Annotated in this window: 49 protein-coding genes and 1 riboswitch (1 of these 50 running past the window's edge); of the genes, 20 read left to right on the top strand and 29 right to left on the bottom strand. The window is 56.1% G+C overall.

Translation table 11 applies throughout. The annotated features are described in order from the left end of the window. The first annotated feature begins 296 nt into the window (after positions 1-296). Positions 297-1,667, top strand: coding sequence for an MFS transporter (locus tag NNN71_RS04235; protein WP_271457936.1), 1,371 nt, complete (start codon positions 297-299; stop codon positions 1,665-1,667). Between the two features lie 13 nt (positions 1,668-1,680). After that, a complete protein-coding gene (locus NNN71_RS04240) occupies positions 1,681-2,943 on the top strand; it encodes a gallate dioxygenase (RefSeq protein ID WP_163446357.1) in 1,263 nt (420 codons plus the stop codon). Here the strand turns inward: NNN71_RS04240 and NNN71_RS04245 are convergent. Next, a complete protein-coding gene (locus tag NNN71_RS04245; RefSeq protein WP_271457972.1) occupies positions 2,940-4,166 on the bottom strand; it encodes a LysR substrate-binding domain-containing protein in 1,227 nt (408 codons plus the stop codon). The two genes, NNN71_RS04240 and NNN71_RS04245, sit on opposite strands and share 4 nt — an antisense overlap. 128 nt (positions 4,167-4,294) lie before the next feature. Here NNN71_RS04245 and galB point away from each other — a divergent pair, with 128 nt between their 5' ends. From galB to NNN71_RS04265, 4 genes are read left to right on the top strand one after another with little or no spacing between them, the layout of a single operon-like run. Further along, positions 4,295-5,035 (top strand): 4-oxalmesaconate hydratase, encoded by a 741-nt coding sequence (gene galB / locus NNN71_RS04250; protein ID WP_223802625.1) that lies wholly within the window; start codon positions 4,295-4,297, stop codon positions 5,033-5,035. Further along, complete coding sequence (locus NNN71_RS04255; protein WP_271457937.1) at positions 5,032-5,745, top strand: 4-carboxy-4-hydroxy-2-oxoadipate aldolase/oxaloacetate decarboxylase; 714 nt, start codon at positions 5,032-5,034, stop codon at positions 5,743-5,745. Before galB ends, NNN71_RS04255 begins: the two co-directional genes overlap by 4 nt. A 2-nt stretch (positions 5,746-5,747) precedes the next feature. Continuing rightward, entirely contained in the window at positions 5,748-6,830 is a 1,083-nt protein-coding gene (locus NNN71_RS04260) for a 4-oxalomesaconate tautomerase (protein WP_167575828.1), read from the top strand. Further along, positions 6,830-7,705: an NAD(P)-dependent oxidoreductase gene (locus NNN71_RS04265; RefSeq protein ID WP_271457938.1), complete on the top strand. Its 876-nt coding sequence runs from the start codon at positions 6,830-6,832 to the stop codon at positions 7,703-7,705. Before NNN71_RS04260 ends, NNN71_RS04265 begins: the two co-directional genes overlap by 1 nt. A gap of 97 nt (positions 7,706-7,802) precedes the next feature. Here NNN71_RS04265 and uca read toward each other — a convergent pair whose 3' ends face one another. The 9 genes from uca to NNN71_RS04310 form a co-directional block, all read right to left on the bottom strand. Next, positions 7,803-11,405 carry an urea carboxylase gene (gene uca / locus NNN71_RS04270; protein ID WP_271457939.1) on the bottom strand — a complete coding sequence of 1,201 codons (3,603 nt, stop codon included), beginning with the start codon at positions 11,403-11,405 and terminating at the stop codon, positions 7,803-7,805. Positions 11,406-11,556: 151 nt separating this feature from the next. Next, positions 11,557-12,189, bottom strand: coding sequence for an urea amidolyase associated protein UAAP2 (locus NNN71_RS04275; RefSeq protein ID WP_163446363.1), 633 nt, complete (start codon positions 12,187-12,189; stop codon positions 11,557-11,559). Between the two features lie 11 nt (positions 12,190-12,200). Next, positions 12,201-12,917 (bottom strand): urea amidolyase associated protein UAAP1, encoded by a 717-nt coding sequence (locus NNN71_RS04280; protein ID WP_163446364.1) that lies wholly within the window; start codon positions 12,915-12,917, stop codon positions 12,201-12,203. Positions 12,918-12,921: 4 nt separating this feature from the next. Then, a complete protein-coding gene (locus NNN71_RS04285) occupies positions 12,922-13,698 on the bottom strand; it encodes an ABC transporter ATP-binding protein (RefSeq protein ID WP_163446365.1) in 777 nt (258 codons plus the stop codon). Further along, positions 13,695-14,510: an ABC transporter permease gene (locus NNN71_RS04290; RefSeq protein ID WP_223802631.1), complete on the bottom strand. Its 816-nt coding sequence runs from the start codon at positions 14,508-14,510 to the stop codon at positions 13,695-13,697. The genes NNN71_RS04285 and NNN71_RS04290 overlap by 4 nt, the downstream gene beginning before the upstream one ends. A 17-nt stretch (positions 14,511-14,527) precedes the next feature. Further along, positions 14,528-15,586 (bottom strand): putative urea ABC transporter substrate-binding protein, encoded by a 1,059-nt coding sequence (locus NNN71_RS04295; protein WP_223802632.1) that lies wholly within the window; start codon positions 15,584-15,586, stop codon positions 14,528-14,530. A 57-nt stretch (positions 15,587-15,643) separates the two neighbouring features. Continuing rightward, positions 15,644-15,741: riboswitch (guanidine-I (ykkC/yxkD leader) on the bottom strand. 240 nt (positions 15,742-15,981) lie between these two features. Continuing rightward, the gene (locus tag NNN71_RS04300; RefSeq protein WP_271457940.1) at positions 15,982-16,374 is read right to left on the bottom strand and encodes a C-glycoside deglycosidase beta subunit domain-containing protein; all 393 of its coding nucleotides are present in this window, start codon (positions 16,372-16,374) and stop codon (positions 15,982-15,984) included. Positions 16,375-16,387: 13 nt separating this feature from the next. Beyond that, on the bottom strand, positions 16,388-17,401 hold the full coding sequence (locus NNN71_RS04305; RefSeq protein WP_271457941.1) for a sugar phosphate isomerase/epimerase family protein: 1,014 nt from the start codon (positions 17,399-17,401) through the stop codon (positions 16,388-16,390). Next, positions 17,398-18,192: a TIM barrel protein gene (locus NNN71_RS04310; protein WP_271457942.1), complete on the bottom strand. Its 795-nt coding sequence runs from the start codon at positions 18,190-18,192 to the stop codon at positions 17,398-17,400. Before NNN71_RS04310 ends, NNN71_RS04305 begins: the two co-directional genes overlap by 4 nt. 217 nt (positions 18,193-18,409) lie before the next feature. On the opposite strand from NNN71_RS04310, the gene NNN71_RS04315 reads away from it, so the two are divergent. From NNN71_RS04315 to NNN71_RS04325, 3 genes are all read left to right on the top strand, one after another. After that, a complete protein-coding gene (locus tag NNN71_RS04315) occupies positions 18,410-19,870 on the top strand; it encodes an MFS transporter (RefSeq protein WP_271457943.1) in 1,461 nt (486 codons plus the stop codon). A 45-nt stretch (positions 19,871-19,915) separates the two neighbouring features. Continuing rightward, positions 19,916-21,430, top strand: coding sequence for a GMC oxidoreductase (locus NNN71_RS04320; protein WP_271457944.1), 1,515 nt, complete (start codon positions 19,916-19,918; stop codon positions 21,428-21,430). A 226-nt stretch (positions 21,431-21,656) separates the two neighbouring features. After that, positions 21,657-22,901, top strand: a complete 1,245-nt coding sequence (locus NNN71_RS04325) for an MFS transporter (protein ID WP_271457945.1) — start codon at positions 21,657-21,659, stop codon at positions 22,899-22,901. Positions 22,902-22,926: 25 nt separating this feature from the next. On the opposite strand, the gene NNN71_RS04330 is transcribed toward NNN71_RS04325, so the two are convergent. After that, the gene (locus NNN71_RS04330) at positions 22,927-23,577 is read right to left on the bottom strand and encodes a TetR/AcrR family transcriptional regulator (RefSeq protein ID WP_271457946.1); all 651 of its coding nucleotides are present in this window, start codon (positions 23,575-23,577) and stop codon (positions 22,927-22,929) included. A 200-nt stretch (positions 23,578-23,777) separates the two neighbouring features. On the opposite strand from NNN71_RS04330, the gene NNN71_RS04335 reads away from it, so the two are divergent. From NNN71_RS04335 to NNN71_RS04345, 3 genes are read left to right on the top strand one after another with little or no spacing between them, the layout of a single operon-like run. Beyond that, the gene (locus tag NNN71_RS04335) at positions 23,778-24,872 is read left to right on the top strand and encodes an LLM class flavin-dependent oxidoreductase (RefSeq protein ID WP_271457947.1); all 1,095 of its coding nucleotides are present in this window, start codon (positions 23,778-23,780) and stop codon (positions 24,870-24,872) included. A gap of 10 nt (positions 24,873-24,882) precedes the next feature. Beyond that, complete coding sequence (locus NNN71_RS04340; protein WP_271457948.1) at positions 24,883-25,506, top strand: NADPH-dependent FMN reductase; 624 nt, start codon at positions 24,883-24,885, stop codon at positions 25,504-25,506. After that, positions 25,481-27,910, top strand: a complete 2,430-nt coding sequence (locus NNN71_RS04345; protein ID WP_271457949.1) for a beta-glucosidase — start codon at positions 25,481-25,483, stop codon at positions 27,908-27,910. Before NNN71_RS04340 ends, NNN71_RS04345 begins: the two co-directional genes overlap by 26 nt. Before the next feature lie 62 nt (positions 27,911-27,972). On the opposite strand, the gene NNN71_RS04350 is transcribed toward NNN71_RS04345, so the two are convergent. Both NNN71_RS04350 and NNN71_RS04355 read right to left on the bottom strand, forming a co-directional pair. Further along, positions 27,973-29,283 carry a carbohydrate porin gene (locus NNN71_RS04350; RefSeq protein WP_271457950.1) on the bottom strand — a complete coding sequence of 437 codons (1,311 nt, stop codon included), beginning with the start codon at positions 29,281-29,283 and terminating at the stop codon, positions 27,973-27,975. Positions 29,284-29,484: 201 nt separating this feature from the next. Further along, positions 29,485-30,684 (bottom strand): MFS transporter, encoded by a 1,200-nt coding sequence (locus NNN71_RS04355; RefSeq protein ID WP_271457951.1) that lies wholly within the window; start codon positions 30,682-30,684, stop codon positions 29,485-29,487. Between the two features lie 540 nt (positions 30,685-31,224). On the opposite strand from NNN71_RS04355, the gene NNN71_RS04360 reads away from it, so the two are divergent. Then, positions 31,225-32,115: a SphA family protein gene (locus tag NNN71_RS04360; RefSeq protein ID WP_271457952.1), complete on the top strand. Its 891-nt coding sequence runs from the start codon at positions 31,225-31,227 to the stop codon at positions 32,113-32,115. A 22-nt stretch (positions 32,116-32,137) separates the two neighbouring features. Here NNN71_RS04360 and NNN71_RS04365 read toward each other — a convergent pair whose 3' ends face one another. From NNN71_RS04365 to NNN71_RS04405, 9 genes are all read right to left on the bottom strand, one after another. Continuing rightward, positions 32,138-33,328 (bottom strand): acetyl-CoA C-acetyltransferase, encoded by a 1,191-nt coding sequence (locus NNN71_RS04365; protein ID WP_271457953.1) that lies wholly within the window; start codon positions 33,326-33,328, stop codon positions 32,138-32,140. 6 nt (positions 33,329-33,334) lie between these two features. After that, positions 33,335-33,988 carry a CoA transferase subunit B gene (locus NNN71_RS04370; protein WP_271457954.1) on the bottom strand — a complete coding sequence of 218 codons (654 nt, stop codon included), beginning with the start codon at positions 33,986-33,988 and terminating at the stop codon, positions 33,335-33,337. Further along, positions 33,975-34,694: a CoA transferase subunit A gene (locus tag NNN71_RS04375; protein WP_271457955.1), complete on the bottom strand. Its 720-nt coding sequence runs from the start codon at positions 34,692-34,694 to the stop codon at positions 33,975-33,977. The genes NNN71_RS04370 and NNN71_RS04375 overlap by 14 nt, the downstream gene beginning before the upstream one ends. Positions 34,695-34,696: 2 nt before the next feature. Next, the gene (locus tag NNN71_RS04380) at positions 34,697-35,485 is read right to left on the bottom strand and encodes a cyclase family protein (protein WP_271457956.1); all 789 of its coding nucleotides are present in this window, start codon (positions 35,483-35,485) and stop codon (positions 34,697-34,699) included. A gap of 20 nt (positions 35,486-35,505) precedes the next feature. Continuing rightward, entirely contained in the window at positions 35,506-36,489 is a 984-nt protein-coding gene (locus tag NNN71_RS04385) for a fumarylacetoacetate hydrolase family protein (RefSeq protein ID WP_271457957.1), read from the bottom strand. After that, positions 36,464-36,829, bottom strand: a complete 366-nt coding sequence (locus tag NNN71_RS04390) for a Rieske (2Fe-2S) protein (protein ID WP_271457958.1) — start codon at positions 36,827-36,829, stop codon at positions 36,464-36,466. The genes NNN71_RS04385 and NNN71_RS04390 overlap by 26 nt, the downstream gene beginning before the upstream one ends. A 2-nt stretch (positions 36,830-36,831) precedes the next feature. After that, the gene (locus tag NNN71_RS04395) at positions 36,832-37,752 is read right to left on the bottom strand and encodes a VOC family protein (RefSeq protein ID WP_271457959.1); all 921 of its coding nucleotides are present in this window, start codon (positions 37,750-37,752) and stop codon (positions 36,832-36,834) included. Positions 37,753-37,776: 24 nt separating this feature from the next. After that, positions 37,777-38,934 (bottom strand): alpha/beta hydrolase family protein, encoded by a 1,158-nt coding sequence (locus NNN71_RS04400; RefSeq protein ID WP_271457960.1) that lies wholly within the window; start codon positions 38,932-38,934, stop codon positions 37,777-37,779. Positions 38,935-39,068: 134 nt separating this feature from the next. Then, a complete protein-coding gene (locus tag NNN71_RS04405; RefSeq protein ID WP_271457961.1) occupies positions 39,069-39,968 on the bottom strand; it encodes a LysR family transcriptional regulator in 900 nt (299 codons plus the stop codon). Positions 39,969-40,155: 187 nt separating this feature from the next. Between NNN71_RS04405 and NNN71_RS04410 the strand changes: the two genes are divergently transcribed. After that, on the top strand, positions 40,156-41,277 hold the full coding sequence (locus tag NNN71_RS04410) for an FAD-dependent oxidoreductase (RefSeq protein ID WP_271457962.1): 1,122 nt from the start codon (positions 40,156-40,158) through the stop codon (positions 41,275-41,277). Positions 41,278-41,312: 35 nt separating this feature from the next. Here NNN71_RS04410 and NNN71_RS04415 read toward each other — a convergent pair whose 3' ends face one another. After that, the gene (locus NNN71_RS04415) at positions 41,313-42,590 is read right to left on the bottom strand and encodes an McrC family protein (protein ID WP_271457963.1); all 1,278 of its coding nucleotides are present in this window, start codon (positions 42,588-42,590) and stop codon (positions 41,313-41,315) included. Then, on the bottom strand, positions 42,591-44,702 hold the full coding sequence (locus tag NNN71_RS04420) for an AAA family ATPase (RefSeq protein ID WP_271457964.1): 2,112 nt from the start codon (positions 44,700-44,702) through the stop codon (positions 42,591-42,593). Between the two features lie 410 nt (positions 44,703-45,112). Between NNN71_RS04420 and NNN71_RS04425 the strand changes: the two genes are divergently transcribed. Further along, entirely contained in the window at positions 45,113-45,397 is a 285-nt protein-coding gene (locus NNN71_RS04425) for a VF530 family DNA-binding protein (protein ID WP_163446368.1), read from the top strand. Between the two features lie 77 nt (positions 45,398-45,474). On the opposite strand, the gene NNN71_RS04430 is transcribed toward NNN71_RS04425, so the two are convergent. The 3 genes from NNN71_RS04430 to NNN71_RS04440 all read right to left on the bottom strand — a co-directional run bounded on the left by NNN71_RS04430 (position 45,475) and on the right by NNN71_RS04440 (position 49,601). Beyond that, positions 45,475-47,124 (bottom strand): OFA family MFS transporter, encoded by a 1,650-nt coding sequence (locus NNN71_RS04430; RefSeq protein WP_271457965.1) that lies wholly within the window; start codon positions 47,122-47,124, stop codon positions 45,475-45,477. 259 nt (positions 47,125-47,383) lie between these two features. Next, a complete protein-coding gene (locus NNN71_RS04435) occupies positions 47,384-49,165 on the bottom strand; it encodes a sigma-54 interaction domain-containing protein (protein ID WP_167575821.1) in 1,782 nt (593 codons plus the stop codon). Between the two features lie 142 nt (positions 49,166-49,307). Next, positions 49,308-49,601 carry a hypothetical protein gene (locus NNN71_RS04440; protein ID WP_271457966.1) on the bottom strand — a complete coding sequence of 98 codons (294 nt, stop codon included), beginning with the start codon at positions 49,599-49,601 and terminating at the stop codon, positions 49,308-49,310. A gap of 19 nt (positions 49,602-49,620) precedes the next feature. Between NNN71_RS04440 and ygeW the strand changes: the two genes are divergently transcribed. From ygeW to arcC, 5 genes are read left to right on the top strand one after another with little or no spacing between them, the layout of a single operon-like run. Then, positions 49,621-50,808: a knotted carbamoyltransferase YgeW gene (gene ygeW, locus NNN71_RS04445; protein WP_163446371.1), complete on the top strand. Its 1,188-nt coding sequence runs from the start codon at positions 49,621-49,623 to the stop codon at positions 50,806-50,808. 60 nt (positions 50,809-50,868) lie between these two features. After that, positions 50,869-52,068 carry a diaminopropionate ammonia-lyase gene (gene dpaL / locus NNN71_RS04450; protein WP_271457967.1) on the top strand — a complete coding sequence of 400 codons (1,200 nt, stop codon included), beginning with the start codon at positions 50,869-50,871 and terminating at the stop codon, positions 52,066-52,068. 32 nt (positions 52,069-52,100) lie between these two features. Continuing rightward, positions 52,101-53,318, top strand: coding sequence for a YgeY family selenium metabolism-linked hydrolase (locus NNN71_RS04455; protein ID WP_064545433.1), 1,218 nt, complete (start codon positions 52,101-52,103; stop codon positions 53,316-53,318). 44 nt (positions 53,319-53,362) lie between these two features. Next, a complete protein-coding gene (gene hydA / locus NNN71_RS04460; protein ID WP_163446373.1) occupies positions 53,363-54,769 on the top strand; it encodes a dihydropyrimidinase in 1,407 nt (468 codons plus the stop codon). 12 nt (positions 54,770-54,781) lie between these two features. Continuing rightward, positions 54,782-55,714 carry a carbamate kinase gene (gene arcC, locus NNN71_RS04465; protein ID WP_223802638.1) on the top strand — a complete coding sequence of 311 codons (933 nt, stop codon included), beginning with the start codon at positions 54,782-54,784 and terminating at the stop codon, positions 55,712-55,714. A 49-nt stretch (positions 55,715-55,763) separates the two neighbouring features. On the opposite strand, the gene yqeB is transcribed toward arcC, so the two are convergent. Together yqeB and yqeC are read right to left on the bottom strand one after the other, a co-directional pair. Continuing rightward, entirely contained in the window at positions 55,764-57,389 is a 1,626-nt protein-coding gene (gene yqeB, locus NNN71_RS04470; protein WP_223802639.1) for a selenium-dependent molybdenum cofactor biosynthesis protein YqeB, read from the bottom strand. Between the two features lie 42 nt (positions 57,390-57,431). Next, positions 57,432-57,671, bottom strand: partial view of a selenium cofactor biosynthesis protein YqeC gene (gene yqeC / locus NNN71_RS04475; protein ID WP_271457968.1) — the final stretch only. The gene runs 519 nt beyond the window's last position; the window shows 240 of its 759 coding nt (coding positions 520-759); the start codon falls outside the window, past its right edge; the stop codon is at positions 57,432-57,434.

The raw sequence follows: 57,671 nt of genomic DNA on the forward strand, positions 1-57,671 counted from the left end.
GTTAATCATTAATCCATCAATGAAGCCCCCATGTGCTCAACATAAGTTAAATCAAAGGTAATCTACAGCCAGTCGTTCTTCATCACTATAGCCAACCACCTGTCCCCGCATTCTGTTCTGCTTGTCCTTACAACCCCCCTGGTTTTCGCCAGATCCATCACATTATAAATAGAACTCATACCTGTGCCTGGTTTTTCGAACCAGACACAATTCGTCGCCTGCCTTAAGTTGTATGCGAACGTTCATCACATAACACAAACAGAACATTCATACCGCCTGCTTAAGGAAGTCACTCTATGAATCAAACAAACATCGTTGATGTAAAGGCGTGGATCGATGCCCGGCCAATATCACGTTTTCAATGGCATGTCCTGCTCCTTTGCTTTCTTATCATTATGCTTGATGGTTATGACGCCGCAGTTATGGGCTTTATTGCTCCTGCGTTAATTGAAGACTGGGGCATCAGTCGCGCTCAGCTAGGCCCGATACTTGGCGCTGCCATGTTCGGCGTCGCTATCGGTGCTTTGGTCGCTGGGCCGTTGTCGGATCGTTATGGCCGCAAGCGGATCCTGCTCTGGTCAGTTGCTTTGTTCGCCCTTTTCAGCCTGGCTGCTGCAGCCGCGCAGAGTCCGCTACAAATGGCGCTGATGCGCTTTCTCACCGGGTTAGGTTTAGGGGCTGTCATGCCAAACTGCGTCACGCTAGTTGCGGAATACATGCCTGAACGCCGTAAAGGCTTAATGATTACCCTGATGTACAGTGGATTTAATGTCGGCTCCGGACTGGGTGGATTTATTGCCGCGGCTCTGCTTTCACACTACAGCTGGCACTCGGCCCTGATTTTCGGAGGCGTGCTACCGCTGGTTCTGCTGCCCATTATGATCGCCCTGCTGCCAGAGTCGGCTATGAGCATGGTTGCCCGCCGAGTGCCAACAGAAAAAATTGCTAACGTGCTGAATCGTCTGGGTGGAAACTTCAATAAAAATAATATCTTCACATTGAATACCCCGCAGATATCGCGCAGCAGTAAGGTGATTCAACTGTTTCGTCACGGATACGCCAGAGGGACAGTGGCATTATGGCTGACCTATTTTATGGGACTGTTTGTCATTTACCTGCTTAATGGCTGGCTACCTACTATTCTGCGTTCCGGCGGGCTCTCACTGCAGCAGGCTGCAATCATCACCGGCTTGTTCCAGCTTGGTGGTCCACTCGGCGGCATTATCGTTGGCTATATGATGGACCGCACCGCCGCCAAAAAAGTCATTGCCCTTACCTATTTCCTTGGTTGCCTGTGTCTGTTAGCGCAAGGACTGATGGATTTCGGTTCAGTGGCGCTGGCGGTGCTGATTTTCATCAGCGGGATGTGCATTAATGGGGCGCAAAATGGTCTTCAGGCTTATTCCCCCGCCTATTACCAAACGGAAATTCGCGCCACAGGCGTAAGCTGGATGCACGGCATCGGCCGCACGGGGGCGATTCTGAGCTCTACGCTCGGCGGCGTCATCATGCTGGCTGTTCCGGGGCACTCATCCATTTTCCTGGTGCTCGCTTTGCCAGCATGTCTGGCGGGCATCGCTATTTTGTTGCACCGTATGAACCGAAAAGAGCCTCGAGCAACAGAGGCAGAAATGAGCGCCCTGGCGCAAACCCTGCGTAACCGATAACTGGAGTTTCATTATGGCCCGAATACTTGGCGGTATTGCCGTCTCACACACGCCGACGATTGGTTTCGCGGTTGATCACCACAAACAGCAGGATCCGGCGTGGTCCCCTATTTTCCAAAGTTTCGAGCCCCTCCAGCGCTGGCTTGATGAGAAAAAGCCCGATGCGCTGGTCTATATCTTTAACGATCATGTGACCGCATTTTTCTTTGACCACTATTCCACGTTTACCCTCGGAATTGACAAAGAGTATGGCGTAGCGGACGAAGGCGGCGGCCCGCGCAATCTGCCGCCGGTAAAAGGCGATGCGGCACTCTCGCGGCATATTGGTGCAAGCTTGATGGCCGACGAGTTTGATATGTCGTTCTTTATGAACAAAAAACTGGACCACGGATTGTTTTCCCCCCTGTCGGCGCTTCTGCCCTGGCAGCAAGAAGAGGGATGGCCAACCCGCGTGATCCCGCTGCAAATCGGCGTACTGCAATTCCCTGTACCGAGCGCAAAACGTTGCTATAAGCTGGGCCAGGCATTACGTCGTGCCATCGAAAGCTATCCGGAGGATATTGACGTGGCGATTGTCGCCACCGGCGGGCTGTCGCACCAGGTTCACGGGGAACGCTGCGGATTCAACAATACCGACTGGGACGCGCAGTTCGTCGACATGCTCGTTAACGACCCGGAAAAACTCACTGAAATGACCATCAGTGAATATGCGACGCTGGGCGGTATGGAAGGCTCAGAGGTTATTATGTGGCTGGTGATGCGTGGCGCCCTTTCGGCCAATGTCACTGAGACCTGGCGTGATTACTACCTGCCCTCAATGACCGGCATTGCCACGCTGATTCTGGAAAATAACGCCCGCACGCCGCCGGTGGACACCCTGGCCCGCCACCGCCAGCATATGGCGCTGCAACTGGCTGGTGTTGATAACCTGCCGGGAACGTATCCTTTTACGCATGAGCGCAGTCTGAACGGCCTGCGGCTGAACAACTTCCTGCATAAGCTGACGCAGCCCACCTGGCGCCAGCGTTTCCTGAGTGCGCCGCAGGCACTGTATGAGGAGGCCGGGCTGAGCGAGGAGGAACAACGTCTGCTGACCGAACGCGACTGGCGTGGTTTGATCCAGTACGGCGCGAGTTTTTTCCTGCTGGAGAAAATGGGCGCAGTAGTCGGCGTATCGAATCTGCATATTTACGCCGCCATGCGCGGTCAAACGCTGGAGGAATTTCAGAAGACGCGAAACCAGCAGGTCACCTATTCTGTCGCTGGCAGCCGTTAACCTTTCGCCACGTGGTTATGAATAAAAGTGAGCAAGGCTTGTGTAGCGGGTGACGGTAGGCTCCCTTCCCGGAAGGTCAGCCCGATACGGCGTGTAGTATCGGGCAGGCGGACAGGCAAAACGGTGAGCAGCCCGTTGTCAATTTCATAGCGCATTTGGCTTGTAGAGACCGCAGCCAACATATCGGAGTGAAGCAGCAGGCCACGCACCATTGCAGCATCACCGGTTTCAACACAGGGCTGTGGTAGAGGCAGCCCTGAGATGAGAAACGCATTGTCCAGCAGATGCCGCGCCGGAGCGTTTGAGCGAGGCAGCACCCACTGCGCCTGCCCCAGCTTGCTCCGGGGATCAGGATCGTGCAGCAATGGATGGTCATTGCGCGCCAGGATCAGCATATCTTCTTCAAAGAGCGCCTCGCTTGCCAGGTCGGGGAGATCCTCATCCTGGCGCAGGGCGCCAATAATAAAATCAATATTGCCCGCGCGCATGTCCGACACCAGAGACTCATACGGGCTCTCGTTGGTCATTATTGTGATGTTGGGATGGCACGCCAGGAAACTGGCGATCGCGCCGGGTAGCAGTTGTGTCCGGCTAAGTGGCAGCGCACCGATACGCACGCTTCCCTGCAGCACGCCACGCCGGGCGGCGAGATCGCTCCAGATATTATCCAGTTCATTCAGCGACCGACTGATGTGAGGATAAAGTACGTCTGCCGCCGCTGTCGGACGAACCCCTTCCGGAGTACGGCGAAACAGCGGCGCATCGGCCCCTTTCTCCAGAATTTTAAGCGCTGCGCTGATGGCCGGCTGCGTCACCCCGAGCTGCGTCGCGACGGTCTGGGTATGATTGACATGATACAGTTGAATAAAAATTTCCAGTCGACGAGTATGAAAGAGCCAGCCTGCATCCGGCAGCACGGTAGACGCGCTGGTGCGCACCCTCAATTTTTGCATCAGGGCCGGAACTGCCTGCAAATCCTCTACCGCCCGCCTGGCGCGCGGTAATATGCATTTCCCGTACTCCGTAAGCACCATACCGCTGTAGTGACGCTCGAAAAGAATGACGTTCAGTGAGGCTTCCAGGTCGCGTATTGCACGTGTAATGGCAGACTGTGTACGAAATAAATCATCGGCGGCACGGGAAACACTGCCCCTTAACGCTACCTGGCAAAAAAAGCGTAGCTGCATAATATTTATCGATTTACTTCGTATTTTTCTCTGCATGATCGGCCCGGCGCCACTCAATGAACTTAATAACAACATAAATAAAAATCATAGCGTTCACAAGTTAACGAATTACCTTCCTGCGACGGAGCATGACAAGCTGACAAAAAACAACAGAGGAAGTCATCATGTCCCAACCGATTCGTGAAAAAAGTGCCCTTGTCGTTAGCGCCCACTCCGCTGATTTCGTCTGGCGTGCAGGCGGCGCGATAGCCCTGCACGTCGAGCAGGGCTATCAGGTGCATATCGTCTGCCTGTCGTTCGGTGAGCGCGGGGAGTCCGCTAAACTGTGGCGCAAAGGCAATATGACTGAAGAAACGGTAAAACATCATCGTCGGGAAGAAGCGCAGGCTGCTGCTAACATTCTCGGGGCCAGCGTGGAGTTTTTTGATATTGGTGACTATCCGCTGCGTGCCGACAAAGAGACACTGTTCCGCCTGGCGGATGTTTATCGTCGGGTGCAGCCACACTTTGTTCTGACCCACTCCATGCAGGATCCTTATAACTACGATCATCCGATGGCGTCAAACCTGGCGCAGGAAGCCCGCATTATCGCCCAGGCCGAAGGATACCGTCCTGGTGAACCTGTCGTGCAGGCGCCGCCAGTCTATTGCTTTGAGCCGCATCAGCCTGAGCAGTGCAGTTGGAAGCCGGACGTTCTGCTGGATATCACCCGCGTTTGGGACAAAAAGTATCAGGCAATCCAGTGCATGCAGGGCCAGGAGCACCTGTGGGAATACTATACTCGCGTGGCGCTCCAGCGGGGCGTGCAGGCTAAACGTAATATCGGCATCACCGCCGCACGTGACATCGTGCATGCCGAAGCTTTCCAGAGCATCTTCCCTCGTGTGACGGAGAACCTTGCATGAACCTGCTTAACCGTAAAGGCATTGTCATCCGCTCCCTTCCCCGCCACGACAACACCGCCCTGCGTCAGTTCAGCGCGACGGGGGTAGCTACGCTTCACGAAGCTTATGACCGACAGGGGCTTATGGCCCCGTACATCAGGCCAATACAACAGGGCATATGCCGTGCCGGAAATGCGGTCACCGTGCTGGTCACGCCCGGCGACAACTGGATGTTCCACGTTGCCGTCGAGCAGTGCCGTCCGGGCGATATCCTCGTGGTAGCCCCTACTTCACCCTGCGGGGATGGTTTTTTTGGCGACCTGCTGGCCACGTCGTTACAGTCGCGCGGCGTCGTGGGCCTGGTGGGTGATATCGGCATCCGTGATTCGCATACCCTCCGCGAGATGGGCTTTGCCGTCTGGTCCCGGCAGGTTTACGCCCAGGGTACGGTGAAAGAGACGCTGGGCTCGGTTAACGTCCCGATTATCTGTGCAGGCCAGCTGGTGACGCCGGGGGATGTGATTGTCGCCGACGACGACGGCGTGGTGGTCATTCCGCACGGGCTTGCCCGCGAGGTGCTGGTAAAAGCCGAAACCCGAATAGCAAACGAAGAAGCGAAACGAGAGCGGATGGGGAGCGGCGAACTGGGGCTGGATATCTACGCAATGCGCCCGCGCCTCGCCGAGAAAGGGCTGCGTTATTACGATAGCGCCGAAGACGTGGAGAGTTAAACATGGCACAACGCAGAATTCCCTGCCTACTGATGCGCGGAGGCACCTCGAAGGCGGCCTGCTTTCTCGCGGACGATTTACCGGTAGAACCCGCCATTCGCGACGCGGTGCTGCTAGCGGCGATGGGCTCGCCCGATACACGTCAAATCGACGGTATTGGCGGCGCCGACCCGTTGACCAGTAAGGTGGCGATTATTCGCCGCTCGGCGCGGCCAGATGCCGATGTCGATTATCTTTTTGCCCAGGTCAACGTCGATCGTGCCGTGGTCGATTACGGTCAAAACTGCGGCAACATTCTTGCTGCGGTTGGACCTTTTGCCATTGAACGCGGCCTGGTGGACTGCGTCGCCCCCCTGACCCGGGTGCGCATCTATATGGAGAACACCGGCCAGCTTGCGGTTGCAGAAGTGCCCTGTGACAACGAAGGCGTGGAGTATGCGGGCGACACCCGCATTGATGGCGTACCCGGTACGGCCAGTAAAATTGTGCTCAATTTTCTCGACGTGGCGGGATCAAGCTGCGGCGCGCTGCTCCCGACCGGACGGGCTCGCGATCGCTTCGACGGCATCGATGTCACCTGTATCGATAATGGTATGCCGGTGATCCTTGTCCGTGCCAGCGACCTCGGGCGCACAGGTTATGAGACCCGTGAACAGCTCGACGCCGACGATGAGCTGAAGCAGCGGCTGGAGTCTATTCGCCTGCAGGCTGGACCGCGCATGAATCTGGGCGATGTGTCGCAACGCACGGTTCCTAAAATGACGCTCATTGCCAGGCCGCGCGCCGGCGGAGCCATCAGCAGTCGTACCTTTATTCCGCACCGCTGCCATACCTCGATTGGCGTTTTCGGCGCGGTGAGCGTCGCCAGCGCCTGTCTTATTGAAGGTTCAGTGGCGCAAGAGTTGGCGAGTCTTGAGCGTATCCCAGAACTGAGCGTCGAGCACCCAACCGGTGAATTCAGCGTGGCGCTCCAGCTCGCCGATAACAGCCAACTGACAGGCTGCGGCCTGCTGCGCACAGCGCGGCTGCTGTTCACCGGCGACGTTTGTATTCCGGCCAGTGTATGGCCGCGTGAGGAGCTGTGATGACGACAATAACATTTATTGGCTATGGTGAAGCAGGAGGCATTCTTGCGGATGCACTGGCAAAAGAGAACCCGGTCACCGTCTGGGATTGCAAGTTTAATGGTCCCGAACGCGATGCGATGATAATGAAGGCGCGCCAGGGAGGCGTGCGGGCAGCAATTTCCCTGGCCGACGCGTTGACAGGCGCCGAACTCATCTTTTCCACCGTCACCGCAGGATCCGCGCTGGATATCGCGTCACAAGCAGCCCTGCTGATGACGGATAAGCAGTATTTTCTTGACCTTAACTCCGTCGCCCCGCAGACCAAGCGGCAGGCTGCCGAATGCTTTAAGCCCGGCACTTACGTCGATGTCGCGGTGATGGCGCCAGTTCCACCCGGCGCACTCAGAACGCCTTTGCTGATCGGGGGCCCACAGGCGCAAGCCATCGCCGAATTACTGACCGCGCTCGGATGTCATGCGCGCTACGGCGGGAACGATATTGGCAGCGTGTCGGCAATCAAGATGTGCCGCAGCGTCATGATCAAAGGACTGGAAGCGCTTACCGCCGAATGCCTGTTCGCCGCCCACCAGTACGGCGTTGAGGAAGCGGTGCTGGCATCACTCCACGCCAGCTTCCCCTCATTGGGCTGGAATGATGCCTTCCCCGGCTACCTGATAAGCCGCGTTGCCGAGCATGGCATCCGACGCAGCGAAGAGATGGAAGAAGTGGTCAAAACCCTTCGCGATGCAGCGGGAGAGAGCGTGATGAGTCAGGCGACGGCGATAGCCCAACGCCACCTGCCAGAACGTATGGCCGCGCTAGGAATTACCTATGCGCAGCTTGAGCCGTTTAACTGGAAAGCGCTGACAGCGTTGCTTAAAGAACACATTTAACGCAGCGAACAACATGTCAGGAAAGTAGACAAAATACCGTGAAGACCTGACGACTGAACAGACTCTCTGCTCCTCAGCCGTCAGATCATGCAATACATCAGACCGCAGTTTCCAACACCACCACGCACTGACCCGCTCTCACCGATGAACCCGGTTGAACTCGCACCTGGCTGACCACACCATCCTGCGAGGCCACTAACGGAATTTCCATCTTCATCGACTCGAGGATCACCAGTACGTCGCCTTCGCGTACGGTGTTGCCGATTTCAACGTTCACCTGCCACAGGTTGCCAGATATCGGACTGTCGATGCTTGCCTGACCGGCCCTTAACGGTGCATCTTCGCCCTCTTCGACCAGCGTATCGCTACTATCAAAATGTGCCTGACCGTTGGCAATCCAGCGCTCGCGCTCTGCATCAAACGCCCCCTGCTGATGGGCACGGAAAGCCTCAATTTCCGTGGCTTCATCCGCCAGGAACTGCTGGTAGTCGGCCAGGTTCAGCGTGGTATGTTCAATACGCAGCGGATAACGCCCCAGCGGGAAATCACGGCGGATCGTCAATAACTCGTCGGCAGAAACCGGGTAGAAACGAATCTGGTCGAAGAAGCGCAGCAGCCACGGTTTACCGCCAAAATCGTCAACCGCGTGATAGCGATTCCACATTTGCAGCGTACGGCCAACGAACTGATACCCGCCCGGCCCCTCCATGCCATAAACGCAGAGATATGCCCCGCCAATGCCCACCGAATTTTCCGCCGTCCAGGTGCGCGCCGGATTGTACTTGGTGGTGACCAGTCGATGGCGCGGATCAAGCGGTGTCGCGACCGGCGCACCGAGATAGACATCTCCCAGCCCCATCACCAGATAGCTGGCGTCGAACACCGTTTTATACACTTCATCGACGTTCGCCAGATCGTTAATGCGGCGAATAAACTCCAGATTGCTTGGACACCATGGCGCATCGCGGCGCACGGTGGTCATGTATTTGTCGATAGCCTTCTGGCACGCCGGATCGTCCCAGGAGAGCGGCAGCCAGACGATGCGCGACGGCACTGCCAGCGAATCCTGCTCGCACACGCCATTCCATACTCCGGAGACTATCTCCAGAAGCGTTGCCAGACTTAGCGTTTCCGGCTGGTAGTGAATTTGCAACGAGCGGATCCCCGGCGTGAGGTCGATGATCCCACTCAGCGCTTTTTCCTCCAGCGCCTGCATCAACGCATGACCGCGAAAACGCAGCACCAGATCCAGCTCTGGTTCGCCAATCTCCAGCAACAGATGGGTATCGCCAGAGAGCCTTGCCACCAGTCGCTTATCGGCGGTACCAAGATTTAGCACCGCTGGCGAGGCCAAAGTCGCGGGTTGCCAGACAGGGTGCTGTGGCGTCAGGCTGGCAATCTCGCTTTCCTGAGCCTGTGCCAGACGGCGCGCAGTCGCGATATCGACAGGAACAAAGCGGATTTTATCACCGGCTTTCACCTGCCCGACCGCCGGTAAATCGGCCTCGATAATCGTGACAGGGCAAACAAATCCGCCCAGGCTCGGGCCATCCGGGCCGAGGATCACCGGCATGTCACCGGTAAAATCCACCGCGCCAATGGCGTACGGGTTATCGTGAATGTTCGACGGATGCAGGCCGGCTTCACCGCCGCTCTCACGTACCCACTCCGGTTTCGGCCCGATCAGGCGTACGCCCGTCCGGCTGGAGTTAAAATGGACTTCCCATTCGGTGGCAAAAAAAGTCTCTATATAATCAGGCGTGAAATACTCCGGCGCGCCGTGCGGGCCATAGACAACACGCAGCTCGCGCACCGTTCCCAGCGTGGTCCGCAGCGCTTGCGGCAGTTCGCTTTCCTGAACGCGCTCTGATAAAGGCGCCAGATGCAGCACGTCGCCGGTTCGCAGCGCCCGTCCGGCATGGCCGCCAAATTGCCCCAGCGTGAAGGTACTTTTACTGCCCAGATAATCCGGCACGTTGAAGCCGCCACGCAGGCACAGATAGCTGCGCACGCCCTGGTTGCGGATGTCGCCCATCCGTAGCGTCATGCCCGCCTGCACGGTGACAATACGATTATTCTCCAGCGGTTCGCCATCCAACGTGAGCGCAATCTCTGCCCCGGTGACCACCAGTTGCGCGTCACAGTTAAATTTGAGCGTCGGGCCACTGAGCGTAATTTCCAGCGCGGCGGCGTTGGCATCATTGCCCAACAGCCGGTTACCCAGACGCAGCGCCCGACTGTCCATTGGGCCGGATGGTGGAACGCCTACCGCCCAGTACCCGGTTCTTCCGGGGTAATCCTGCACCGTGGTTTGTGTTCCGGCGTTGAGAACTTCCAGCGTGAACGCCTCGTATTTCAGCCCTTCCAGGCAGCGAGTCCAGGGTTCACCGCTCGCAAACGGGGCAAAGGTTAAAATCTGCTGCAGATAGCTACGGTTGGTTTCTACGCCATAAAGGCGCGTTTCGCCGAGAGCTGTATGTAGTGTGCGAATCGCCTGTTCGCGCGTCGGCTGCCAGGCGATGATTTTCGCCAGCATCGGATCAAAAAACGGGGGCACCTCGCAGCCGGATTCCACCCAACTGTCGATACGTAGCGTCCGGCGGTCATTTCCCGGGAAGACGACTTCGGTGAGCAGCCCCGGAGACGGCTGGAACTGACGACCCGGATCTTCGGCATAAACGCGTGCCTGAATCGCATGGCCATCAGGCTTGAGGTTTTCTCGCAGCGCCGCCAGCGGCGGTAAGGTTCCTGCCGCCAGCTCAATCATCCAGCGCACCAGGTCCACGCCCCACACCTGCTCGGTCACGCCGTGCTCAACCTGCAGACGGGTATTCACCTCCAGAAAATAAAACCGTTCAGCGTGACTGTCGTAGACAAACTCGACGGTGCCCGCACTACGATAGTTGACCGCTTTACCCAGCCTGATTGCCGCCTCACACAAGGCATTTTCCATGCCTTCAGGCAGATTCGGCGCAGGGGTTTCTTCCAGCACTTTCTGATTACGGCGCTGTATTGAGCAGTCGCGCACGCCGAGGGAAATCACCTCGCCTCTGCCATCGCCAAATAGCTGTACTTCAAGATGCCGCGCCCGCTCGATGTATTTCTCAATAAATACCCCCGCATCGCTGAAGTTGTTTTTCCCCAGGCGTACCACGGCATCGAACGCGTCGTTGAGTTCTTCTGGGGTATAGCAGACGCGCATCCCGATACCGCCGCCGCCCGCGGTGCTTTTCAGCATTACCGGGTAACCAACGCGCTCAGCGGCGTGTAGCGCTTCAGTCACATCGGCCAGAAGTTCAGTGCCTTCCAGCATCGGTACGCCATGGGATTTAGCCAGCGCCCGGGCCGTATGTTTCAGGCCAAACAGGCGCAGCTGTTCCGGTGTCGGGCCAACAAAGGCAATACCTGCGGCTTCGCAGGCTTCCGCAAAAGCGGCGTTTTCAGACAGAAAACCATAACCTGGATGAATGGCTTGTGCGCCACTGGCTTGCGCGGCCGCAATGATTTTTTCCGTCACCAGATAGGTATTGGCCGCCGGGCCATCGCCCAGACTCAGGGCTTCATCGGCTTCGCGAATATGCAGGCTGCTGATGTCAGCCTCAGAATAGACCGCCACGCCGCGCAGGTTCATTGCGTGCAGGGTACGTAAAATGCGGCAGGCAATCGCCCCGCGGTTTGCAATCAGGAGTGTCGTCAGCATAGGTCAGACTCAATCATGGCGGGTCGTCCCGCCGAATATTGGCTCACCCATGGTCGTCCATGGGGAAAAAGCGTTTATGGCAGGAGGCGTCCGGCACGGACTTCAAACAGGCGATAAATCGCCCGACGCAGGCGTTGCCAGCGGTTTGGTGTTAGTTCCATATCAGCACCTCAGCAGGCGTTGGATTCCAGCCGTTGCAGGGATTATTCAACTGCGGACAGTTAGAAATGAGCACGATGACGTTACACTCGGCGCGTAGCTCAACATACTTACCCGGCGCAGAGATGCCGTCCTCAAAGGTCAGTCCGCCCTGCGGCGTCACAGGCACGTTCATGAAGAAGTTGATGTTCGCGCCGATGTCGCGCTTTTGCAGCCGGCCATCATGCAGGCAGGCGCAGAGAAAATTATCCCGACAGCTATGCATATGCCGTTTGTCGAGGGCATAACGAACGGTATTGCTCTCCTGTGCGCAGGCGCCGCCGAGGGTATCGTGGCGCCCACAGGTATCGGCGACAATGGTCAGCAGCGGGTTGCCGAGGTTCGAATACAGCACGCTGCCGCTGGTCAGATACGCGTTGTTCTGGCGACGCAGCGTGCGCTGGGCGTCGTAGCGTTCACGCGGTTTATCCGCGTTATAAAATAACGTGTCCACCGCTTGATTCCCTTCGAGATCGAGCAGGCGCAAAGTTTGCCCCTTCTTCACTTCAAACAGGTAGGGTTCACCTGCCGGGATTACGTGGCGAAAGCTGGCGTGCTGGGCTTGTTTCTCGCTGGCTACGGTCATCTTATGGCTCCTTACAGGGCAAAAAGTTGAGTGTTGATAAGGGCGCGTTCGTTTTCCGGCCGTGTCCGCAATGCGTTAATGGCGGCGTCTTCATCCTCAGCCCGTCTCCAGCTCAGCTGCACCGGGCGTGGCGCATACTCACGGGATGGGTCCATCGGATGCTGCAATGCGGTCATCACAACCAGCGTGTCCATGGGCGCGAACAGTTCGATGTAACTCCCCGGCTGCGAATGTCCGCTGTGGAAGCTGAACTGTCCGTTGTCATCCACCGTGACCTTGCTGAAGAAATTGACCACCATCAGCAGATCTTCAAGGTTGAGATCCCACTTGCCCATCTCGACCAGCAGGTTATCGGTACCGTTACGGTAGAAACCGTTCCGCCGTTCCTGATAGCGCCCCTGCCCGTATTTTTCCGCCACTTCCTGCGCGTTCAATACGCCGCCAAACGGATCGTGCCAGCCGCTGGTATCGGCAATAATGCCTGCCAGTACGCGGCCCATATCGGAGTAAAAACAGTGCCCGGCGGTGAGCCGCGCCGTATGCTGACCTTTCAGCGTATCGGGGAGGTTCAGACGCTCGCTTTTGTGGTGCGGGTTAAGCATCAGCAGGCTGACGTTTGCCCCGCCGTCGATATCCGTCATGCGCAGGATCTGCCCGCGTTTGAGGACAAACGAAAGGTGCCCGCCGCCCGGCAAGATCTCTTCACGCAGGAATGTTTCGGTCTTCATATGATTAACCCCTTAAGGCATAAACGTTGTCGGGAGCCGTACCGCTCAGCGCAGAGAGCCGCGTTTCGTTGAGCGGAATGTCATAGGTAATGCGCGCGCCAAAGGCATTGGGCGCCTGAGGGTCGATGCGCACTTTGTCGAACACCAGTAAACGGGTGCCGAGGTTGAAACCTTCGGATAGATCGTGGGTGACCATAAATACGGTCATGCGAGTTTCACCCCACAGCTGCAGCAGCAGCGCATGCATGTCTTTACGAATGCCTGGGTCGAGTGCGCCAAAAGGCTCATCGAGCAGAAGTACGCGCGGTTGCATAATAAACGCCTGCGCAATGGCTAAACGCTGCTGCATGCCGCCGGAAAGCTGCGCCGGATATTTGTCCAGCGCATGGCCAAGACCGACTTTTTCCAGCATCTCCGTCGCCCGCTCGCGTACCGCGCGTTTTTTGGCGCCGAACAGTCGCCCGAACAGTGGTGATTGCGGCAGTTCGAGACCAATAGCGACGTTATCCAGCACGTTCAGGTGTGGAAAAACTGAATAACGCTGGAACACCACGCCCCGGCTGCTATCCGGTTCGGCATGGAGCTGTTGACCATCCAGAGTGATAGAACCCCGGCTCGGCGTTTCCTGACCGAGCAGCAGGCGCAAAAACGTCGATTTTCCGCAGCCGGACGCGCCAACCATCGAGCAGAACTCGCCCTCTTTCACCTGCAGGTTAAGACGTTCCAGTACGACGTGGTCGCCGTATTCCTGCCAGATATTGTTGATAGTGATAAAGCTCATGCCTTCCCTCCTTCCGCCCAGGGAAAACAGGTTTGATGTAGTTTGCGCAGCGCCAGATCCATCAGCCAGGCCAGCAGCGTGATCCACAGGACGTAAGGGATAATCACGTCCATGGCCATATAGCGGCGCACGAGGAAAATGCGGTAGCCCAATCCGGCGGTGGATGAAATGGCTTCAGCCGAAATCAGGAACAGCCATGCCGAACCCAGCAGCAGACGCAGCGAAGTCAGCAGACGCGACAGCAGTTGCGGCAGCACCACGCGCAGCACCAGCGTCCAGCTATTCGCGCCCAGAGTCTGGGCTTTAATCAGGATCTCCGGCGGGATTTCACAGGCGCGATGCTCCAGATCGCGTGCCAGCATCGGCGTGATACCGATAACAATCAGCATCACTTTCGACAGTTCGTCGAGGCCAAAAACGATAAACAGCACCGGTAAAATCGCCAGCGGCGGGATCATCGACAACACAGTCATCAGCGGTGACAGCGACGCGCGCCACAGCGGGAACACGCCGGACGTCACGCCGATACACAGGCCCAGCAGTGAGGCAATGGTTAGCCCAACCAGTAGACGCGCCAGACTGACCAGGGTATCGACCCAGAACAGATATTCACCGCTGCGTTTATCAGGGGTAAACGCCATCCGTGATAGCGCATCCAGCATCTGCTGGAGACCCGGCAGCAGCTTGTCCTGCGGGTTAGCCTCCAGCCGTACCGCCGAGCCAAAGAAGTAGGCAGCCAGCAGCAGGAGGAAAGGCATCATGACCAGTATCAGCCGCATACCAGAAGTGGGATGACGATTAATTTGTCGCATGGGAACTCCGTCCGTTATCACAGCGTGCCGGCAGCGGCCATTTTCACGAAGCTATCGTCAAATCGCAGTTTGACGTTATGGGCATCACCCTGAGTCACGTTGCCAGGGAAGCGCATACCAATAAAATCGGCACTCTGCGCTCCATCGCCCAGTAGCCCTTTATCAAAGGAGAACGCGGCCACGCGCTGCATGGTTTTCGCCAGTTCCGGGGAGCTAATAAAGGCAATGTTGTCCTGTGGGGTGTAGAACAAATGGGTGGTCTTCAGCTGCGCCTGATATCCAGCCAAATCTGTGCCGGAGGCGGCCGCCATTGCATTCAGCGCGTTCGTATCCTGGGCTTTCATCATCCCCATCATTTCGTACCACGCGCCGGTTAAGGCTTTGCCGAGTGCAGGGTTATCTTTCAGGGTTTCGCTGTTGACGACCATCATGTCGATAAGCTCACCCGGTACCTGCGAGGAGCTGAACACTTCGGTGGTTTTCGGCGTGCCTTTGATAACAGAAAGCTGCGGGTTCCAGGCCACTGCCGCCTGTACGCCGGAGGTACCAAACGCCGAGACAATGTCCGCATCTGAGGTGTTCACGACGGTAACGTCTTTTTCCGCCAGTCCCGCTTTTTCCAGACCGCGAACTAGTAAATAGTGGGAAACGGACAATTCTGGCAGGTAGACCTTCATCCCTTTTAGATCGTTAAGGGTCTTGCCCTCGCCCTTCATCACCACGCCGTCATTGCCTTCCGAGTAGCTACCGAGGATCAGTGCGGTGCTGTCTACGCCACCTGCGGCCGGAATGGTCAGCGCATCCATATTGGTCATGGTGCAGCCATCGAACTGGCCCGCCGTGTACTGGTTGATGGATTCGATATAGTCGTTGAGCTGTACTACGTTGATTTTGATGCCGTACTTGTTGGCCCATTTATCGATAATTTTGCTGCTGCTAATGGTCCCCCAGGGCATCCACCCGGCATAGATGGTCCAGCAAACGTTGAATTCTTTTTTCACAGCAGCAAAAGTGGGGAGACTGACCAGCATTGCCAGCGACAGTACAACAGAGCGGAGTAATGGCGTTTTCTTCATGCTTGACCTCTGAGTGGCACAAAATTAGGGGGCAGCGCGACACCAATGGGTGCTGCTGTCTCCCGGGCTTTTGTCCCGCCGTGTAACCTCTCAGAGGTCGCCAGCTCTTGGACCAGTCATTCACTCAGTGAACCGGAACCCTAGCCAGCTATTGATTAGATTGTGTGTGCTGCCCTTTCCGGTTTATCTAAGCAAGGGATATGCCAGGATTTAATTTTCTTTATTATCAGTTGATTAGAGATTGTGTTATCCGAGGAATCACTATTTTGGGGAGGGTTTGTGGAGGTGCTGCACTGCGGTGGTGCCTGGGGAAATATATTAAAGTCCACCCTACGTCACGCTATGTTGAGTGGACTTGCATTAGTTCAGGCGATTAAAGACGTACCATGCGGTCTTCACGCACTTAGTTCCAGATCCGTCGCGTGCCGTGTTACCGGCACAAATGGCAGATAAGAAATCCGTAGCCGTTCCGCCAGTTCGAGACGGTGCTGGCCTTTTTCCAGACCACCAGGCATTAATACGGTGATGGTCGCCTTCTCGCCAAAGTTCCAGCGGTCGTCATACACCGTTTCCAGTTCATCCAGCGTCCACTGGCGGCCGCGCAGCGCAAGGCGTATATCCTCACGCGCAACTTTGCGGCCATCGATGACAACGGTCAGATCTTCAACCATCGACAGTCCCAACCCACGGTAATAAGGAAGACGAGCCAAAAAGCTGAAGCCGATGGTTTGCCCCTTATCGCTAACGTTACGCAGACCTTCGCGGCAAATAATATGGTGATCGAACATGCTAACGTGCTCCTTATTTAACCAGTAAAGCCGCAGGCGGCGTTTCATCTAATAAACGGCAGAACATCAATTGCTGACGACGAACCTGCTCGAGGCTATTCACTTCTTCAGCGTCTTCAACCCAGCGATTGCCTTCATATTCTGAGCAGAGATACCCCTCATAGCCTCCCAATTTGAGGACACGGATAACTTCATCATAGGGAATCGACCATTCGCGGATATCGTCGGTCATTTCATAGAATTTGGCGTGAATATTGTGGATTCTGTGCATAAAATCGAGCATGCGCTTCGGCTCAAATGCCGCGTTATGACGCAGCGTTTCTGCCATAGCAATCTGTGGGCCAGGCCCCCATTTCTGCATCACGTCATGAATAACATACTCACTGAGAATGCGCTCATCGTATGCTTTTTCAATGAAATCAGCCGCTTCCTGCGGACATCCGTTGCGAATAAAACGCTCTTTCCAAACCCGAGGAAAACGGAACAAAAACATTCCCATATCCGGCAAGAACCCCAACGCCTGGCTGTTCGCTTTTTCATAAGCTTCGGCATGGCGTACGATCCACGGATGATCAAAATGAAGCGGCGCGTGCACCTCCAGCAGAATTTTGATGCCTTTATCCTCGGCGTAAGGTGCTGCTGCGACCAGAACTTCCGGTGCGACAGATACCAGTGAACGGATAAACTTCATGCCCAATCGAGCGGCAAAATCGATATCGCGTTGCACGCTTTGCACCTGTTCGTTAAACGGCATCGGTCGATCTTTATAGCGCTTATAATCAAGCATAAAGTCATGACACACCGGAACGGCATCATGTTGATGAATAATCCGCTGCCAATCAGCGATTGCCGCCTCCGGGAATCCGCACTCCGGCCAGCCGTGGAATGTCTGTTCGCCAACGACTTCAATGCCGCGCGCGCCCATTGCACAACAGTGAGCAATCACCTCTTCCAGCGTCATTTTTCCCAGATAGGTTTCGTTCTGAAAACTGTAGAGGCTAACGCCTCGTTTGATCTTCTGCGTCATGATTTTTCCGTTTGCTTGTTGATAGTCAGAGATAAGCCCGTGGCAGCGCACACGGTGGCCAGCGATTCAGCTATCGGCTGCGACGGCTTGTATTCCAGGCCTATCGCGCCGCGATATCCCAGCACATGCAGCGCATGAATAATATCTTTCCAGTCGCTGTCACAGGGTTCATCGCGCCCGGGCGCTTGCGCGATTTGCACGTGACCGACCAGGTGCATCCGCCCGGAGAGGATATTCACCAGCGTTTCGCCCATCACCGTTGAATGGTAAACGTCAAACAGTAGTTTCAGGTTCGGGCTTCCAACCTCTTCCACCACATCCAGCCCCAGGCGACTATCGTTGAGGAACATTCCGGGATGATCGATACGGGTATTGAGGGGTTCAAGCAGCAGAACGATTCCCGCCTCTTCAGCCAAAGAGGCCGCTTCCCGGAGTACGTTAACCATGGCTGTACGCTGTTCCGAAAAAGTGACACCGTCACGACTAAAGCCAGAAGCGATGACTAAAGGCGGCGATCCCAACCGTTGTGCGGTGATGAGACTCTCCTTCAGGGCCTGCAAAAACTCCGTGTGCTGAGCCGGGTCGACCAGACTACGACGCGGCTCAACCACAAAACTACTGAGCTTTATCTGCGTCTCCTCAAGTGCCGTGGCCATCTCCGCCAGGAGCTTATCACGCCAAAGATGAAACTCAACGTGAGAAAAACCACAACGCTTTGCTGCATAGATACGCTGCGTCACATCGGGATACTCTTTGCTGAACAGCCATTCAATACATGCTGACAGATACATCTTCCCTCCCTTCTTAACGAGTAATGCCATGATGGCATTATTGGAATGAAAACTCTAATTCTATATTTAACTTGTTTTTAACACTATTTTCCCCTCATTATTGAGGGGTGAGTAAAAACCAGGCCATAAACAGAATCAGAGCACTAATTCTATTATTTGGATGGCGATATCTGTCAACATAAATTAACAATATTTTAACCAAATCTAAAGGTACATCATGTTACGCACGTCCCGGATACCGGCAGTTCATACGACAGAACCCCAGCGAGAACGCCACCGCACCCTCTCCGTGGTGGTGGTCTCCATCGCGATGGTGCTTGAGATTATTGATGTTTCAATCCTTAACGTCGCCGTGCCGGTATTACAAAACGACCTGCACGCCAGCGGGCAGCAAATCGAGTGGATCTTTACCGGCTACCTCTTCTTCTTCTCCGTACTGCTGCTCACCGGTGGACGATTAGGTGACCTCTTTGGCTATCGGCGCCTGTTTATGGGCGGGCTGCTGCTGTTCGGCATCGCCTCCGCCGGATGCGGGCTGGCGCCCTCCGCCAATATGCTGATCGTGATGCGTATTCTGCAAGGGATCAGCGGCGCGTTGATGGGGCCGCAAATATTATCGCTGGTGCAGATCCTTTATCCCCCGCACGAACGTTTTAGCGTCATGAGCATATTCGGTATTCTTGGCGGCGCGGCTGGCGTGCTCGGCCCGATTCTCGGCGGTGCGATCATTGAATACGATTTTTTCGGCCTGCGCTGGCGGCCGATCTTTCTCATCAATATTCCGGTGGTGATTGTGGCGTTGATTCTGGCGTGGCGCGTTCTTCCCGACGTTAAAAGTCTTCATGCGCGCAGCGTGGATATTCCCGGAACGTTGCTGTCGGTTATCGGCGGTAGCCTGCTGTTATTTACCTTAATTGAAGCCCCTGCGCTCAACTGGCCGTGGTGGCTTTGCCTGTTTCCTTTGGTATCGGCCCTGGTACTCGCGGCGTTATGGCAGCATCTGAAGCAACAAGCGCGGTTATCGGGCCCGGCACTTTTTCCGCCGCAAATTTTGTACGACCGGTTTTTTGTTGCCGGGATTACCATCACCCTGCTCTATCAGCTCGCGACCGCATCTCTGCTGCTAGCCACTTCGCTGGTACTGCAAAATGGTCTGCATCTCTCACCACTGCACACCGCCCTGATGCATATCCCGTTCGCCCTCGGCGCCGCGTTCTCCATTGCGGTTGCCGGACGCCGACTGGTTGCACGTTTAGGGCGCAATATTACGCCCGTTGGCGTAATGGTTCAGCTGATCGCCCTCGCGCTGATGGGGCTGGGCGCGGGAATCGCCCCACCACCGTTTAATCTGCTGCTGTTAGGTTGCGGTTTTGGGCTCTGCGGCTGCGGGATGGGGCTGGTCTCCGCCCCATTACCCGCCTTCTCGATGGCAAAGGTGCCGGTTGCTCATGCGGGGGCGGCATCGGGATTATTCCGCACAGGCCAACAGTTTGGCGCGGCGCTGGGCATGGCCACATTCGGCGGCTATTACCTCAGCCAGACGACGGCCGCTCCGCAAAGCTGGCCCAGCGCTTTTATCACCTTATTACTGTTAAACGGGCTGGTACTGTGCGTTATCGCCCGGCTCAGCCGCAGGCTACCGGAGGACGTTCATCGTCAGCCGCAGCCCACGCATTAAATTTCACTGTCACCCTACAGATAGTAAAAGCAGAGAAGGAAAAGTATGACTCACGACATTGATATTCTGATTATTGGTAGCGGCCCCGCGGGTAGCACCTTCGCCCGTCATCTGGCTGACGGAACATCCGCGACCATCCTGATGGTCGACGCCGGAAGCGCGCTCGGTACGGTAACTGGCGAAAATATTCGTAATCTGCCGACGCCGGCACGGGAAGCCGCCTATAGCATGGCGCAAAAATTTCCGCTGGCGGCCGTGCCTGCCGATCCCCAAGCCGACGTATTGCAGGCTCGCCCGGGCACTCACTTGCTTAATCCTAGGGCGACGGGCACCCCGACGCATCAGGGAATGCCAGCAGCGGCGATGTCCAGCAATATAGGGGGCATGGGCGTTCACTGGACCTGTGCCTGCCCGCGCCCCGGCGGGTCAGAACGAATATCGTTTATCGAACCCGCGCTGATGCAATCGGCCTTCGAAACCGCAGAGCGTTATCTGCACGTCACCCAGCAGGGCTTTCCCGCAACGCCGCTAAGCGAGGGAATTATTGCCGCCCTCAATCAACGTTTCGCATCGGACCGTAGCCGTGAACGTCTGGCGCAGCCGATGCCACTCGCCTGCACGCCTCAGCCCGACGGCAAGCCGAGATGGTCAGGGACAGATGCTATTCTGGGCGAACTCAGGGACGCTGACGTTCGCACACGCCGCGGCCTGGAAATCCGGCCAGATACGCTCTGCCGCCAGATACTGACTCAGGACGGAGAAGCCTGTGGTGCCTTACTCTATCATCTGCCCACCGGCCAGCTGTATCGCGTGAACGCCCGCGTGGTCATTGTCGCCGCCGATGCGCTGCGCACGCCACAGCTACTCTATGCTTCCGGTATCCGCCCTTATGCATTGGGACGCTGGCTAAACGATCAGCCGCAGGTTATCGCCCTGATTGACGTGGATGCGCCGTCTAATGCCGATGCGAAAACCAGCGTCGCCGCCGATGGACGCGACAACGTCTCTGGAGTGACCTGGCTCCCGTTCCACGAGCCAGACTTCCCCTTCCACGGCCAGCTAATGCAAATGGATACGTCCCCTATCGCCTTTAAGCAAGAGGGGCAAAATGCCGGCAAACCGGTGGTTGGTCTGGGGCTTTTCCTTGCCAAAGAACTGCGCGAAGAAGACCGCATTATTTTTGAGGAACAGACTGATGCGCTGGGGATGCCACGTATGCGTTTAGCTTACGACCTTACCCCGGCCGATCTTGCGGGGCTGGATCGGGCGCGTGCGGCGGTAGACAAGGTGGGCGCAGCATTAGGCGGCGTTGCAAACGGCGGCGAGGCGATTATTCTGCCTGCCGGGACATCGTTGCACTATCAGGGAAGTCATCGTATCGGCCCTGAGGATGACGATACCTGCGTGGCGTCACCCGCTTCGCGGGTCTGGGGATTTAATAATCTCTATCTGGGAGGAAACGGCGTCATTCCGACCGCCACCGGATGTAACCCAACCCTCACCAGCGTGGCGCTGGCGGTTATTGCCGCCGATGATATTCTCCGCCGTTTTTTTGCCTGAATGACCGCCGTTTCCTCCTGAACCGAGCGGCCAGAACGCCATTTTAAGCCTCCTGTATTGGGGGCTTTTTTATAACCCTGCAAAAGAAATGGTATTTAGATTTGCAATGTCTCTTATGAGAATTCGCAATTTTTCCGCAGATGAAAATGCCTCCTACTCTTGAGGCCGGAGCCGACACGCTCCTGGCTGTACCCACCTGCAAGATAAAAATATAAAGGAGAACATCGTGAGTAATCATCTGCATTCGCCGGTAAAACAGCGGCAGGCAGGCGTGGCGCAGGGTATTATTATCGTCCTGACAACGTTCCTGCCGATTCTGGCTATTGTCTCACTGGCCCCGGCCGTGCCGACGCTGATTCAACATTTTGCCAACGTGCCCTATGTGGAAACGCTGGTGCCGCTGATGCTCACCGCGCCGGGATTAGTGATTGCTGTTGCTGGCCCCTGTACCGGATGGGTGGCGGATAAATTTGGACGCCGGCGGCTGCTGTTGGGCGCGACCCTGCTGTACGGCATTTGCGGAACGATGCCGCTATATCTGCATACGCTGCCGCAGATCTTCCTCAGCCGACTCGGCGTCGGACTGGCAGAAGCCGTGGTGCTGACAATCGCCAACACCATGCTTATCGACTATTACGACGATAATAAGCGCCGCTTCTGGTTAACGGTTCAGGGCGTGGTTGGCCCGGCAATGGCGGTATTGGTACTCGCCAGTTCCGGCTATCTGACCGCAATGCAGTGGAACGGAGCCTTTATCATCTACAGCTTCGCGCTGCTGCTTTTCCTGGCCATGTATTTCTGGGCTTTTGAGCCCACCAAAACCGCGCAGCAGACGCAGGCCGCTATTCGCGAACAGCGCTTTCCCTGGCCTCGCGTGCTGGCGTTAAGCGCGCTGACGTTCAGCATTGCGGTGATTTATTATGTTTATACGATTAACGGCGCAAATGCATTTCATACGCTGAATAACGCCCAGCCGCAGGAGATTGGCCTGATCATGTCGCTGGTCAGCCTGGCGGTCCCCGCCGGTTCGCTGCTGTTCGGCATTTTAACGCGGCGCTTTTCCCCGCTGCGGGTGATTGCGTTTACGTTGTTGCTGATGGGCGGTGGAATGGTGCTGATGGCGCTGTCCCGAACGGTGTTGCCAATGGGCGCGAGTTCCGTTGTGCAGCAGTTAGGCGCTGGCATGGCCATAAACGCTATGATTTATTGGGTGGGTACGCTCATTCCACCCGCTTATATTGGCCGCGCGATGGGAGCCTGGTCCGGCGCCTTCTTTGCCGGCATGTTTGTGAGCCCTATTCTGGTTGGCCTGCTGCGCCTGCAGATGAACAACAACATTCTGACCGTGTTTATCGTTCTCGGCGTTCTGGCGCTGCTGCTGGCGTTGGCGATTTTTCTGTATACCTTCTCGCGTCACAGTCGCCTGCTCCAGCACGCGAAAGAAGGTAGCGGCTGGCAACTGGCGAAATAAACGCGCGCTCAGTAATGGCCAAAGGCTATTGCTGAGCGACCAGCACCGGTGACATCAAATAGCTTAAGCACATGACACCAAGCTCCTGTTTTAACTGACCCCAGTCCCCTTCTCCGGCGGCGTCGCTTGCCGAGCCTAAGCCCAGGAAACGCGCCAGCGCGGCATAAGAGAGCGTAAAACAAAATTTAACCGCTTTTTCCGCATCGGGATGGCGAATCTCGGTTTCAGAATCCAGCAACAGTTCGGTAAAGGTGCTCTCGTTTTTCACGAATGAGGCTTTACCGATATTCGCGATCCGTTCGTCATCAGCCCGCGCCATAAAGGGACGCAGCATGCCGGCATGTCGACGCAGATATTCTGCCTGCATCTCTATCAGCGCGGGGACTCGCTGCTGCAAAGGTAAATGGCGCTCACGCAGATCGGTTGTCAACTGCAACCACTCGGCATCCAGCCCCTGCATAACCTCAATCATCACCGCGACGAACAGCTCCTCTTTGCCGCTAAAGCGCGCATAGATAGAACCGACGGAAACCCCTGAACGCTTGCTGATTTCAGCGATGGTCAGCATCTCAAACGTACCTTCATGCAGAATCTCACGGCTGGCGCTCATCAGACGCTCAAGCGCAACACGGCTTCGGTCCTGTTTTGGCTTACGCATATCGGGAAGATCGGTCATTGACGTTCATACCTCAGATTCAAAGAAACCCCAGCAGTGTATTGCACTTAGCAGCCCCCCTGCAAATTTACCCAGCCACACCCGATCGCTAATTGTTGCGAATATGTGAACTCTGTCATTTCATTTCCCCGCAAATTAACTAGAATTCGAATTCTAATTTTAATAACCAACAACAAACCATCACTATGACAGGAGCTGCTATGCGTTTTTCCGTATTTCTCGTGGGGCGTTCAACCGCGCCGGAACAAGACAGTTTTGTAATGCGTTCGCTGGCCGACCACGCTCGGCAGGCAGAAGAGTACGGCTTTGATGCCGTCTTTATGCCGGACCACCACTTCACCGGTTATGCGCCGATGTCGAGCGATCCCTTTATGTTCGCCGCCTGGCTGGCCGGACAGCTCAAAAAGATCCACTTCGGCATGTCTGTCACCACCGTTCCCCTGCACCACCCGGTGCGCTTTGCCGAGCGCGTTAACCTGCTGGATCAGCTCTCCGAAGGCCGCCTGCTGGTCGGTATCGGCAGCGGGACGACACCGGAAGAGATGATTGGCTTTGGCGTCAATTACAAAGATGCCTCTAATCTGCTGCAGGAAAATCTCGATCTGGTACAGCGTCTGTGGGACAAAAAAATCGAAGATGAGCCGATTATTTTTGAGACCTCACACTACAAAGGCGCGGTGGTGCAACGCATCGTCCCCACCGCGTGGCAGAAGCCGTTTAACCGCATCATGCCGGTTGCTCTGCGTGAAAGCAGTATGCAGCGCGCGGCAGATAACGGTTGGCCAGCGTTTATTCCGGCGTTTACCCCGCCGATTCCCGCCAGCGACGATCCTTTTGGTCAACTGACCCATTACTTCACTCGCTATCGTGACGCCCTGATCGGCGCAGGCCATCCACAGCCGGTCATCGACCACTGCCTCTCCTGGACCACTCACACCTGGCAATGCGTACATGTGGCCCCCACTGATGAGCAGGCGCGGGAAGAGATGCTGCAAATTATGGGTTGGTATAAAGAAGCTATCGACCGCGAGTACGAATACAACAAGCGCGCGGAAGATCTCAGTGGCGTATCGCTGCATCGCCATCCGGACTGCTTCAGCGAAGAGTGGATCAAAACCTGGTGTCTGCACGGTAGTCCGGAAACCGTGGCGGAAGAGCTTGAGCGCCATCAACAGTTAGGGATCGGCAACGTGCTGCTTGGCTTTACCAACGGCCCGCTGACGGAAGAGCGCCTGCGCCTGAGCCAGCAGTCAATGACGCTGTTCGCAGAAAAAATCCTGCCCCGTTTCCGCTAGAGGTATCACTATGTCCTTTCATTCACCTCGCCGTCAGCCGTTGATTGTCGGTATAGGCGGCACCACGCGCTCCGGTTCAAGCACCGAGCGCGCGCTGGCCGCCGCGTTGGCGCATGCCGAGCGGCTGGGCGCCGAAACCCGACTGTTCGGTGGACGCGAACTGGCGGCCTTGCCGCCGTTTAATCCGGAAATCCAGACCCGCACGCCAGAGGAGATCGCCTTCGTAGAAGCCGTCCGCCAGGCCGATGGCATCCTGCTCGCTTCCCCCGGTTACCACGGCGGCGTATCCGGGCTGGTAAAAAATGCCATCGACCTGCTGGAAGATTTACGCAGCGACGAGCGCGTCTATCTTGATGGCCGCGCGGTAGGCTGTATTGTCACCGCGGCCGGCTGGCAGGGGTGCAACACCACCCTGAGTGCGCTGCGTGATATTGCCCATGCGCTGCGCGGCTGGCCAACGCCGCTGGGCGTTACGCTCAATACCGCCGGAGTATCGCTATTTGACGCCAGCGGACGCTGTACCGAAAGCGCCGTCCAGCAGTCGCTGGAAACGCTGGCGCAGCAGACGCTGGCTTTCGCCCCGCCGGTTCAGAAAGGGAGAGCGTCGCATGCCCGCATTCAACATCTCGCCTGAAAATCTGGCGAAACTGCGCCTGACCGCGGGGATGGGAATGTGGTCCACGCACCCCATTCCCGACACGCCGCTCGGTTCCATTACCCTGTCTGATGGGCCAATGGGCATTACCGGCGGCCGCGTCGATGAACGCGATGTCGCCCTGCTCAGCCCGTGTGGATTGGCGCTGGGCGCAAGCTGGGATCGCGCGCTGGTGCGTCGTGTAGGCAAAGTCATTGGCGAAGAAGCGCTGCGCACTCAGGTGCAGGCGCTGCTGGCCCCTAATCTTAACCTGATGCGCAGCCCGATGGCCGGGCGCGCTTTTGAACTGTTTGGCGAAGATCCCATCCATATCGCCGAGCTGGGGGCCGCGTGGATTGACGGCGTACAGTCAACTGGCGTCGGCTGCGTGGTTAAGCATCTCGTTTGCAACGACTCGGAGACCGACCGGCGCACCATGAACGTGGTCATCGACGAAGCCACGCTGCGCGAAGTCTATTTCTGGCCTTTCGAACGCGCCGCCAGCCGGGGCGTATGGGGAATGTTAACCGCCTATAACCGAGTTAACGGTATCTATTGCGCCGAGCAACAGCAGACGATCGGCCAGTGGTTGAAGGGCGAACTCGGCTGGGATGGGCTGGTGATGTCCGACTGGTTTGGCACACAAAACGGCGTCGCCAGCTTCCGCGCCGGGCTGGATCTGGAAATGCCTGGCCCGGCGCGTCATATGGGCGAACCGCTGGCGAAACAGCTTGAGGCAAGCGATGAGCCTCGCCTCGATGATGCCAGCCAGCGGCTGGCGCGTTTCGTCGAGCGTGTCTCTTCGCCCTACCTCTATGACGCCGCACCCGAGACACAGCGTCAGCGTACCCAAACGCTGGAAGAAGCCGCCGCCGCCGGGCTGGTGATGCTGAAAAACGAGGGCCAACTCCTGCCGCTCTCCGGTATGTCACGCCTGGCGGTTATTGGCCCCAATGCCCTGACCCCCTGCTTTCAGGGGGGCACCTTTGCCCGCGTGGCGCTAATGCCCGATCTTATCTCGCCATTAGCGTCCCTGCGCCGACGTTTTGCTGAAGATGGTGTCACTATTGATTACGTACAGGGCGTCGACAGTGACTACCGCATTCCACCGTTGACGGCACTGCCGCTATTCTGTGATGAGCACCAGCCGGGGCTGGAGGTGGTTTACGCCACTGCCAGCGGAGGTGAGCGCTATCGCGAATGCCGGAATGCTTCATCGCTTATCTGGTTTCGCGATATGCCGGGCGTCGGCGATCTGCTGGCGCTGGATGAAGAGGCCAGCGTCACCGTGAAAACCCGATTTATCGCCAGTCGCAGCGGGCTGTACCGCTTCTGGCTGGGCGGTACAGGTGCGGTCAGACTGACGTTAAACGGTGAGACGGTCGGCCGCTTCAACGGTGAAGCGCTGGACGGCGACATTATGGGTAAGCTGATGCAGGCGGCGAGCGGCACGGTCGACTTCCCATTATCTGAAGGGGAAACGTTGCATCTGACCTTCACGATGACCTTTAACCGCAGCATCGCCCACGGCATCTGGTTTGGTTGCCAGCCGCCGCAGACGGTCGATTTGCTGGCGCAGGCCGTCGAGTGCGCCAGATGCGCCGACAGCGTGGTGATGGTGATTGGGGAAACGGCTGACGCCGGGCTGGAGAGTATCGACCGCGATACCACCGCCCTTCCGGGGCATCAGGTGGCGCTGATTAAGGCCGTTTGCGCTGTTAACCCGCGCACGGTGGTGGTGCTGAATGTCGCGCACCCGGTCGATACCCGTTGCCTGGAGCAGGCAGCAGCGGTGATTGTCGCCTGGTATCCCGGTCAGGAGTTTGGTCCGGCGCTGGCGTCGGTGTTGGCGGGCGATCGCGAACCCGGCGGACGTCTGCCGGTGACCTTTGCCCGCGAGGAGCAGGATTACCCGGTCCTCAACCTTAAACCTGATAGCGAGGGTAATCTCTATTACCGCGAAGGTCGGCTGACAGGCTATCGCCATTTCGCAGCTCGAGAGCGCCAGCCGGCATGGGCGTTCGGCTTTGGCTTGGGTTACGCGGCTATCCGTACCGGCAAAACGCAGTTAAGGACGGTAGGTGAAGATGCCGTTGCCGTGACCCTGACGCTGCAAAACACCGCGAATCGTGATGGGAAAGCCGTGACTCAGATTTACCTGCGCCCGGCGGACGAACCGGCGGCACGGCTGGCGGAGTTCAGCGCCGTTATCGTGCCCGCCATGCAGTCAGTCGATGTCGAGATCCCGCTGGGGGCGATGCTGTTTCGCCGCTGGAACACCCTCACGCAGTGCTGGCAAGTGCATGGCGGACGCTGGACGGTTGAAGTGGGTAGCGCCAGTAACCAGATTGACGCGGTGTTCACGCTGAACGTGGCAGAAAATGGAGAGGTAACGGTCGTCTGAGGGGACAGCGAAATAAGCAGTAAAAAAGGCCCGCTCATTCATTAATGAGCGGGCCTTTTAACTTAGAAGTTCCAGTACATCGAAGATTGGTAAAGCACCGCGTCTTCGCGTTTCGGTACCAGCGTCGGATTATCCTGCCAGGTAATACCGTTGATCCAGTAGATGCCTTTCACCAGACGGAACGCATGCGATAACGAAATGGCATTAATGCTCTGCGGCGCTTCCAGTCCCGCCGGCTCCAGTGAATCGCGGAATTTATGGCTGATAAACGAACGCGTATAGCCGAGCGAGGTCATGTCCTGTTCGCGCCCCGGGAACAGGCCGATATCAAACAGCGTAACCTGGAAATCACTGGTATAGGCGTTCCGATCGTCCGGCGCATAGTTGACTTTGGTGTCCAGGTACAGCCCTAGCGGCAGCCCCTGCTTTGGCTGCGTAAGCTGGACGGTGTTGGCGATATAAAACGCATAGTTATCGCTGCTGTCGCCGGGTTTATCGAAGTAATCATAGTGCGAGGTGTTATAGATCCCCCCGGCGCGGAACCAAAGCGAGCGATCCCGTTCGCTGGCCTCCTGTTTGTAGCCAAATTCGTTCACCAGTATCGGGTTAGCGCCGTCGACATGCCATTTCAGGCCGTAGGGGTTTTGCTCCACGTCGTCCAGATGCCCTTTTGGCGACATACTGCGGCTAACGGCAAAGTTGTTGTAGAGCTTTTTGTCGCTATCGCGGACGATAAAGGTAAAGGTCGGCGTCGGCGCGTTGAGGCTAATGCCCACCTGCACCGGAATCACGCTGGTCGGGCCAAGCGCGGCGGAGGACGAGTTGCCGCCGAGAATCATGCCATAGAACTGGCGTATTAACGGATAGAACCCGTATTGCAGTTCAATCTGGCCATCCAGTAACGGTTGGTTGATGGCAAGCGTGGCAATATTGTGTAAGCGCGGATAGCCATCCTGATAGTTTGACGTTGACCACTGAGGAGAAATGGTAAACTGCGCGTCTTTACTGAAGCCGATGCGCGACAGATCGTAGGTGATATTGAACGCCATAGTTTGCGCCCAGGTGAAGTTTTGCCCGCTATACTCCTGCGGGTCACGCTGCTGGTCGCGCAGGTCGTACAAAATGGTTGGGTTCCAGCTCAGCTGCACGCCCCAGCCATAATCAGCGAGGGTGCTACGGAAACCACCCACATCGCCTATTAACGATTCGCAGATTGAAGGCGCGGTAACCACCTGCTGTGAGCGCGTATTGAGTTTATCCAACTGCTCACAGGTGTATTTATTCTCTTCGGCGAACAACGTTGAAGAGAATAAGGCCAGCGGTAAAATGGGTAATAATAACTTTTGTTTTTTTAGGGTACAGCACAGACTCATAATAAATCCTCAGTTTTTATTTTTGCAGGCAAATAGCGTCCATGCCTCAGTGCATATTGTTATGCGACTGAAGTTCAATTCATTTTTCGGGGATTAATTCATCTGAACATGATTCATCTGGTTATGGACTATTTAGGCATAAGGCTCCCTACCCGCTGTGGGTACAGCGGGGAATAATCATGGTGAAATTAACGCAGGAACTTAATTGATGGTGACACGCCCTCGCGTTCGCGCAGAGAGCAGCGTAATCGTGATAGCAATAGCGAGCGTCATCACGGCAAATATCAGCAGTGAATCCTGAAGCTTGCCAGTGATGCTATTCAGCGCTGTCACACTGACCGGGCTTAAAAACATCCCAAGGAAAAAGAAGGTGTGCCACAGTCCCATTCCTTTTGCCCGGTGCTGAGCAGGCAGCACTTTGATGACCCAGCCGAGCATCAGCGGAATTAACATACCGTTGCCAATCTGCGCAATAAATGCGGCCATAATTCCGGTAATCGCATTTCCCGCCAGCGCAATACACAATAATCCCGTGCCAAATACGCTATAAAAGGTCAGAAACTGCTTTTCAATATGCTGTTTTGCCATGCGTCCGTATATCCAGGCCCCCAACGGCACACCAATACCGGCAACGGCAGTGGCCATACCAATATGACTACTGCTGTGCATGCCCAACTGGTTAAATACCTGGCTAATTTGCAGCGGCTCAAGGAAATAGATCGTCCCGCTCACCAGAGTGATGGCGCAAATAAATAGCATCTGCCCTCGAGGGAACGGCTGCGCTCGCTGTTCTTCAGTTGAGCAGCCCGTCGAACGCGTCAGCGGTTCGCGAGTAAACAACAACAGTCCGGCAAAAACAGGAATGGCCAGCGCATATAAAAAGACCGGCCCGGTCCAGCCAAAAACGCCTAAAAAGCCAGAGGTCAGAATGATCAGCGTCGCCATCACCGAACCCGCCCCGCTTTGCACCGCCAGCCAGCGGCTACGCGCTGCGCCGCTAAAGTAATCACCGATCAGCGCGTTAGCGGTGGTGAGGATAAACGCGTCGGCAATCCCCATGATCATTCTGGCCAGCAGGATAGTCGTCAGGCTCTCCAGCGCGATGGGCAACAAGCCAAACAGCGCATAAACGCCGGTCGCCGCAATCAGTAATCTTCTGCGGCTCATCCGGTCGCCAATTACCCCCGCCAGTGGCGCAACAAGGGCCATGCTGATAGAAGGGACGGTGATAATCATGGGAACCAACAGTTGGGCATGAGGATGTCCCGCAAAATGCGAAAACAGAAGCGGCATGACCGGGATCATAGTGAGCGTCCCCATCACCGGCAACACCGCCGCGAGCATCAGTAACATCGCTTCTAAAGCTCCCGCTGGCCGCGGCGTAGCGTTTACCCTTTGCATAACTCTCACCTCTTGCGCTTCTCATTATCGGTTAAATTGCGAATATGAATTCCAGTTCTAGTTTTAATGTTTAAAAAAAGGCGATATGTCACCTTTAGCCGTTCAGCGCATCTTCCCTAACCGCAACCGTGCATTTTGCTAAAGCTACCCGAGTGTGAACAGAGAATCTGCGATAACGCTCACAACTAAAACAATAAATAAACATTGCATTAACATCATGAAAAATAACCAATAACATTTGTGCGGATTTAATACATCTTAAGACGGGTTCACCCCGCAGAACGCAGGAAAGGTTAAAGGCAAAATGCCACCCCGCTCACAGCAAAGCCCGCCCATAGAAACTCATTAACCGCATTTTAAACGGCCTTAACTCGCCTTAGTGATATTTTGCATTGAGATTTTTCTTTTGGTGAATGATTCATCTGCTGCCCTGCCGTAGCTATCTTCACCGCTGATAGCGACCATCGTTTAGCACGATAAATCCTCTGTCGCAGCGGTATTACAGTTGATGCACATATCAACACCTGCAGGAGAATAATAATGAGATGTTGTCGTGCATACACCGCGCTGGCGGCCGCACTTGCGGTCTGTACCTCTTTACCAACGCAGGCCACGGAAAATGGCGGTACGGTCGTTCCCGTCGGCGTACAGTCTATGCTGCCTGGCTTACTGATGCCCGCCGGTAATTATCTTTATAACTACAACGCCTTCGTTGAAGGTTTCAGCGCGCGGGATAATCGCGGCAAAGACAATGGTCTGGGCATGACGATGAAAACCGAAGCCCACGCCTTTCGTTTTCTGCACGTCAGCAATCCGGACTGGTTAGATGTCGGCGATCTGGGTTTTGAAGCCAACGTGGTGTACACCCGCAGCAAGTTGGATATGCACTATATGGATCAATCCACCGCCTCGGGCCTGGGCGATATCACCGTCGGCCCTTCTCTGGGCCGCCATCTGGGTGCCTATAACGACATTTTCACTCTGTTGGTGACTGCGCCCACCGGCGATTATGACAAAAATCGCCTGGCCAACGTCGGGCGAAACTATTGGGGGATCCAGACCTCCTGGGCGTGGACGTGGTATCCCCGTCGGGATGTGGATATCAGCGGCCTGGCCAAAGTGGTGTACAACACGCGTAACCCGGATACCGATTATCAATCGGGGGTTGAAACCAATATCGAATACTCGGCTAACTACTATTTCGCGCAAAATTATTTTATTGGCCTGAGCGGATTCTGGCACAGCCAGATCACCGACGATAAGCAGCACGGAGACAATATTGGTAACCGGATTAACGAGGTGACGCTGGGGCCGCAGCTGGGATGGGGAACGCCGCAATACGGCGCCTACTTCTCGTGGAAGCGGGCGCTGTATAGTAGAAACACGATGGATGTGTCGCAGCTTTGGTTAAATACGTTTATTGCGTTTTAATCGCGACAATGGCGGAGAATCCCTACTCCGCCTGTTCCCGCGACACCGCCAGCGCCACGCCCTGCCCGCCGCCAACGCACAGCGTGGCTAACCCGCGAACGGCATCACGGCGCTGCATTTCATGCACTAGCGTCACCAGAATACGGCAGCCGGACGCCCCAATAGCGTGCCCAAGCGCGATCGCCCCGCCGTTAACGTTCACCCGCTCGGCAGGCCAGCCCATCTCCTGATTAACGGCCAGCGCCTGCGCTGCAAACGCCTCATTGGCTTCAATCAGATCGAGAGACTCAACACCCCAGCCCGCCAGTTGCAGACATCGCTGCGACGCCGCCACCGGACCAATGCCCATCAACGCAGGTTCTACACCCGCCGTAGCGCTGGCGACAATAGTCGCCATCACCGGCAATCCCAGCGCAGCGGCGCGTTCCCGGCTCATCACCAGTACTGCCGCCGCGCCGTCGTTCAGCGATGAGGCGTTACCGGCAGTGACGGAGCCGTCGGCAGTAAACGCCGGGTGCAATGCAGCCAGTGAAGCTAGCGTGGCGTCATGCCGTGGCTGTTGATCCTCGCTGACGATCCGTGTCTCTTTTTTGCCGACGAGAGTGACCGGCACGATTTCCGCGTGGAACCGCCCGCGCTGCTGCGCGATATGCGCTTTCTGTTGCGACAGCAGCGCGAACTGATCCTGTGCTTCGCGGCTGATAGCGTATTTTTGCGCCAGATTTTCCGCCGTGTTTCCCATGGCATAATCGTTAAACGCATCCCACAAACCATCGTGCAGTATGCTGTCGAGAATCTTACCGTGGCCGAATCGCTGTCCTTGTCGCGCATCGCTCAGCAGATAAGGCGCCTGGCTCATGCACTCCTGTCCGCCGGCAATGACGATTTCCGCCGTACCGTTTTCTATGCTTTGCGCCGCCAGTTGCACCGCCTTCAGGCCCGATCCACAAACCAGATTGACCGTCATCGCGCTGATCGTCACTGGCAGCCCGGCATGCAGCGCCGTCTGGCGGGCCGGGTTCTGCCCGCATCCGGCGGTGAGCACCTGCCCCATAATGACTTCATCGACGGTATCCGCCGATACGTTGCTTTGCGACAGCAGCGCTTTTACCACTATGGCGCCAAGTTGCACCGCGCTTTGCGTTGCCATTTCACCCATAAAACGACCGGTCGGCGTTCGTAACGCCGCGACGATTACTGCTTCATTTTTCATCTGTCTTCACACCCGCATCTCAGGAACCACATCCGGAACACGCAGCGGTCCCGCGGTTTTAGCGATAATTTCCTCAACGCTGACACCCGGCGCGCGTTCGCGGAGAATAAATTCACCGTGGGCAATTTCCAGCCACGCCAGATCGGTTAATACGCGGTGAATGCAGTTGACGCCGGTCAGCGGCAGCGTGCAGTGGCTAAGCAGCTTCGACTCGCCCTCTTTCGACGCATGGGTCATGGTGACAATGATATTGCGCGCCCCCGCGACCAAATCCATCGCTCCGCCCATCCCCTTAACCAGCTTGTTGGGGATCATCCATGAGGCGATGTTCCCCTGCGCGTCCACTTCGAACGCCCCCAGCACGGTCAAATCGACGTGCCCGCCGCGAATCATGGCAAACGAATCGGCGGAGTTAAAAATCGCCGCTCCTTCCCGCGCGGTGACGGTCTGTTTGCCGGCGTTGATCATATCGGCATCAAGGGTCTCCTCGGTGGGGAATCCGCCCATGCCGAGCAGGCCGTTTTCCGACTGCAACATCACATCAATTCCCGGCGGCACGTAGTTGGCGACCAGCGTCGGGATGCCAATACCTAAGTTAACGTAATCGCCATCACGCAGCTCCTGCGCGACCCGACGGGCCATCTGTTCACGCGTTAGCATCGCGACCTCCGTTCTGTACGGTGCGCTTCTCAATGCGCTTCTCACAAACGCCCTGGATCAGGCGATGCACGTAAATTCCCGGCGTATGAATCTGCGCCGGGTCCAGCATGCCCGGCGGTACGATCTCTTCCACCTCGGCAATGGTTATCTTCGCGGCGGTCGCCATCAGTGGATTGAAGTTCTGCGCCGTATGGCGGTAAACAATGTTGCCGTACCAGTCGGCCTTCCAGCCTTTAATGATGGCGATATCGCCCTGAATCGCCGATTCGAGAATGTAGTGACGATCGCCAAAGCGCCGCGTCTCTTTGCCCTCGGCGACTGGTGTGCCGTAACCGGTAGCGGTAAAAAAGGCGGGGATCCCCGCTCCTCCGGCCCGCAGCTTCTCCGCGAGCGTACCCTGCGGCGTCAGTTCGACCTCCAGTTCGCCACTCAACAATTGCTGTTCGAACAGCGCGTTTTCCCCGACGTAGGAGGCGATCATTTTGCGGATCTGTCGGTTTTCCAGCAGCAGTCCAAGGCCGAAGCCATCGATGCCGCAGTTATTGGACACCACCGTCAGATCGCGCACGCCGCTGGCGCGGATACCGGCGATCAGGTTCTCCGCAATACCGCACAGCCCAAACCCACCCGCCAGCACGGTCATGCCATCACGAAGCCCTTCAAGCGCGGCTTCAATACTGGCCACGCGTTTATCAAGCCCTCTCATCGCTACCCCTCCACGATCGCCACGGCGCGGGTAAAGCCCGCCGATCCGCGTTTGATTTTGTAGGGGAAACAGCTGACCCAGAATCCGCTGTCCGGCAGCTGTTCCAGGTTGGTCAGCTTTTCCATCTGGCCGTAAGCGATGTCCCGCCCGGCTTTATGCCCTTCCCAGATAAGCGAGGCGTCGCCGGTTTCGCGAAAACGATCGCGGGTATAGCTGAACGGCGCATCCCAGCTCCAGGCGTCGGTGCCCACCACTCTGACGCCTTGCTCCAGCAGCCACAGCGTGGCGTCGCGGCCAATGCCGCAGCCGCGCTGTAAATACTCTTTTTCGCCATAGCACGCACCGGCGGCGGTGTTAATCAGCACGATATCCAGCGGCGACAGCGTATAGTGAATACGCGCCAGCGCTTGCTGAAGATCCTGCGGCTGAAGGATATCGCCGTCCGGCGCATCGCGAAAATCGAGCTTAACCCCCGGTCGCAAGCACCATTCCAGCGGCAGCTCATCAATCCCAAACGCCGGTTCCCCGCCGTTGGTGGTGGAGCTGTAGTGCCACGGCGCATCCATATGGGTGCCGTTGTGCGGGGTCATCGTCAGCCGTTCACTGGCCCAGGCCTCCTGGCCCGGCATCTGCTCTTTTTCCAGCCCCGGAAACATGGCCGCCATTTCGGGCCAACCCTGCTGGTGATCCATATACTCAATTTGCGGCAGCAGCGGCGGCGGATCGGTCCACGGATTGTTGTCCAGCGTCACCGACAAATCGATAAGCCGTTTACCTTGTAAAAGATTCATAAGCGGTTTTCCTGATTAGGTTATGACGACATCACCACGCGTTGTTGAATCGCGCCGAACAGTTCGCCGCCCTCTGCGGTGCGACTCTCCATAAAGATTTCATCGCCCGGCTGCAAAAAGGCGGTTTGCGGCGCGCCGCTGGCGATGGTTTCCAGCGCGCGCACTTCCGCAATGCAGCTGGCGCCTTTAGAGGCGTCATGCCCGGAAATGGTACCGGAACCAATCAGCGTTCCGGCACGCAGGCGACGGGATAGCGCGGCGTGAGCGATCAGCTCGCCAAAGTGAAAATGCATTTCGCCGCCGGACTGATGACCGAACGGTTCGCCGTTACGTCGCACGCTAAGCGGTAGCGCCAGCCGCCCGTCGCGCCAGGCGTCACCGGCTTCATCCGGAGTGACCGCCACCGGGGCAAAGGCGCTGGACGGTTTGGCATGAATAAACCCAAAGCCGGTTTTCATCTCGCGTGGTGCCAGCGCGCGCAGACTGATATCGTTGACTTGCAGCACTAAACGCACGTGCGACAACGCCTGACGGGCATCGCAGCCCGCCGGAACCTCATCGACCAGCACCGCGTATTCCCCTTCAAAGTCCAGCCCCCACTCAACGTTGCCGCAGGGAATATCCGCATGGGCAGCGAGAAAATCATCGCCGCTGCCCTGATACATCAGCGGCGTTTGCTCCACGCCCTCAATTGGCGGCAGATTAAACGCCTGCTGCATCCGCTCGCCGTGACTGAGAAACGCGGAGCCGTCCAGCCACTGCCAGGCACGCGGCAGCGGTGCCAGCAGTTGTCGGGCGTTAAACGGTTGTGCCCCGGCGATATCATCGTGGTTCAGCGCCAGGTAACGCTCCTGCAGCGCGGGCTCGACCAGCGTCCAGCGCTCTATCGCCTCCTGTAGAGTGGCGGCGATCCCGGCGGCGCTAACCATCCGCTGGAGATCGCGAGACACCACCATCAGCTCGCCGTCGCGTTCGCCGTTATCTCGTGTTGCCAGTTTCATCATCGTACTCCGTGAGTGTGAGCCACCCCTCGTCCGTTATCGCCCATGCCAGCGGGGTGAGCCGCTGCCCAAGACAGGCCCCCTGAATGCACAGGCCGCTGTCCGGTTCAAACAGCGCACCGTGGGCGAAGCACGCCAGTTTGTCGCCGCTGCCGTTAAAAAAGGCGTTTCGCCGCCAGTTCAGCGGCGTGTCCAGATGCGGGCAGCGGTTGCGCCACAGGTAAATCTGGCCGCGATAGCGGATAGCAAACACCGTGGTTTGCCCGCACTGCTGCGGATCAAACCCCAGCGCTTCGCCCTCGCCCAGGCTGTCGACATGACATAACGGTTGCAGGGTGCGCATGATTATTTGGCGTTATCCGGGCCGGGAGCCCATTTTTCACGCAGGTTAAACAGGAAATACTGCGAGTTGTCCGCGCCGGGAAGCGCCTCCCGCGGCTGCCAGCTATCATCATGGCGGTCCATATCGGCGTCATATTCAATATGGCAACCGAGCGGGCTGTTGAAGTACCAGAACCAGTTGGAGCCCAGCTGATGACGGCCCGGCCCCCAGAAGGACTGATAGCCTTTTTCAACAAACCGGCTGCCCGCCATCATCAGTTCAGTCGGCCCGCCCATATGGAAGGTGAAGTGTTCAATGCCGGTCATAAACGGCGGCGCCTGGATGAGGAACAGCGTGTGGTGATCGAGCGTACCGCCCGGGCGCAGGAATGGGCCTACGTGGGTGAAGCGGTCGGTGCAGACAAAACCAAGGCGCTGATAGAACGCCTCGGCCCGCGCCGAGTCGGGGACAAAATAGACCACATGGGACAGCGAACGCGGCTCGGTAGGCATGGAGGCACTGGCACCGGTATGGTTCACCGGGCGCGTCTCTTCATCGCCGGGGGCGTTAATTTTTTCGGCGCTCAGCACCAGCGTCCGACGCTGCGAGACGCGAAAACCCAGCGCAAAGCCCATGTCGTCACGGCTATGCAGCACGCCGTTATCATCGAAACGCACTTCGCGGTCTTTGTGCAGTTCCGCGGCGATGGCCGTCAGCGTCGCTTCATCGGCAACACCGTAGACGGTTTCGCGCAGCTGGCTGCCGCTGGCGAGCGGCGCGGGCAGAGACGGATCGTCACGCTCGCGCAGCAAAACGCCGGTGCCGTCCAACGCCTGAAAGTACCCGTCTTCGCTCTCTTGCAGGCCATAGTCGGTCAGAAACTGCCGACAGCCCGCCATATCATCGACGCCAAAAACCAGATAATCCGGACCCAGAATATTCATAAGTGTTCTCCCTGGTAAGACAGGTTATGCCACGCGGCCACCGAGCGTTTGCGCGACCCAGTCAGCGATGTAATGACCGGCATTGATGGAGTTATCGAAGCTGGAGTGTTGAACACCGCCTTCGCGTGCGGTGAAGATTTTCAGCTCGCGCTGCGGGCTGTTCACCAGTTGCTCGTAGGTACGCTGTGCCCACTTGAGCGGAATCTGCGAATCCTGTTCACCGTGTGTGACGAGGAACGGTACGCGGATACGGTCAAGGATGCCGTCAAGATGGACGTTTTCGGCAATGCGCATAAAGGCTTCAATATCTTCGCCCCCCCACACCCAGCGCACGTGTTCCCAGTAATGCGGCACCGGGAAACTGCCCTCTTTTTCGCGGCGACGCTGCTGCACGTTGCGCCAGTCATGATTCGCGCCCCACACCACGCCGCAGGCAAATCGCGGTTCGAACGCCACCGCGCGCGGGCAGTAGTAGCCGCCAAGCGAGACGCCTTCCATACCGATTCGCCTCGGATCGACGTCCGGCTGCTGTTCCAGCCAGTCCACGATGCGCGAGGCCCAGTGTTCACTGTCAAAGCGCGCCTTCAGATTATGCAGACGCAGCGCTTCGCCGGTGCCTGGCTGATCGACCACCAGCGATGACACGCCGCGTTTCGCCAGCCATTGCGGTAGGCCGACCAAATATTTCATCTCTTTAGTGGAGTCGAGGCCGTTAACCTGCACCAGCAGCGGGGCGCGCACGGCGTTGCCCTCGGCGCGAACATACAGGGCCGATAAGGTGGTGCCTTCATAAGGGATTTCAACGCGCTGGCAGTTCGCCTGGGTATAGCGGCAGCCGAGATCGAACACTTCGCGAAAACGGCGATACAGCGCATCGCGTCCGGCGGCGCCGTGGGCCTGTAAACGTTCGCAGGTCAGATAGTAGTTGGCGGCGCGCAGGTACTTTTCACCGGCGGAGAAAAGCCGTTCGCGCTGCTCGTCTTCCTGCGCGAGGGCGCAGAGTTTGTCGGCCATCGCTGACCAGTTTTCCCGAAAAGCGCGAGTACCTTCGGCATCCGGATGCTCAGAGGCCGCCATCAGCGGCGCACACATCTCTTCAATTTCGCCAATACGCGCGCCCATTTCGATGGAGAGATCCACCGACAGGTTCCAGACATAATTATGGGGGAAATAACGAAACATAACGGTATCCTTCAACGTTCAATCGCAGGGGACAGTATTTCTGTCACCCCGGCACTCTCACACAGAGTGCCGGGACGCGACTAATCGCATGTCAGGATGCCAGCTATCAGCTCTGGCAATACTTCACGGGGATATCAGATATCCCCGGAAATGATTTTGTCTTTTAGCCAGTTAAAGATAGGGTCACGATCGAGGCTACGATGCCAGCAGATAAATTCGCGCATTACCGGCAGTTCTACCGGCACCGGGAAAATGCGCAGCGGCAGATAGCGCGCATATTGCGCCGCCAGCCGTCGATGCATCGTCGCAATGCGGGAGGTACCAATCAGCAGAAGTGGTAGCGAATGATAGCTGTTAGCGACCACTTCCAGCCTGCGCGTCAACCCGGCTTCAGCGAACAGTGCCTCCTCAAGACCCGGTTGACGTTCACGGCCAAATTCGACGGCGATATGACCCAACCGTCGCCATGTATCCAGCGTCAATGTATGGCCAATTTCGGGGTTTTCTTCCCACGCGACGCAGACAAACTGCTCCTCAAACAACAGCTCAGCAGGCTGTTCCGCCGGCATAAAACGCTCCGGAGCCACCATCATGTCCAGTTCTCCCCGATTGAGCATGCCGGTGGACTGATGATCCGGTGCCAAAAAAGCGAAGGTAATATTGGGCGCCTGCTGATGCACGACCTGCAGTACGTTTTTTAGCATGACGTTGATCACGTAGTCAGAAGCCATAATACGAAAATGACGTTTACTGGTCGCAGGCTCGTCAATGGGGCGTCTGGCAATTGACGTTTGTATTTTGAGTAGCACCTCCTGAATAGAGGGATGCAGCTCGCGAGCCAGTGGTGTCGGCTGCATTTTTCGTCCGACCTGGGTCAGGAGGTCGTCCTCAAAATAGGTGCGTAAACGGTTGAGTACGCCGCTGGTCGCTGACTGGGTCATATGCAGGCGCCCCGCGGCGCGGGTGATATTCTGCTCATCCAGCAGCACGTCCAGCGCCACCAGTAAATTTAGATCAAGGTGCTGATAACGCATTCTCATCTTACCTATGACTAGTTTTTTTCTATCCTAAAGGCAGAAATTAACATTACGTTAACCATTAATTCACCATCAAGACACCAATATTGTTTTTTGCGATAGCGATCATCTTGCTTTGCGATTGGCCCCGAGCTTGTCACGTTAAGTAGGCTCTTTCTCAGGTCCCCTACAAAGAGAACGGATAATGGCAATAAACAAAGTATTGATCGTGGGCGGCGGTATTGGCGGGCTCTGTACGGCTATTGCCCTGCGTCGCGTGGGTATCACCGTCGATTTGGTGGAAATTCAGCCACAGTGGCGAGTTTATGGCGTTGGGATCATTCAGCAAAATAATGTGGTGCGGGAGATGCAGCGCCTGGGCGTCCTGGAACATTATCTGGATGCCGCCTGGCCTTTCGACCGGGTGTCACTGCATACGATGAACGGCCATCCGCTGGCCAGCTTTCCCGGTGAGCGCCTCGCGGGTGAGCAGTTCCCCGCCAATGTCGGGATTTCTCGCCTCGCACTCCATCAGGTGCTGTGTTCAAAGGCCAGCGAACTAGGCGCGTCCATCACCAATGGTAAAACCGTGGCGCGGATGCAGCAGGACGCCGACGGCGTCGACGTGGTGTTTACCGATCAAACGCAGGGTCGCTACGATCTGTTGATTGGCGCGGACGGGATTTACTCTTCCATTCGCCAGATGCTTTACGGTCAGCGCTATATCCCGCGTTTTACCGGGCAAGGCGTATGGCGCTATAACTTTTCTCGTCCTGAGCAGGTTGATCACCTGATGTGTTTCGTCGGTAAAGACAGCAACTGCGGGCTGGTACCGCTGGGGCAGGATCTGATGTATCTGTTCGTGACCTCCCATGAGCCGGATAACCCACGCTTTGCCCACGACACGCTGGCCGCGCAAATGCGTCAGCGGATGCCGGCGGATGACGGAATAATAGGTCAGCTGCGCGAGCAGATCGTTGATAACGATGGCGTAGTCTATAAGCCGCTGGAGGAGCTGTTTGTCGATGCGCCCTGGTATCAGCAGCGCGTGGTGCTGATCGGCGATGCGGTTCATGCGACGACGCCGCACCTGGGTCAGGGCGCGGGCATGGCCATCGAAGATGCTCTGGTGCTGGCGGAAACATTACAAATCTGCGACAACCCGGCAGAGGCGCTGCCCGCGTTTTATCAACGTCGCCGCGGCCGTTGTTACCGTATCTGGCAGGACTCGCTGCGCGTAGGCGAAAGCGAAATTCGCCATGACCTGAACTTTGACCGCCAGAAGGTGATACGGGAGATGATGGCGTTTACGGCACAGCCAATTTAATCCATAGAGAAGCCCGGCATACCGGGCTTTTTGTATTATGCGGAAAGCGGCAAGGTTAAAGCTTCCGTGCCGAGCAGCACGTCATTGTCTAAATCAAAGGGCAACGCGTGGAGCCGGAGCGTATTGGGCAACATAAAGGGGCCCAAAACCGTATCGAAATTGCAGGTACGGGGATAGATCAACAGAAGATCCTGCTCCGCCTGTAAATAGCGCATCCCATATGCCAGCATTTGATACATATCGCTCTGCGCCAGGCCAAAATTAGCCCCTCCGGATGCCGGACACTTCCACTTGGTGTCGAGCACCCAGCGCCGCTCGCCCTGAATAAGCAGTAAATCAGGCTTCAGGAGAAACAGCTTGTCCGCATTGTACTGGCAGAGATGTTCGCTGGCGGCCTGAGTATGCAGCTGTGCGCCCAGCTGTAGCTGTTTACGCAGAACGTTCGCCACATGCTGTTCAAACAGACGCTCCATTGGAAACAGCAGACTGATTCCCTTTGAATCCCCCTGAATGGCCAACGGCAGATGCTCGCCCAGAATCAGCTCGCACCACGGTTTAATCGCGGCATACTGCTCCATTAAGCGATTATGCCCCCAGCAGGCGAAATCCTGGTTGACCTGATGACTGGGCGCCACTTCACGCATCAATCCAATCAACTCATGTGACAGTCGCCAGTTCTGCACTTCCTGAGTCATCCGTCCTATTTTATCTACCGCCAGCCGCAGTAAGCGATTCTCAGGGCGATCCGGTAAAAACAGGGAATGCCGTTGATGGAAACGGTGCAACCGGGCCGGTGACTGGCGCATCTGGCGGGTCATATCCAGCTGACCACGTAAGAACGGCTGTTCGTCCTCTACCCACTGATAATCAAAACGCAGTCCGCGCTTAATCAGCCTCCCCAGCTCCGTAAGAAACTGACGCATAACCCATTCACTGAGCGGATAGCGGAAAAGATTCAAATCGGCCACACCGGCCTCCCGCCAGGGAAGGTTCAACGCCGAGGCGATTAAGCGGCACATCAATTGCCGGTTTTGTTCAATACTGTCAGCCGCGGAATAATGCTTGGGTAAGATCTCAATATGCGTTCCGCACGGCGTGCTAATTGTACCGACATAGCTGTCTAATCGCAGCGTACGGCGATCTTTGACCTCCACCAGCCTCACGCCATTATCGCTAAAACGGGACTGCATCTGGCAGAGCCATTCAAAGGCGCTGAGGCTTATTTCTGCATGGTCTAACGTTGTCACCGAATGGCCCGATACGGGCGTACTCAGGTGCGCATATTCGCGCACCGTTATCCATGTTTGCTTCACCTATACAGCTCCAGAAATATACAGATAGCTCTCAAGATGATGGAATGCCTGCGGATTAAGTACCCATCGGCGATCCTGAAGCGTTGCCGCCCGCTGTGCGCCAAACAGCGCGGTGAGCGATGTCTCTTCTCCCGGCTGACGGATAAAGCGCCAGCGCGCATCACGGCGGTTATCGTCATTCAGCACAAGGCTAATTCGTTCCCAATCTTCAAAGAAGTACTCCTGCAACAGCGGAATGATTTGGCTACTGAAAATATGAGCCAGCAGGCTAACCGAGGGATCGTCTTTGAGCGGCAGCAGGATGGCGTGCCCGATACAGTGATCGCGGTCCAGCAGGACTTCAATACGCTGATTGATAATGTTGAGCAGATCGCCAATATTCACGCAGGTGCCATTATCTTCGATTTCAATATCAGCGAGCAACGAACTGTCTGGCTGCATTTCGATGAAATGGAAGCGGCGACGCAGGGCAATATCCAGACCGGATAATGACCGGTCAGCCGTATTCATGGTGCCGATGATCCACAGATTTTGCGGTACGCTGAACGGCTTCTTCGAATAAGGCAGAATAACTTCCAGCCCCTCGCCTGCTCCTCCCCGCTTACCGGCCTCAATCAGTGTGATCAGCTCACCAAAAATTCGCGAGACATTTCCACGGTTAATCTCATCGATTATCAGCACATGAGGCAGAGGGGCCGTTGTCTCACGCTGTATTAACGGATAGCCCGCCTCCCGCAATCCGGCAAACAGATCGGTGACATTTATCCGCCATAGCGGGTACATCGTCATTGGCCGCAGCGAGCAGTTGTCATTAAGCGAAAGAATATTGAAGCGAATATTGCTCAGCAACCAGTTAACCGGCAGCCGATGTACATAGTCTTCCCTGACACCCGACGGAGTATCCGGCTGGTACTCATAAGACCCGGTCACAACGCCAACAGCACAAATTTCATTGACGCTGGCGAGGCAAAGCAGAATATCTCCCGGTTTGGCTTCCTGGCTGAAATAGGCCAGAGAATTACGTTCATTGCGGCCTAAATTCAGCGCCGGGTCATAGACATCGACAGCCGTAAGATCGCCAAGATGCTCCCAGCCAATACGCGCTTCACCGTTTGCAAAACAGTACTGCCGCGTTTCCTGGCTCGAGTTAACTTCCTCGATGGAAATCTTCCAGATCTTCGCCTGCGGATCGATACCTAACGCCTGCTCCGTCTCACGTTCTCGACGAGCGTTATTACACATACGTTTGAAAATACCGTCTTCGATGCAATAACTTAACTGACCGTCTTCTTCCTTTTCCTCAATGGGAGCATTGATTCTGGCGCGAATACCTTCCACAAAGTCTTCATAGCTAAAACTCTGGTGGAACGTCACAAAAGCAATTTGTTCCTTTTTCACCAGTTCATCAAAGCGGGCTTTCAGCACACTGCGGTCTCCGGCCTCATCCGAATCATGTCGGGCCAGCAGTTGCGGATCCAGAATTTCGAGCGCTTTATTAACCGTATGATACGTTTTACCCGTTCCCGGCGGCCCGTACAGGATTTGGTTTAACGGCGGCATTTTCTCTGATATTTCAGCGGTATCGTCATCATCTGCTTCTACCTGCTCATCCTGCCGCCAAAGCTGCATACCATACTCCAACGCCGGCACATCGCCTCTGCTCTCCATCAGGATGCCATAGGCGGTAACGTGGTTAATTTTTGTGTCGCGGCAAAGTTCACGCAGGCGCGCTAATTTATAAATCGGCAGCAGGACAGGATTAGCGTGATCCTGATAAATGAAAGCGAGTTTCCATTTGAGCGAAGTTTCAAAATCCAGCTGTTCAATAGCCTCAAGATTCCCGTGTGTAACGGCGTTAATGACTTTCAGGATATTATCTTTAACCGTTGCAAACGCTTCTTCGGCGGTCGTGCCATATTTCTTTTTCCACGAATAAAGTTCATCTATCTGGATAAAGTCACGTTCGCCTTTCGGCGGAGCAGCTCGCATATAGATACCAAACTTGGAGGCATCTCCCCCAGCATTTGAGCCGAGATAGCGGCCCTGGCCAAACTCCAGCCACCAGGCCAACGTCTCTTTATTTCCTGCGTCGGTATACTCACTCAGCGTCATACTGGCTATCCGCTCAGCGGGCCATTTCCGCAAAAACGCATCCAGGGCTTGTTGCCTTTCCTGCGAATTGATACTCATTGTTTCCCCCACGCGTTTATTTTGTCATTTTCACCGATAGATAACATCGACCTTATGGCGCTTAGCTTTAGCGTCATAAACATATTTCTAATTATTTCAACGGAGGATAAACCTATCAATATTTCAACAAGATAGCCATTATTGCAACAGGTTTGCGACACAAAAATATGATATAAAACAATTCTTATGCCTGGCACCATGAATATGCGCAGAGGTTTCTGATAATAAAGTCGTATATCTCCTGTTGCGCCATCAGAAGATCAATCCGCGTTGCCGGATCCGCGCCTTTCTTGTACTCTTCCTCCGCTAAATTTCATCAACGATGGACGCTCATGACTGCGCATACCTCTAAAGACCCTCTACACGGCGTAACCCTTGAAATGCAGGTTAACGCGCTGGTCGCACGCTACGGCTGGGATCGGTTGAGCCAACTGATCAAAATCAACTGTTTTAAGAATGACCCCAGCGTGAAGTCCAGCCTCAAATTTTTGCGCCGTACGCCCTGGGCGCGTGCGGAAGTTGAAGCCTTATATCTCGATGCCTTACATGACGAAGTTGACGTGACGCCGGCAGAACCGGCGTTCGATCCGTGGGCAAATAGCCGCGCTAAGCGCTGATGCGTACTAACGGTTTGCCCTATAAACCGTTGTGATATCAGACAATGACCGACGCACGCTGGCGTCGGTCATTGTCTTTACAGGAAGAATTTCACCGCCTGCTGCAGCGTGGTTGCTATACCCCACAGCAGCGGCACGCTAACGGCCAGCCAGCTTGCCGTCATTAACAGCGTCGACGGCTGAGCCTCCCAGGTCAGCTGAGCATTTTTATTGATGGTATACAACCCCTTCGCCTGCTGCTGCTGTTCGGCAGTCATCGCGTATTTCTCCGGCAGCGGCCGCACCAGCTGGTTGCAGATAAAACCGATGATCAGCAGGCCGGTCAGCACTATCAGCGTAATGTCATAAACCCGCTCGGGCGTCACACCATGCGCCAGCTGATATTCACGCAGATAGTTCACCAGCACCGGGCCGCTAATCCCCGCCGCCGACCAGGCGGTCAGCAGCCGCCCATGAATCGCCCCTACCATTTGTGAACCAAAAACATCGGCAAGATAGGCCGGAATGCTGGCAAAACCCCCGCCGTACATCGAGATAATAACGCACAGCGCGCAGACGTAGAGCGCCACGTAACCGCCATGGTTGACCAGCGGCAGCGTGCCGTACAGCACCGCGCCCAGGCAGAAAATGATCGCAAAAGTCATTTTGCGTCCGCATAAATCAGAGACCGATGCCCAGAAGAAACGCCCCAGAATATTAAACAGGCTCAGTAAACCGGTGAATCCCGCCGCCATGGTGGCAATGCGCTTCAGCTGTTCGCTATTCAGCGCATACCAGTTCAGGTCGAGCGACAGCAGCTTGCCGGCAAAGATCTCCTGCAGCATCGGCGACGCCATGCCGAGGATGCCAATACCTGCGGTAACGTTCAGCCACAGTACCAGCCATAGCAGCCAGAACTGCGGCGTACGGCAAGCCACGCTCACGTGAACCTGAATAGTTGAGTGATTGCGGATCGTGTTCTGCGCTTTTTCTCCCGATGGGTGCCAGCCCATCGGCGGTAAGCGGTAGCCAAAGGTACCGCAGAGCATAAATAACGCGTAGATCGCCGCCAGTGCCAGGATACTTTGCCACACGCCGTTACCTTCCGGCCCGGCAAAGAAATTCATCAGCGCGTTAGCTAACGGTGCGCCCACCAGCGCCCCGCCGCCAAAGCCCATAATCGCCATCCCGGCCGCCATACCGCGTTTATCAGGAAACCAGCGCAGCAGCGTGGAAACCGGGGAAATATAGCCAAGCCCCAGGCCGATCCCGCCGATCACCCCGGCCCCCAGCCACAGCAGCCAGAGCTGATGAAAATAGATCGCCACGCTGGATAGCAGCAGCCCTCCGCACCAGCACAGCGTCGCTACAAAGCCCACCAGCCGTGGCCCTACCTTCTCCAGCCAGCTTCCCCATAATGCTGCCGAACAGCCGAGAAACACAAAAAACAGCGTATAAGTCCACCCGAGCATGGAGATCTTCCAGTCGCAGTCGCGGGTCACCAGCTGCTGCCAGAAGGAGAGGTTAACTGGGCATTGTAAGTGCTCGCTAACACCAATAAGCTGGGACATCGGTAGCCAGTAAACGGAAAACCCATAGGCCATACCGATGCAAAGATGGACGGCCAACGCAGCGGGCGGCACCAGCCAGCGGTTAAAACCCGGTCTGGCGATAATCCGCGGTTTGGCAAAAAACTCGCGCAGCGGTGAAACCGGTGCGGTGGCGATGTTTTCATTCATTTGCGCCATATTCCTGTCCTTTTCATGTGTAATGGCCGACGAACGCGCCGTCGGAGACAGGAGGTAAAAGGCAAGAAAGGTGCCATTCGCTCAAAATACGTACAGAAATGACGACTGAAGCGAGCAAGCAGCACCTGACTAACAGAACAAAAAAACCAGCTATAGTCGGTTAAATTATGAACGGGTATACATACGAGAGGATAATGTCGATTTTGATAACGTCGCTCTCAGAGTGATACGACAGCGACGTTGGTTTCCGCAGGCGGATCTAGATAACGATCAGATCGTATTTTTTGATCTTGCGATACAACGTAGCAATCCCGATACCTAACTCGTCTGCTGCCTGCTTTTTATTGCTATAGCGGCTCAAGGCATCGCGAATCATCTGACGTTCCATCTCTTCAAGCCCGGTAACCCCCTCCTCTTCTTTCGCGGTTTTCAGCACCGTTGTCCCTCGGGCATCCGCGCGTTCGCCGATTTTTCCACTGCTCACCAGGTTTGGCGGCAGCAGCGAAACATCAATCACTTCGCCGGAAGGCACCACGTTGACCAGATATTCCATCAGGTTGCTCAACTCACGAATATTGCCCGGCCAGCGATAGCTTTTCAGCAGTGCAATCACCTCCGGCGCGACACCGGGATAGACCAGCTCCAGCCGACGGGTATGCAGATGCAGGAAATAGTGAATCAGCAGTTCAATGTCATCCTGACGTTCACGTAACGGCGGCAGACGTAACGGAATCACATTGAGACGATAGTAGAGATCCTCCCGGAACTTACCTTCAGCGATAAATTGATCGAGGTTTTGATTGGTGGCGGAAATAATTCGAATATCCACCGGCACCGGATGACTGGCCCCTACCGGCTGGATCTCCCGTGATTCAATGGCGCGCAACAGCTTGGCTTGCAGCGTGAGCGGCATATCGCCAATTTCATCCAGAAACAGTGTCCCGTGATTAGCGGCCTGAATGAGCCCCGTTTTGCCGTTGGCCGATGCGCCAGTAAAGGCCCCTTTCACGTAGCCAAACAGCTCGCTTTCCAGCAGTTGTTCAGGAATGGCCGCGCAGTTAATGGCAATAAACGGCTTATCTTTGCGGTCGCTCAGCTTGTGCACCGCACGGGCGACAACCTCTTTACCGGTTCCGCTTTCTCCGGCAATCATCACGCTTGATGGGCTGGGGGCAACGCGAGTTATCAGCTTTTTCAGCTGTCGCATTGGCCGACATTCTCCGACCATTTGTTCAATCTGCGGCCCTTCCTGCGGTGCGGTAATATCCGCCGAAGAGTGTGACTGATGAAACGCCATCAGGAACAGCCATTGATCCTGAATGGCGTGCAGCTGACCAATGATGAGCTCTTTCTTATCATCAATAGAAATGACATGCTGAACGTGTCCGCGAATAAAATTTTGCGCGAACGTCAGAGGCCGGAAATGAATCTCTTTACCCACCATATTCCCCTGGGACACCCCAAGGATTTTTAACGCTGCCTGATTAACAAACTTGACTTTCTGTTCCTGACTGACAACGAGCACGCCCTGGTCCATATTGTCAAGCATCGTTAAAAACATTTTCTGGATATTGTCGCCACCGCTCTGATCCTCCAGTAAACGGGAGACAAATATGGAGGAGACGTGACGAACATAATCGGAAAACTCGGTGATATTATCATTTATTCGCTCCTGCTGGTCGCGCGTCAGAGCAATCAGACTAATAACGCCGACGCACTGCTCCTGATAAATCACCGGCGTTCCGAGGAAGGCCTTTTCTTTGCAGGTTTCCTTACTTTCACAACCTTTACAGAGGGGATCAAAACGAGAATGGGTAACAACCTTCTCCTTTTTTGTTTCAATGATGTAACGAAGAAGTCTCGAGTCTGTATTTAATTTACGGCCAAGGAATTTCCCATAACTTCCTGTCCCGGCCACGCGGCATAGCGTATTGTCGACAATTTCAACTTCAAGCTGAAGAACGCTGGAGAGCATGCGGGCAAAACGTTGAATTGTAGGCTGAATCTGCATCAAGATAGATGATGAACTGGAAGGTATCATAATATCACTCACTGAAAGCTAACGGGGTGAACGTCAACGCTTATTTCTTTACGATGATACTACCGCAGCCCCTGGCAATAATTGACCTGAGCACTTTCTCTTTTTCAATTCTTGAATCAAATATGGAAGTGGTATCACATTTTCATATCAATATGATAATTTCGATGATGATTTTATCAATATGGTGCGTTTCTCTGCTGACGGGTAATATAACGCCAGAAAAAACCCATGTATAAATAAACACATCATCTGACCACAGCGCCCCCATGTTATTCCCATCCGGCATCAACGCATTCTTTTCGTGATATCCATCGCATAATTTCCGCATATTGACCGTTGTAAATTGGGTCTCTTGGAAATTGGCACGCTTATTGTTAGTGAAATACCAGCGCTGGCATTCGCCGCAGCGGTAACCAGCAATCAATAAGCCCGTCATTCACGACCAGGATTGAAATATGAAAACTGTTAACGAACTGATTAAGGATATCAACACGCTGAACTCTAATCTGCATGAGAAGGATTTCCTGCTGACCTGGGAACAGTCGCCGGACGAACTCAAGCAGGTGCTGGACGTCGCGGAAGCGTTAAAAACGCTGCGTGCCGAAAATATTGCCACCAAAGTGTTTAACAGCGGGCTGGGGATTTCCGTATTCCGCGATAACTCAACCCGTACCCGCTTCTCCTATGCTTCGGCGTTGAATCTGCTTGGGCTAGCGCAGCAGGATCTCGACGAAGGAAAATCGCAGATTGCCCACGGCGAAACGGTACGTGAAACCGCCAATATGATCTCGTTCTGCGCTGATGCTATCGGCATTCGCGACGATATGTATCTTGGCGCGGGTAATGCCTATATGCGTGAAGTGGGCGAAGCGCTGGATGATGGCTACAAACAGGGCGTGCTGCCGCAGCGCCCGGCGCTGATTAACCTGCAGTGTGATATTGACCACCCAACGCAAGCGATGGCCGATCTGGCCTGGCTACGTGAACACTTTGGTTCGCTGGAGAATCTTAAAGGCAAGAAAATCGCCATGACCTGGGCCTATTCTCCAAGCTACGGCAAGCCGCTCTCTGTGCCGCAGGGCATTATCGGCCTGATGACCCGTTTTGGTATGGACGTCACCCTCGCCCACCCGGAAGGCTACGACCTGATTCCTGATGTGATTGAGGTCGCGAAAAATAACGCCAAGGCCTCCGGCGGCAGCTTCCGTCAGGTGACGGACATGGCAGAAGCCTTTAAAGATGCCGATATCGTCTATCCGAAGTCCTGGGCGCCGTATCAGGTCATGGAACAGCGTACCGAGCTACTGCGCGCTAACGATCACGACGGTCTGAAGGCGCTGGAGAAAGCCTGTCTGGCGCAAAATGCCCAGCATAAAGACTGGCACTGCACCGAAGAGATGATGGCGAAAACCCGTGACGGCGACGCGCTGTACATGCACTGCCTGCCAGCCGATATTACCGGCGTGTCCTGTAATGAAGGTGAAGTCACCGAAGCGGTGTTCGAAAAATACCGTATTGCCACCTACAAAGAGGCCAGCTGGAAGCCGTACATCATCGCCGCCATGATCCTCTGCCGCAAATACGCGAAGCCGGGCAAGTTGCTGGAGCAACTGCTGGCCGAGGCGCAGAAACGCATCAAATAGCCACCTTCGCTGGCCTGCGGGCCAGCATCACTCCCCCGTAATGATGAATAAGGACAGTGTATGTCTGCTTTCTCACTGAAAATGGATATTGCCGATAACCGTTTTTATACCGGTGAAACCTCGCCGCTGTTTGCGCGTCAGCCTGCGCAACAGGCGCGCCGTTTCCATCAGAAAATTGCCGGTTACCAACCCACGCCGCTGTACGCGCTGAATGAACTGGCCACCCTGTTTGGCGTAAACAAAATTCTGGTGAAGGACGAGTCGCAGCGATTTGGCCTTAACGCTTTCAAGATGCTGGGCGGTTCTTACGCGATTGCACAATTACTGTGTGAAAAGTACCAGTTGGATATCAACGCGCTGTCACTCGATGGCCTGAAATCGCGCATTAAAGAAAAAATGACCTTCGCCACCACCACCGATGGTAACCACGGACGCGGCGTGGCGTGGGCGGCGCAGCAGTTGGGGCAAAACGCGGTGATTTACATGCCGAAAGGTTCAGCTCAGGAACGCGTGGACGCCATTCTGCGTCTGGGCGCAGAGTGTATCGTCACCGACATGAACTATGACGATACCGTGCGCTTCACCATGCAGACGGCGCAGAAAAACGGCTGGGAGGTGGTACAGGATACCGCATGGGATGGCTACACCAAAATCCCCACCTGGATTATGCAGGGCTACGCCACGCTGGCCGATGAAGCCGTTGAACAAATGTCGGCGATGGGCATCGCTCGCCCAACGCACGTTTTCCTGCAGGGCGGCGTTGGCGCGCTGGCAGGCGGCGTGCTTGGCTACCTGGTAGACGTCTACGGCGCGGAGAATCTGCGCTCCGTCATCGTTGAGCCCGAGCTGGCCGACTGCCTCTACCGCTCCGGGGTGAAGGGGCAAATCGTCAACGTCGGCGGCGATATGGCCACCATCATGGCGGGGCTTGCCTGCGGTGAACCCAACCCGCTCGGCTGGGAAGTTCTGCGCAACTGCGCCAGCCAGTTTATCTCCTGCCAGGACGCGGTTTCCGCACTGGGTATGCGGGTGCTGGGTAACCCGCCTGGCCACGACCCGCGCGTCATTTCCGGGGAGTCCGGCGCGGTCGGCCTTGGCGTACTCGCCGCCGTTCACTATCACCCACAGCGCGACGCGCTCATGAACAAACTGCAGCTGGATAGCCACTCCGTCGTGCTGATCATCAGCACCGAAGGCGACACCGACGTGAAGCATTATCGGGAAATCGTCTGGGAAGGTAAGCATCCGGCAGCACAATAAATCCTACAAATTCAGAACTGGAGAACATCCTCATGGCTAAGCATATTCCTTTTAAACTGATTGTTGAAAAAGCCAACCACTACCAACAGGACATGACCCGCTTTCTGCGCGATATGATTGCTATCCCAAGCGAAAGCTGCGACGAAAAACGCGTGGTGCACCGCATCAAAGAAGAGATGGAAAAGGTCGGTTTCGATAAAGTGGAAATCGACCCTATGGGTAACGTGCTGGGTTATATCGGCCACGGCCCGCGTCTGGTGGCGATGGACGCGCATATTGATACCGTGGGTATTGGTAATATCAAGAACTGGAGCTTCGACCCCTATCAGGGCATGGAAACCGACGAACTCATCGGCGGGCGCGGCGCGTCTGACCAGGAAGGCGGGATGGCGTCGATGGTCTACGCCGGCAAGATTATTAAAGATCTGGGGCTGGAAGACGAATATACCCTGCTGGTGACCGGTACGGTGCAGGAAGAGGACTGCGATGGGCTTTGCTGGCAGTATATTATCGAACAGTCCGGCATTCGTCCGGAGTTCGTGGTCAGCACCGAACCCACCGACTGCCAGATCTACCGTGGTCAGCGCGGCCGCATGGAGATTCGTATCGATGTCTCTGGCGTCAGCTGCCACGGCTCCGCGCCAGAACGCGGCGACAACGCCATCTTTAAAATGGGGCCGATTCTCAACGAACTGCAGGATCTTTCCCACAAGCTGGGCAACGATGAATTCCTCGGTAAAGGCACCCTCACCGTCTCGGAAATCTTCTTTACCTCACCAAGCCGCTGCGCGGTCGCCGATAGCTGTGCCGTTTCCATCGACCGTCGTCTGACGTGGGGTGAAACCTGGGAAGGCGCGCTGGAGGAAATTCGCGCCCTGCCTGCGGTACAAAAAGCCGGTGCGGTGGTCTCTATGTACAACTATGACCGTCCATCCTGGACCGGGCTGGTGTATCCGACCGAATGCTACTTCCCGACCTGGAAAGTGGAAGAGAATCACTTCACCGTGCGTGCGCTGAGCAATGCCTATGAAGGTCTCTTCGGCAAAGCCCCGGTGGTCGATAAGTGGACCTTCTCCACTAACGGCGTCTCGATCATGGGCCGTCACGGCATTCCGGTGATTGGTTTTGGTCCGGGTAAAGAGCCGGAAGCCCACGCGCCAAACGAAAAAACCTGGAAGTCACACCTGGTCACCTGCGCCGCAATGTATGCCGCAATTCCGCTGAGCTGGCTGGCCACCGAGTCACTGTAGTCCGCTATTCCTCCCGCCGTTCGCGGCGGGAGTCTGGAGTTTATATGCGCGTACTGATTAAAAACGGCACCGTCGTCAACGCCGACGGACGGGCCAGACAGGACCTGCTTATTGAAAACGGCCTGATTAGCCGACTGGCCGAAGAGATAACCGTCGAACACCCCTGCGAAGTGATTGACGCCAGCGGCTGCTACGTGATGCCCGGCGGCGTGGATGTTCATACCCATTTCAACATTGATACCGGTCTGGCCCGCAGCTGCGACGATTTCTTTACCGGCACCCGCGCCGCGGCCTGTGGCGGTACAACCACTGTCGTCGATCATATGGGATTTGGTCCGGCAGGCTGTCGGTTGCGCCATCAGCTGGAGACCTATCACGGTTACGCCGCTTACAAAGCCGTCATTGACTACAGCTTTCACGGCGTCATTCAGCACATCAACGCTGCGATCCTCGATGAAATTCCCATGATGGTCGACGCGGGGATCAGCAGTTTCAAACTCTATTTAACCTACCAGTACAAGCTGAGCGATGACGACGTACTTCAGGTGATGCGCCATCTGCACAGCGCGGGCGCACTGACCACCGTGCACCCGGAAAACGACGCCGCCATTGCCCGTAAACGCGCTGAATTTCTGGCACAGGGGAAAACCGCGCCGCGCTATCACGCCCTGAGCCGGCCACTGGAATGCGAAGCGGAAGCTATCGCGCGCATGATTAACCTGGCGCAACTCGCTGGTAATGCGCCGCTGTATATCGTGCATCTGTCGAACGGACTGGGGCTGGAATACCTGAAGCTGGCGCGTTCGCGTCATCAACCGGTGTGGGTGGAAACCTGCCCGCAGTATCTGTTGCTCGATGACCGCTGCTATGAACGCGAGGATGCGCTGAAATATCTGCTCAGCCCGCCGCTGCGTAATGCCAGCAACAATGACGCGCTGTGGTGCGGGGTGAGCGACGGCTCCATCGATGTGATAGCCACCGATCATTGTGCCTTTTCGATGGCCCAGCGTCAGCATCTGTCAAACGGCGATTTTAGCCGCTGCCCGAACGGTCTGCCGGGGGCTGAAAACCGTCTACTACTGCTGTTCTCTCACGGTGTGATGACCGGACGAATTACGCCCGAACATTTCGTCGCCCTCACCAGCGCTAATCCGGCGAAGCTGTTCGGCCTGTGGCCACATAAAGGCGTGCTGGCGGCAGGTGCGGACGGCGACGTGGTGATTATCGATCCGCGCCGGACGACTACCATTCGTCACGAAATGCTGCACGACAACGCCGACTATTCGCCGTGGGAAGGTTTTATCTGTCAGGGCTCCATCCGCCAGACGCTGTCGCGTGGCCGGGTCATCTTCAGTAACGGCACCTTCTGCGGCGTCGCCGGTCAGGGCCGTTTCCTGCGGCGCGCCCCCTTTTCTTCCGCAGCCCTTCCTGTAAGCGGCATGCCATCTTAAAGAGAGGATTTCATGAGTAAAAAAATCGTACTCGCCCTGGGCGGAAACGCACTGGGGGACGATCTGGCCGGGCAAATGCAGGCCGTTAAACAAACCTCACAGGCCATCGTCGACCTGATTGCACAAGGCCATCAGGTGGTAGTAACCCACGGCAATGGCCCGCAGGTGGGGATGATCAATCTGGCGTTTGAAGCCGCCGCCAAAACCGATGCCCATACCCCAATGCTGCCAATGTCGGTGTGCGTGGCGCTGAGTCAGGGGTATATCGGTTATGACCTGCAAAATGCGCTACGCGAGGAGCTGCTGTCACGCAATATGGATATTCCGGTCGCCACGCTGATTACCCAGGTGGAGGTTGACGCCAACGATCCAGCATTCAGTAACCCTACCAAGCCGATCGGCTCCTTCTTCAGCAAAGAAGAGGCGGAACAGCTGGCCCAAAAGGGATACATCCTGAAAGAGGACGCCGGGCGCGGATATCGCCGCGTGGTCGCCTCACCGCAGCCGATTGATATTATTGAAAAAGAAACGGTAAAAGCGCTGATGGATGCCTGCCACGTGGTGATCACCGCCGGCGGCGGCGGGATCCCGGTGATCCGCGAGGGGAATCATCTGCGCGGTGCCAGCGCGGTCATTGATAAAGATTGGGCCAGCGCGAAGCTGGCAGCCATGATTGATGCCGATATGCTTATCATTTTGACCGCGGTGGAGAAAGTGGCCATCAACTTTGGTAAACCCAACGAGCAGTGGCTGGATAAACTCACTTTAGGCGACGCCGACCGTTTTATTGCTGAAGGACATTTCGCAAAAGGTTCCATGTTGCCGAAGGTGGAAGCTGCAGCCTCCTTTGCCCGTTCCCGTCCTGGGCGTAAAGCATTGATCACAGTGTTGAGCAAAGCGAAGGAAGGTATTGAAGGTAAAACCGGCACCATTATCGAAGGATAAAACCACCCAATAACGCCGGGGCCAGGCTCAGCGCGGCCCCGGCGTTGGCTTATACGGCAATTGGGCTACGATTCTGCTGTTTAATGCGTTGATTTGTCAGCATCATCAACGCTTCCAGCACACCACCACCAATCGCCCTCGCCTTGTCCGATACGCTGGTATAGTCAGCCTTATCACCGCGCGGGTCGATATCGCTGATTTTAAAACCAATATCGACCACCAGACCATCGTTGAGCAGCCCGCGCACCATACCGCTGAGCGGAGCCCGAATTTCAGCCTCACCAACGGTGGCAATCACATCGCCCTCGTTGACGATGTCGCCCAGCTTCACGCGAGCGCGCATCACGCCCGCGCCTGGCGCGCGGATCACGCGTTTGGCGGTATGCCCCATAATATTTCCCGGTACGCCGGTGTTCTCCTGCGCGCGACCTTGATAGATGACCTGCCCCAGCCAGTGACCACGATTGGTTTCAATCACCGCATGACAGTCGGTTCCCGCGCAAAAACCCGGCCCAAGCGCAATCACCGACGGGGCCAGCCCGCAGTGAGTCCCCAGATTCTCTTTCGCCAGGATCGCATCCACCACGCAGTCGGGCTTCAGCTCGCGCAGCGACTCGCACAGCGGATCAACCAGCACCGGAATGGTACCGCTCTCCGCCACCCGCATAGCGTCTTGGGCAGAGGCAACATGACGCGCGGTCACACCTTCTACCGTCATTTCACCGTCAAATATCGCCTGGGCAAAAGCCACAGTACGGCGAATCACCGTCGGTTTCTCCACCTCCAGCATCACCACTTTAAAACCGGCATGCCACAATCGCAGCGCCACGCCCGTCGCGATATCGCCCGCCCCGCGAATAACCACCCGCAGCGGTTGCGTTGGCGAGTCGCTGGCCATCATCAGCCCGCCCGGCGCGCGATTTTTCACCTGTAAGATCTCCGCCAGCACGCTGATGGCGATTTCATGCGGCGTCTCGGCGCCAATGTTATAGCCCACCGGCGCGTGCAGCCGGGCGATATGTTCCTCGGCAACGCCATTCTCGCGCAGCTGACGTAAAAACACCTGCACCTTACGACGGCTGGCAAGCAGGCCCAGCCAGGCGGTGGGCAGTACGACCAGCTTATCCAGCGCTTCGCGATCCTGATTATTGGTGGCGATCAGCACATAGTTATCCGGCTGAACGGCCAGTTTTTCCACGGCATCGCCGAAGCTCTGTGCTTGTACCAATTGGGTGAACGGCGGGAAACGTTCAGGATTGAGGCTTTCCGGGTAAATATCCGCCACCGCGATTTCAAAACCCAGCAATGCTGCGCTCTGAGCCACAGCACGATTCACATGACCGGCGCCAATCAACACCAGCCTGGGGCGCAGGCCATGAACGCTGATGTACACCGACATCGCGCCGCCGCAGTCCGAGCCCACCGCATCGGCCCCGGTACGCGCCATCCGGCCATGAAACATGCGCGAGGCTTTTTCACGCAGGGCATCGAGGGCTTCATCAATGACCCGGCGTTCAACCATACCGCCGCCGATCGTTCCGACAATACTGCCGTCATCACGGACCAGCATCTGCGCGGAATGTCGGGGGGTGGAACCGCGACTGTCGACGATTTGCGCCAGCGCGAACGGACGGTTTTGTGCTTCGAGTCTTGCCGCTTCTGAGAAAATATTCATAACAACCTCAAATGGATATTCCTTGATCACCCCAGAATGGAGTCACTTTCTCACTCGTCTGCGCGTAATCGCCGGACGCGACTGGACCGAACCGGCCCAGATGACGTCGACATCCTTTCTCATTATCAAATTGCCAGGCTGCAAATTCTCATTTTGAGAAAGTTGGTTGAGCAGCCAGATACGCCGGCAGCCCGTTGGCGCGCCTTTAAACGCGCCTTGCGGATGCTGAACCAGGCGATGCAACATCGGCCACATGAGCGCGTCATGCGCCGTAGCGCCGGT

This window comes from Kluyvera sp. Awk 3 (genome assembly GCF_028069715.1).
Lineage (GTDB): Bacteria > Pseudomonadota > Gammaproteobacteria > Enterobacterales > Enterobacteriaceae > Kluyvera > Kluyvera georgiana_A.

Excerpts from the sequence above, each read along its gene's own strand:
- NNN71_RS04335 (WP_271457947.1), top strand. The coding sequence starts at position 23,778 with ATGCGTTTTTCCGTATTTCTCGTGGGGCGTTCAACCGCGCCGGAACAA.
- NNN71_RS04320 (WP_271457944.1), top strand. The coding sequence starts at position 19,916 with ATGACTCACGACATTGATATTCTGATTATTGGTAGCGGCCCCGCGGGT.
- NNN71_RS04260 (WP_167575828.1), top strand. The coding sequence starts at position 5,748 with ATGGCACAACGCAGAATTCCCTGCCTACTGATGCGCGGAGGCACCTCG.
- NNN71_RS04275 (WP_163446363.1), bottom strand. The coding sequence starts at position 12,189 with ATGACCGTAGCCAGCGAGAAACAAGCCCAGCACGCCAGCTTTCGCCAC.
- NNN71_RS04365 (WP_271457953.1), bottom strand. The coding sequence starts at position 33,328 with ATGAAAAATGAAGCAGTAATCGTCGCGGCGTTACGAACGCCGACCGGT.
- arcC (WP_223802638.1), top strand. The coding sequence starts at position 54,782 with ATGAGTAAAAAAATCGTACTCGCCCTGGGCGGAAACGCACTGGGGGAC.
- NNN71_RS04300 (WP_271457940.1), bottom strand. The coding sequence starts at position 16,374 with ATGTTCGATCACCATATTATTTGCCGCGAAGGTCTGCGTAACGTTAGC.
- NNN71_RS04425 (WP_163446368.1), top strand. The coding sequence starts at position 45,113 with ATGACTGCGCATACCTCTAAAGACCCTCTACACGGCGTAACCCTTGAA.
- NNN71_RS04235 (WP_271457936.1), top strand. The coding sequence starts at position 297 with ATGAATCAAACAAACATCGTTGATGTAAAGGCGTGGATCGATGCCCGG.
- NNN71_RS04315 (WP_271457943.1), top strand. The coding sequence starts at position 18,410 with ATGTTACGCACGTCCCGGATACCGGCAGTTCATACGACAGAACCCCAG.
- NNN71_RS04400 (WP_271457960.1), bottom strand. The coding sequence starts at position 38,934 with ATGTTTCGTTATTTCCCCCATAATTATGTCTGGAACCTGTCGGTGGAT.
- NNN71_RS04340 (WP_271457948.1), top strand. The coding sequence starts at position 24,883 with ATGTCCTTTCATTCACCTCGCCGTCAGCCGTTGATTGTCGGTATAGGC.
- NNN71_RS04255 (WP_271457937.1), top strand. The coding sequence starts at position 5,032 with ATGAACCTGCTTAACCGTAAAGGCATTGTCATCCGCTCCCTTCCCCGC.
- NNN71_RS04305 (WP_271457941.1), bottom strand. The coding sequence starts at position 17,401 with ATGACGCAGAAGATCAAACGAGGCGTTAGCCTCTACAGTTTTCAGAAC.
- dpaL (WP_271457967.1), top strand. The coding sequence starts at position 50,869 with ATGTCTGCTTTCTCACTGAAAATGGATATTGCCGATAACCGTTTTTAT.
- NNN71_RS04405 (WP_271457961.1), bottom strand. The coding sequence starts at position 39,968 with ATGCGTTATCAGCACCTTGATCTAAATTTACTGGTGGCGCTGGACGTG.
- NNN71_RS04395 (WP_271457959.1), bottom strand. The coding sequence starts at position 37,752 with ATGAATATTCTGGGTCCGGATTATCTGGTTTTTGGCGTCGATGATATG.
- NNN71_RS04240 (WP_163446357.1), top strand. The coding sequence starts at position 1,681 with ATGGCCCGAATACTTGGCGGTATTGCCGTCTCACACACGCCGACGATT.
- galB (WP_223802625.1), top strand. The coding sequence starts at position 4,295 with ATGTCCCAACCGATTCGTGAAAAAAGTGCCCTTGTCGTTAGCGCCCAC.
- yqeB (WP_223802639.1), bottom strand. The coding sequence starts at position 57,389 with ATGAATATTTTCTCAGAAGCGGCAAGACTCGAAGCACAAAACCGTCCG.
- NNN71_RS04420 (WP_271457964.1), bottom strand. The coding sequence starts at position 44,702 with ATGACGCTGAGTGAGTATACCGACGCAGGAAATAAAGAGACGTTGGCC.
- NNN71_RS04385 (WP_271457957.1), bottom strand. The coding sequence starts at position 36,489 with ATGATGAAACTGGCAACACGAGATAACGGCGAACGCGACGGCGAGCTG.
- NNN71_RS04330 (WP_271457946.1), bottom strand. The coding sequence starts at position 23,577 with ATGACCGATCTTCCCGATATGCGTAAGCCAAAACAGGACCGAAGCCGT.
- NNN71_RS04360 (WP_271457952.1), top strand. The coding sequence starts at position 31,225 with ATGAGATGTTGTCGTGCATACACCGCGCTGGCGGCCGCACTTGCGGTC.
- NNN71_RS04410 (WP_271457962.1), top strand. The coding sequence starts at position 40,156 with ATGGCAATAAACAAAGTATTGATCGTGGGCGGCGGTATTGGCGGGCTC.
- NNN71_RS04280 (WP_163446364.1), bottom strand. The coding sequence starts at position 12,917 with ATGAAGACCGAAACATTCCTGCGTGAAGAGATCTTGCCGGGCGGCGGG.
- NNN71_RS04435 (WP_167575821.1), bottom strand. The coding sequence starts at position 49,165 with ATGATACCTTCCAGTTCATCATCTATCTTGATGCAGATTCAGCCTACA.
- NNN71_RS04375 (WP_271457955.1), bottom strand. The coding sequence starts at position 34,694 with ATGAGAGGGCTTGATAAACGCGTGGCCAGTATTGAAGCCGCGCTTGAA.
- NNN71_RS04290 (WP_223802631.1), bottom strand. The coding sequence starts at position 14,510 with ATGCGACAAATTAATCGTCATCCCACTTCTGGTATGCGGCTGATACTG.
- NNN71_RS04285 (WP_163446365.1), bottom strand. The coding sequence starts at position 13,698 with ATGAGCTTTATCACTATCAACAATATCTGGCAGGAATACGGCGACCAC.
- NNN71_RS04370 (WP_271457954.1), bottom strand. The coding sequence starts at position 33,988 with ATGCTAACGCGTGAACAGATGGCCCGTCGGGTCGCGCAGGAGCTGCGT.
- NNN71_RS04380 (WP_271457956.1), bottom strand. The coding sequence starts at position 35,485 with ATGAATCTTTTACAAGGTAAACGGCTTATCGATTTGTCGGTGACGCTG.
- NNN71_RS04455 (WP_064545433.1), top strand. The coding sequence starts at position 52,101 with ATGGCTAAGCATATTCCTTTTAAACTGATTGTTGAAAAAGCCAACCAC.
- NNN71_RS04355 (WP_271457951.1), bottom strand. The coding sequence starts at position 30,684 with ATGCAAAGGGTAAACGCTACGCCGCGGCCAGCGGGAGCTTTAGAAGCG.
- ygeW (WP_163446371.1), top strand. The coding sequence starts at position 49,621 with ATGAAAACTGTTAACGAACTGATTAAGGATATCAACACGCTGAACTCT.
- NNN71_RS04245 (WP_271457972.1), bottom strand. The coding sequence starts at position 4,166 with ATGCAGAGAAAAATACGAAGTAAATCGATAAATATTATGCAGCTACGC.
- NNN71_RS04295 (WP_223802632.1), bottom strand. The coding sequence starts at position 15,586 with ATGAAGAAAACGCCATTACTCCGCTCTGTTGTACTGTCGCTGGCAATG.
- uca (WP_271457939.1), bottom strand. The coding sequence starts at position 11,405 with ATGCTGACGACACTCCTGATTGCAAACCGCGGGGCGATTGCCTGCCGC.
- NNN71_RS04440 (WP_271457966.1), bottom strand. The coding sequence starts at position 49,601 with ATGACGGGCTTATTGATTGCTGGTTACCGCTGCGGCGAATGCCAGCGC.
- NNN71_RS04345 (WP_271457949.1), top strand. The coding sequence starts at position 25,481 with ATGCCCGCATTCAACATCTCGCCTGAAAATCTGGCGAAACTGCGCCTG.
- hydA (WP_163446373.1), top strand. The coding sequence starts at position 53,363 with ATGCGCGTACTGATTAAAAACGGCACCGTCGTCAACGCCGACGGACGG.
- NNN71_RS04390 (WP_271457958.1), bottom strand. The coding sequence starts at position 36,829 with ATGCGCACCCTGCAACCGTTATGTCATGTCGACAGCCTGGGCGAGGGC.
- NNN71_RS04350 (WP_271457950.1), bottom strand. The coding sequence starts at position 29,283 with ATGAGTCTGTGCTGTACCCTAAAAAAACAAAAGTTATTATTACCCATT.
- NNN71_RS04310 (WP_271457942.1), bottom strand. The coding sequence starts at position 18,192 with ATGTATCTGTCAGCATGTATTGAATGGCTGTTCAGCAAAGAGTATCCC.
- NNN71_RS04265 (WP_271457938.1), top strand. The coding sequence starts at position 6,830 with ATGACGACAATAACATTTATTGGCTATGGTGAAGCAGGAGGCATTCTT.
- NNN71_RS04430 (WP_271457965.1), bottom strand. The coding sequence starts at position 47,124 with ATGGCGCAAATGAATGAAAACATCGCCACCGCACCGGTTTCACCGCTG.